The organism is Bradyrhizobium sp. CSS354 (genome assembly GCF_029051725.1).
GTDB lineage: Bacteria > Pseudomonadota > Alphaproteobacteria > Rhizobiales > Xanthobacteraceae > Bradyrhizobium.
Genome location: NZ_JAACFU010000018.1, coordinates 54,436 through 112,106 on the forward strand (window position 1 = coordinate 54,436; position 57,671 = coordinate 112,106).

At 64.6% G+C, this 57,671-nt stretch carries 47 protein-coding genes and 1 pseudogene (1 of these 48 running past the window's edge); 19 read left to right on the forward strand and 29 right to left on the reverse strand.

Annotated features, from left to right (window positions below; translation table 11 throughout):
* The 5 genes from GWG67_RS31055 to GWG67_RS31075 all read right to left on the reverse strand — a co-directional run.
* Nucleotides 1–966, reverse strand: partial view of a methanol/ethanol family PQQ-dependent dehydrogenase gene (locus GWG67_RS31055; protein ID WP_275173229.1) — the 5' portion only. 774 nt of this gene lie to the left of the window's left edge; 966 of the gene's 1,740 nt are visible here — the first part of the coding sequence; the start codon lies at nt 964–966; its stop codon lies off the left edge, out of view.
* Between the two features lie 113 nt (nt 967–1,079).
* Nucleotides 1,080–1,733, reverse strand: a complete 654-nt coding sequence (locus GWG67_RS31060; RefSeq protein ID WP_275173230.1) for a ubiquinol-cytochrome c reductase iron-sulfur subunit — start codon at nt 1,731–1,733, stop codon at nt 1,080–1,082.
* 266 nt (nt 1,734–1,999) lie between these two features.
* Nucleotides 2,000–2,464, reverse strand: a complete 465-nt coding sequence (locus GWG67_RS31065) for a group III truncated hemoglobin (RefSeq protein WP_275173232.1) — start codon at nt 2,462–2,464, stop codon at nt 2,000–2,002.
* 137 nt (nt 2,465–2,601) lie between these two features.
* Nucleotides 2,602–3,453 carry a 3-hydroxybutyryl-CoA dehydrogenase gene (locus GWG67_RS31070; protein WP_275173234.1) on the reverse strand — a complete coding sequence of 284 codons (852 nt, stop codon included), beginning with the start codon at nt 3,451–3,453 and terminating at the stop codon, nt 2,602–2,604.
* Nucleotides 3,454–3,694: 241 nt separating this feature from the next.
* Nucleotides 3,695–5,173, reverse strand: a complete 1,479-nt coding sequence (locus GWG67_RS31075; RefSeq protein WP_275173236.1) for an FAD-binding oxidoreductase — start codon at nt 5,171–5,173, stop codon at nt 3,695–3,697.
* 223 nt (nt 5,174–5,396) lie between these two features.
* Between GWG67_RS31075 and hisC the strand changes: the two genes are divergently transcribed.
* Both hisC and GWG67_RS31085 read left to right on the forward strand, forming a co-directional pair.
* Nucleotides 5,397–6,449 carry a histidinol-phosphate transaminase gene (gene hisC / locus GWG67_RS31080; protein WP_275173238.1) on the forward strand — a complete coding sequence of 351 codons (1,053 nt, stop codon included), beginning with the start codon at nt 5,397–5,399 and terminating at the stop codon, nt 6,447–6,449.
* A 222-nt stretch (nt 6,450–6,671) separates the two neighbouring features.
* Entirely contained in the window at nt 6,672–7,370 is a 699-nt protein-coding gene (locus GWG67_RS31085) for an ABC transporter permease (protein WP_275173373.1), read from the forward strand.
* Here the strand turns inward: GWG67_RS31085 and GWG67_RS31090 are convergent.
* Nucleotides 7,344–8,153: a substrate-binding domain-containing protein gene (locus tag GWG67_RS31090; protein WP_275173240.1), complete on the reverse strand. Its 810-nt coding sequence runs from the start codon at nt 8,151–8,153 to the stop codon at nt 7,344–7,346. The two genes, GWG67_RS31085 and GWG67_RS31090, sit on opposite strands and share 27 nt — an antisense overlap.
* 173 nt (nt 8,154–8,326) lie before the next feature.
* On the opposite strand from GWG67_RS31090, the gene GWG67_RS31095 reads away from it, so the two are divergent.
* The 3 genes from GWG67_RS31095 (at nt 8,327) to GWG67_RS31105 (ending at nt 10,352) form a co-directional block, all read left to right on the forward strand.
* Nucleotides 8,327–8,617 carry a hypothetical protein gene (locus tag GWG67_RS31095; protein ID WP_275173241.1) on the forward strand — a complete coding sequence of 97 codons (291 nt, stop codon included), beginning with the start codon at nt 8,327–8,329 and terminating at the stop codon, nt 8,615–8,617.
* 319 nt (nt 8,618–8,936) lie between these two features.
* On the forward strand, nt 8,937–10,016 hold the full coding sequence (locus tag GWG67_RS31100; RefSeq protein ID WP_275173243.1) for a hypothetical protein: 1,080 nt from the start codon (nt 8,937–8,939) through the stop codon (nt 10,014–10,016).
* 63 nt (nt 10,017–10,079) lie between these two features.
* On the forward strand, nt 10,080–10,352 hold the full coding sequence (locus GWG67_RS31105) for a Plug domain-containing protein (RefSeq protein WP_275173244.1): 273 nt from the start codon (nt 10,080–10,082) through the stop codon (nt 10,350–10,352).
* 11 nt (nt 10,353–10,363) lie between these two features.
* Here the strand turns inward: GWG67_RS31105 and GWG67_RS31110 are convergent, their stop codons facing one another.
* On the reverse strand, nt 10,364–11,680 hold the full coding sequence (locus tag GWG67_RS31110) for an esterase family protein (RefSeq protein ID WP_275173246.1): 1,317 nt from the start codon (nt 11,678–11,680) through the stop codon (nt 10,364–10,366).
* 501 nt (nt 11,681–12,181) lie between these two features.
* Between GWG67_RS31110 and GWG67_RS31115 the strand changes: the two genes are divergently transcribed.
* Nucleotides 12,182–14,191, forward strand: coding sequence for a bifunctional diguanylate cyclase/phosphodiesterase (locus GWG67_RS31115; RefSeq protein WP_275173248.1), 2,010 nt, complete (start codon nt 12,182–12,184; stop codon nt 14,189–14,191).
* A gap of 2 nt (nt 14,192–14,193) precedes the next feature.
* Here the strand turns inward: GWG67_RS31115 and GWG67_RS31120 are convergent, their stop codons facing one another.
* Genes GWG67_RS31120 through GWG67_RS31155 form a run of 8 tightly spaced genes read right to left on the reverse strand, consistent with a single transcriptional unit; the run spans nt 14,194 to nt 22,557 of the window.
* Nucleotides 14,194–14,913, reverse strand: a complete 720-nt coding sequence (locus tag GWG67_RS31120) for an ABC transporter ATP-binding protein (RefSeq protein WP_247290635.1) — start codon at nt 14,911–14,913, stop codon at nt 14,194–14,196.
* Nucleotides 14,906–15,661: an ABC transporter ATP-binding protein gene (locus GWG67_RS31125; RefSeq protein ID WP_275173249.1), complete on the reverse strand. Its 756-nt coding sequence runs from the start codon at nt 15,659–15,661 to the stop codon at nt 14,906–14,908. Before GWG67_RS31125 ends, GWG67_RS31120 begins: the two co-directional genes overlap by 8 nt.
* Nucleotides 15,658–16,656, reverse strand: coding sequence for a branched-chain amino acid ABC transporter permease (locus tag GWG67_RS31130; protein WP_275173251.1), 999 nt, complete (start codon nt 16,654–16,656; stop codon nt 15,658–15,660). The genes GWG67_RS31125 and GWG67_RS31130 overlap by 4 nt, the downstream gene beginning before the upstream one ends.
* The gene (locus GWG67_RS31135; protein WP_275173253.1) at nt 16,653–17,528 is read right to left on the reverse strand and encodes a branched-chain amino acid ABC transporter permease; all 876 of its coding nucleotides are present in this window, start codon (nt 17,526–17,528) and stop codon (nt 16,653–16,655) included. Before GWG67_RS31135 ends, GWG67_RS31130 begins: the two co-directional genes overlap by 4 nt.
* A 10-nt stretch (nt 17,529–17,538) precedes the next feature.
* Nucleotides 17,539–18,780, reverse strand: a complete 1,242-nt coding sequence (locus GWG67_RS31140; protein WP_275173255.1) for an ABC transporter substrate-binding protein — start codon at nt 18,778–18,780, stop codon at nt 17,539–17,541.
* A 23-nt stretch (nt 18,781–18,803) separates the two neighbouring features.
* Nucleotides 18,804–21,179, reverse strand: coding sequence for a xanthine dehydrogenase family protein molybdopterin-binding subunit (locus GWG67_RS31145; protein WP_275173256.1), 2,376 nt, complete (start codon nt 21,177–21,179; stop codon nt 18,804–18,806).
* Entirely contained in the window at nt 21,176–21,700 is a 525-nt protein-coding gene (locus GWG67_RS31150; RefSeq protein WP_275173258.1) for a (2Fe-2S)-binding protein, read from the reverse strand. The genes GWG67_RS31145 and GWG67_RS31150 overlap by 4 nt, the downstream gene beginning before the upstream one ends.
* Nucleotides 21,697–22,557 (reverse strand): xanthine dehydrogenase family protein subunit M, encoded by an 861-nt coding sequence (locus GWG67_RS31155; protein ID WP_275173259.1) that lies wholly within the window; start codon nt 22,555–22,557, stop codon nt 21,697–21,699. The genes GWG67_RS31150 and GWG67_RS31155 overlap by 4 nt, the downstream gene beginning before the upstream one ends.
* A gap of 251 nt (nt 22,558–22,808) precedes the next feature.
* Between GWG67_RS31155 and GWG67_RS31160 the strand changes: the two genes are divergently transcribed.
* Nucleotides 22,809–23,429, forward strand: a complete 621-nt coding sequence (locus GWG67_RS31160) for a TetR/AcrR family transcriptional regulator (protein ID WP_027519406.1) — start codon at nt 22,809–22,811, stop codon at nt 23,427–23,429.
* A gap of 6 nt (nt 23,430–23,435) precedes the next feature.
* Here GWG67_RS31160 and hutU read toward each other — a convergent pair whose 3' ends face one another.
* From hutU to hutI, 3 genes are read right to left on the reverse strand one after another with little or no spacing between them, the layout of a single operon-like run.
* The gene (gene hutU, locus GWG67_RS31165; protein ID WP_275173261.1) at nt 23,436–25,106 is read right to left on the reverse strand and encodes a urocanate hydratase; all 1,671 of its coding nucleotides are present in this window, start codon (nt 25,104–25,106) and stop codon (nt 23,436–23,438) included.
* A 13-nt stretch (nt 25,107–25,119) separates the two neighbouring features.
* Complete coding sequence (gene hutH / locus GWG67_RS31170) at nt 25,120–26,679, reverse strand: histidine ammonia-lyase (protein WP_275173263.1); 1,560 nt, start codon at nt 26,677–26,679, stop codon at nt 25,120–25,122.
* Nucleotides 26,676–27,890 (reverse strand): imidazolonepropionase, encoded by a 1,215-nt coding sequence (gene hutI / locus GWG67_RS31175; protein ID WP_275173265.1) that lies wholly within the window; start codon nt 27,888–27,890, stop codon nt 26,676–26,678. The genes hutH and hutI overlap by 4 nt, the downstream gene beginning before the upstream one ends.
* Before the next feature lie 99 nt (nt 27,891–27,989).
* Here hutI and GWG67_RS31180 point away from each other — a divergent pair, with 99 nt between their 5' ends.
* The 7 genes from GWG67_RS31180 (at nt 27,990) to GWG67_RS31210 (ending at nt 36,125) form a co-directional block, all read left to right on the forward strand.
* Nucleotides 27,990–29,348 carry a formimidoylglutamate deiminase gene (locus tag GWG67_RS31180; protein WP_275173267.1) on the forward strand — a complete coding sequence of 453 codons (1,359 nt, stop codon included), beginning with the start codon at nt 27,990–27,992 and terminating at the stop codon, nt 29,346–29,348.
* Nucleotides 29,345–30,073 carry a histidine utilization repressor gene (gene hutC, locus GWG67_RS31185; protein WP_275173269.1) on the forward strand — a complete coding sequence of 243 codons (729 nt, stop codon included), beginning with the start codon at nt 29,345–29,347 and terminating at the stop codon, nt 30,071–30,073. The genes GWG67_RS31180 and hutC overlap by 4 nt, the downstream gene beginning before the upstream one ends.
* A gap of 105 nt (nt 30,074–30,178) precedes the next feature.
* Nucleotides 30,179–31,123: an ABC transporter substrate-binding protein gene (locus GWG67_RS31190; protein ID WP_275173271.1), complete on the forward strand. Its 945-nt coding sequence runs from the start codon at nt 30,179–30,181 to the stop codon at nt 31,121–31,123.
* Nucleotides 31,124–31,196: 73 nt separating this feature from the next.
* A complete protein-coding gene (locus GWG67_RS31195) occupies nt 31,197–31,970 on the forward strand; it encodes an ABC transporter permease (protein ID WP_027519414.1) in 774 nt (257 codons plus the stop codon).
* On the forward strand, nt 31,967–32,752 hold the full coding sequence (locus GWG67_RS31200; RefSeq protein ID WP_275173273.1) for an ABC transporter ATP-binding protein: 786 nt from the start codon (nt 31,967–31,969) through the stop codon (nt 32,750–32,752). Before GWG67_RS31195 ends, GWG67_RS31200 begins: the two co-directional genes overlap by 4 nt.
* A complete protein-coding gene (locus GWG67_RS31205) occupies nt 32,745–33,977 on the forward strand; it encodes a Zn-dependent hydrolase (RefSeq protein WP_275173275.1) in 1,233 nt (410 codons plus the stop codon). The genes GWG67_RS31200 and GWG67_RS31205 overlap by 8 nt, the downstream gene beginning before the upstream one ends.
* Nucleotides 33,978–34,985: 1,008 nt before the next feature.
* On the forward strand, nt 34,986–36,125 hold the full coding sequence (locus GWG67_RS31210; protein WP_275173277.1) for an MFS transporter: 1,140 nt from the start codon (nt 34,986–34,988) through the stop codon (nt 36,123–36,125).
* A gap of 6 nt (nt 36,126–36,131) precedes the next feature.
* On the opposite strand, the gene GWG67_RS31215 is transcribed toward GWG67_RS31210, so the two are convergent.
* Nucleotides 36,132–37,121 (reverse strand): tripartite tricarboxylate transporter substrate binding protein, encoded by a 990-nt coding sequence (locus tag GWG67_RS31215; RefSeq protein ID WP_275173279.1) that lies wholly within the window; start codon nt 37,119–37,121, stop codon nt 36,132–36,134.
* A 287-nt stretch (nt 37,122–37,408) separates the two neighbouring features.
* Between GWG67_RS31215 and GWG67_RS31220 the strand changes: the two genes are divergently transcribed.
* Nucleotides 37,409–40,249 carry a winged helix-turn-helix domain-containing protein gene (locus GWG67_RS31220; protein WP_275173280.1) on the forward strand — a complete coding sequence of 947 codons (2,841 nt, stop codon included), beginning with the start codon at nt 37,409–37,411 and terminating at the stop codon, nt 40,247–40,249.
* Between the two features lie 16 nt (nt 40,250–40,265).
* Here GWG67_RS31220 and msrA read toward each other — a convergent pair whose 3' ends face one another.
* The 6 genes from msrA to GWG67_RS31250 form a co-directional block, all read right to left on the reverse strand.
* Nucleotides 40,266–40,781, reverse strand: a complete 516-nt coding sequence (gene msrA / locus GWG67_RS31225) for a peptide-methionine (S)-S-oxide reductase MsrA (protein ID WP_275173282.1) — start codon at nt 40,779–40,781, stop codon at nt 40,266–40,268.
* A gap of 172 nt (nt 40,782–40,953) precedes the next feature.
* The gene (locus GWG67_RS31230) at nt 40,954–41,376 is read right to left on the reverse strand and encodes an OsmC family protein (protein WP_275173283.1); all 423 of its coding nucleotides are present in this window, start codon (nt 41,374–41,376) and stop codon (nt 40,954–40,956) included.
* Nucleotides 41,377–41,485: 109 nt separating this feature from the next.
* Nucleotides 41,486–42,334, reverse strand: coding sequence for an enoyl-CoA hydratase/isomerase family protein (locus tag GWG67_RS31235; protein WP_275173285.1), 849 nt, complete (start codon nt 42,332–42,334; stop codon nt 41,486–41,488).
* Nucleotides 42,335–42,396: 62 nt separating this feature from the next.
* Nucleotides 42,397–43,710: an epoxide hydrolase family protein gene (locus tag GWG67_RS31240; protein WP_275173286.1), complete on the reverse strand. Its 1,314-nt coding sequence runs from the start codon at nt 43,708–43,710 to the stop codon at nt 42,397–42,399.
* A 233-nt stretch (nt 43,711–43,943) separates the two neighbouring features.
* Entirely contained in the window at nt 43,944–44,669 is a 726-nt protein-coding gene (locus GWG67_RS31245; RefSeq protein WP_275173288.1) for a VOC family protein, read from the reverse strand.
* Nucleotides 44,670–44,702: 33 nt separating this feature from the next.
* Entirely contained in the window at nt 44,703–45,374 is a 672-nt protein-coding gene (locus GWG67_RS31250; RefSeq protein WP_275173290.1) for a sensor histidine kinase, read from the reverse strand.
* A 334-nt stretch (nt 45,375–45,708) separates the two neighbouring features.
* On the opposite strand from GWG67_RS31250, the gene GWG67_RS31255 reads away from it, so the two are divergent.
* Entirely contained in the window at nt 45,709–48,552 is a 2,844-nt protein-coding gene (locus GWG67_RS31255) for a winged helix-turn-helix domain-containing protein (protein ID WP_275173292.1), read from the forward strand.
* 118 nt (nt 48,553–48,670) lie between these two features.
* The gene (locus tag GWG67_RS31260; protein WP_342761067.1) at nt 48,671–49,378 is read left to right on the forward strand and encodes a hypothetical protein; all 708 of its coding nucleotides are present in this window, start codon (nt 48,671–48,673) and stop codon (nt 49,376–49,378) included.
* Between the two features lie 26 nt (nt 49,379–49,404).
* Here GWG67_RS31260 and GWG67_RS31265 read toward each other — a convergent pair whose 3' ends face one another.
* Both GWG67_RS31265 and GWG67_RS31270 read right to left on the reverse strand, forming a co-directional pair.
* On the reverse strand, nt 49,405–51,237 hold the full coding sequence (locus GWG67_RS31265) for a hypothetical protein (RefSeq protein ID WP_275173379.1): 1,833 nt from the start codon (nt 51,235–51,237) through the stop codon (nt 49,405–49,407).
* Nucleotides 51,238–51,328: 91 nt separating this feature from the next.
* Nucleotides 51,329–52,018 (reverse strand): annotated as a pseudogene (locus GWG67_RS31270) (winged helix-turn-helix domain-containing protein); the annotation flags it as partial.
* A gap of 354 nt (nt 52,019–52,372) precedes the next feature.
* Between GWG67_RS31270 and GWG67_RS31275 the strand changes: the two are divergent.
* Complete coding sequence (locus tag GWG67_RS31275) at nt 52,373–53,359, forward strand: helix-turn-helix domain-containing protein (protein ID WP_275173296.1); 987 nt, start codon at nt 52,373–52,375, stop codon at nt 53,357–53,359.
* 80 nt (nt 53,360–53,439) lie between these two features.
* On the opposite strand, the gene GWG67_RS31280 is transcribed toward GWG67_RS31275, so the two are convergent.
* On the reverse strand, nt 53,440–55,761 hold the full coding sequence (locus tag GWG67_RS31280) for a molybdopterin guanine dinucleotide-containing S/N-oxide reductase (RefSeq protein ID WP_275173298.1): 2,322 nt from the start codon (nt 55,759–55,761) through the stop codon (nt 53,440–53,442).
* 354 nt (nt 55,762–56,115) lie between these two features.
* Between GWG67_RS31280 and GWG67_RS31285 the strand changes: the two genes are divergently transcribed.
* Entirely contained in the window at nt 56,116–56,466 is a 351-nt protein-coding gene (locus GWG67_RS31285) for a RidA family protein (RefSeq protein WP_275173299.1), read from the forward strand.
* An 80-nt stretch (nt 56,467–56,546) separates the two neighbouring features.
* Here GWG67_RS31285 and GWG67_RS31290 read toward each other — a convergent pair whose 3' ends face one another.
* Nucleotides 56,547–57,491, reverse strand: coding sequence for a LysR family transcriptional regulator (locus GWG67_RS31290; protein WP_275173301.1), 945 nt, complete (start codon nt 57,489–57,491; stop codon nt 56,547–56,549).
* Nucleotides 57,492–57,671: the final 180 nt, after the last annotated feature.

Sequence of the window (57,671 nt, forward strand, 5' to 3'; positions counted from 1 at the left end):
CAGGTCGATCAACATCGGCGCTTCGACCTCGTCCCAGTCCCAGGAATCGTTCTGGTGATACTGGTGATAGGTCTTGATCTTGCCGGTGTTCGGATCGAGCGCGAGCACCGAGGAGGTATAGAGATTATCGCCGGGATGCATCTCGCCGGGCCACGGCGCTGCGTTGCCGACCCCCCAATAAATCGTCTTGGTCTCCTTGTCGTAATTGCCGGTCATCCAGGCCGAGCCGCCGCCGTTCTTCCAGTCGTCGCCCTGCCACGTATCGTGGCCGGGCTCGCCTTCGCCCGGAATGGTATAGGTCCGCCACAGCTCCTTGCCGTCCTTGGCATCATAGGCGGCGACATAGCCGCGCACGCCGAACTCGCCGCCGGAGCCGCCAACGATGACCTTGCCGTCGATGATCAGCGGCATCAGGGTCATGTACTGGCCCTTCTTGTAGTCCTGCACCTTGGTGTCCCACACCACCTTGCCGGTCTTGGCGTCGAGCGCGACGACATGGTCGTCGGTGGTGGCGAGATAGAGCTTGTCCTCCCACAGGCCGACGCCGCGGCTGGTCGGATGCAACTGGAACAGATCGTCGGGGAGCTGCCGCTTGTAGCGCCAATATTCGTCGCCGGTCTTGGCGTTCAGCGCGATCACCTGCCCCATCGGGGTCGCCACGAACATCACGCCGTTGTTGACGATCGGCGGCGCTTCGTGACCTTCGACCACGCCGGTCGCGAAGGTCCAGACCGGCGTCAGGTTCTTCACGTTGGAGGCGTTGATCTGGTCGAGCGGGCTGTAGCCCTGCCCGTCATAGGTCCGCCGGTAAAGCATCCAATTGGCGGGCTCCGGATTTTCCAATCGCTGCGCGGTGACCGGAGAATAATTCTCGATCGGGCCTGATACGGCGACGGTCGAGGCAAGAGTCGATGCAAGACATGTGAAGGCGACGAAGCCGGACAGTAACCACTGCTTCCTGGTCATGGCGTTCCCCTTTTCATCCGTTTGAATTCTTGTTTGAATTCTTGTCGTTCGTCCCGTCGTCCGCCCATCGGCGGATGCGGTCTCTCGTGACGCGGGCACAACCCGCACGCCCATCATCCCGGCTGCGCGCCACCTACCTTTCCGATGAAGTTTCCGGCGACGCTGAGCGAGCCGTCAGCCAGCGTCAGCGGCAGCGCAGCGAGCCGTCGCGGCGCCGGCCCAAATACGACCTGCGCGCCCGCGCGAGGATCGTATTCGGAGTTGTGGCACATGCATTTGAGCACTTCCTTGTCGCCGACATCGCTCTTCACCCAGGCTGTGACGGGACAGCCGGCATGCGAGCAGATTGCCGAATAGGCGATGATGCCGTCGACGGCGCGCGCTTTCGTCTGCTCGTCGAGCTCGGCGGGGTCGAGCCGGATGATCAGGATCTCGTTGAGGCGCGAGGCGCTGCGCACGACCGATGTCTTCGGATCTTTCGGCCAGGCATGCACCGGCGGTCCGCCGGCCGACAGAGCGGCCGCGGTGACGGGCTTCCCCTCCTGGTCGCCTTCGGAGAATACGAGCAGATCGCCTTTCTGAGGCCGCTCGTCGGAGCCGGGCGCATCCTCGCCCGCGTGGACCTGCGTGGAACAGGCGAGACACGCCGTGGTGGCCAGCGCACTCATCAGGAGCGTCCGCCGAGTTTGCTCCCTGCAAGCGTCAGCTTCGGATTCCGCAGTGTTGTCGGAGGGTGAAGAGGATGTGTTGAACGATGCACGCGACATGCGTGCAAGCAGGCGCTGGAACTCTGCCGAAAAAAAGGCAGAGATTTTTTCCCGCAGTGCATCAATACAGCTTTGCTCGCACTGATTGAACGCGAACACGCGCATTTGCGCGCATATTTTGAATTGCAACATCACGCTACGCGACCGGCATGATGATTTTGCAGATCAGGTCAATGCTGTCGGTATTGGTGCAATGCGCCGACGCCCGGCGCGATCGTAGCGAGATCAGTGCGGCTTGCGCATTTCTCAGGCAGGCATTCTGTATTCTAGGAGCGGAGCACGTGACGCGGCGAAGCGATGCGCCCGGCCAAGGTCGCCGACGCCATCTCGAAGCTGTCGGCGATGCGGCGCGCCCTGTCGATGAACAGGGCGGCTGCCTGCGACGGGCAGACCTCGCGCGCGGTCTGTTCGAACAGATCGAGCCAGCGGTCGAAATGATCCCCAACGAGGCTCAACGGCATATGCGCCCGCATGGGCGAACCGTGGTAGCGGCCGCTCATCAGCACGACCGACGACCAGAAATCCCGGAGCTTGGCCAGATGCTCGTCCCAATTCTGCACGACCGCGAACACCGGCCCCAACAGCTCATCCTCGCGCACGCGCCCGTAGAAGCGGGTGACGAGTTCCCCGATCATCTCTTCGGTGATCCCCGTGCGCTCGATTGCATCCTGGGTCAGCAAATTCCGCCGCGCGGTCGCAGCCTCGCGCTCGGCCTTCAGTCGATCCGACATGTCCCTTGTTATCCGTTCCGTTGTTCCCGCAGGCCGCCCGTTCGACATTGTCGGGCCGATTGCGCGCGGCGTCTTTGTCGCAGCGCAAATCGCGGGGTCTGGCGGCGAGCACTCAAGGCCCGCCGCCCGCGCCATTGTCAGGCGCTGTAGGTGTAAAAGCCCTGCCCCGTCTTGCGGCCGAGATGGCCGGCGTCGACCATTTCCCTGAGCAAGGGGGCTGGACGGTATTTGGGGTCGTTGAAGCCTTTGTAAAAGACCTCCATCACCGACAACATGGTGTCGAGCCCGACGAGATCGGCGAGCGCCAGCGGCCCGATCGGATGGTTGCAGCCGAGCTTCATGCCGGCATCGATCTCTTCCGCCGTCGCAATCCCTTCCTGAAGCGCGAAGATCGCCTCGTTGATCATCGGGCACAGGATGCGGTTGACGGCGAAGCCGGGGCTGTTCTTGGCCGTGATCGCCACCTTGCCGACGCGCTTGGCGAAATCGAGCGACTTGGCGTGGGTGTCGTCGGAGGTCTGCAGGCCGCGGATCAGCTCCAGCAGCGCCATCACCGGAACCGGATTGAAGAAGTGCATGCCGATGAAGCGGTCGGGGCGGTCGGTCGCCGCGGCGAGCTTCGTGATCGAGATCGACGAGGTGTTCGTGGCGAGCAGCGTGCGCGGCGACAGCGTCGCACAGAGATCCTTCAGGATCTTGACCTTGAGTTCCTCGTTCTCGGTCGCGGCCTCGATGACGAGGTCACAGTCGACGAGCTTGGCGCGGTCGGTGGTGCCGGTGATGCGCTTGAGCGTGGCGTCGCGATCGCCCGCCGACATCTTCTCCTTTTTGACCAGACGCTCGAGGCTGCCGCCGACCGTCGAAATCCCGCGGTTCACCGCCGCATCGGAAATATCGACCATCACGACCGAAAGCCCGGCCGCGGCACAAATCTGCGCGATGCCGTTGCCCATTGTCCCTGCCCCGATGATGCCAACGGTTTGGATCATTGCCTCAAATCCTTCATCCTTGCGGACGTGCCATACCGGCCCCGTCCCATTGTTCCTGGATCAGGGTCTAGCACCGCCCCCGGCCGGGTGCGACCCGATCCTGTCCTTCCTTAAAGCATCCAAGGCGGGAATAAAGCCGCCTTCCGGTCGCGAAACGGCATGATTTCGCGCCCCGGCCCGTTTGGCCCGGCCTATCTGCGGCATCCCTTGCCCCGGGAGCCGGGCTCGCGGCGGTAACGGCTTAACCGAGACGAAGCACCTTGCCCGGATTCATGATGTTCTTGGGATCGAGCGCCCGCTTGATCGTGCGCATGATGTCGAGCTCGGTCCGGGAGCGATAGTGCTGGAGCTCGTCGAGCTTCTCGATGCCGATGCCATGTTCCGCCGAGATCGAGCCGCCCATCGAGGTGATGAGGTCGTTGACGGCCCGTGTGATCGCCGCGGAATACTGGGAGAGCGTATCGCGGTCCATGCCCTTCGGGCCCATGAAGGAGAAGTGTACGTTGCCGTCTCCGATGTGGCCGAGCGGATAGGGGCGGATCGCGGGCAAGATTGCGAGCACGGCCTCGAGACCGCTGTCGATAAACTCGGGAATCCTGGAGACCGCGACCGACACGTCGTAGCTCAAGCCCGGACCTTCGGTGCGCGATGCCTCGGCGACAGCCTCGCGAATCCGCCACATGTTGCGCGACTGCGCTTCGGTTTGCGCGATCACCGCATCCAGCACCCGGCCCGCCTCGAGTTGGTCGGCCAGGAACTGCTCCATCCTGTCCGACATGCCCGTGCCGCCGTCCTGCCGTGGCCGGGCCGACGACCATTCGAGAAGGAGATACCATTCGGTCTGAGCCTTGAGAGGATCCTGAGTGCCGGGAATGTGGCGCAGCACCATGTCGGTGCACGCACGGCTGATGAGCTCACAGGAGCCGACATTGTCATCGGAAGCGGCATGCGCCTGCGACAGCAGGTCGATGGCGGCCTTGGGATCGCGAATCGCGAGCCACGCCGTGCACACGTCTTTCGGCGCCGGCCAGAGTTTCAGCACCGCCTTGGTGATGATGCCGAGCGTCCCTTCGGCGCCCATGAACAGATGCTTGAGATCATAGCCGGTGTTGTCCTTCTTGAGTGCGCGCAGGCCGTCCCAGACATCGCCGTTAGCCAGCACGACTTCGAGACCCAACACCAGATTTCGCGCATTGCCATAACGCAGCACCTGCACGCCGCCGGCATTGGTGGACAGATTGCCTCCGATCATGCACGAGCCCTGAGCACCCAGGCTGAGCGGAAAGAGGCGATCGTGGCGCGCAGCTGTGTCCTGAAGCGTCTCGAGGATGCAGCCTGCCTCCACGGTCATGGTGTAGCCGACCGGATCGACATCCAGCACCTGGTTCATGCGACCGAGCGACAGCACGATGCCGCGGTGCATGGGCCACGGCGTGGCACCGCCCATCAGGCCGGTGTTGCCACCTTGCGGAACGATGGCAATGCCGTTGTCGTAGCAGAGCTTGGCGACAGCGGAGACTTCCGCGGTGCTGGCCGGACGCACGACCGCCGCGGCCTGCCCCGCCAGTTCGCCGCGCCAGTCGGTCACGAAGGGTTGTTTGTCTTGCTCATCCAGGATCAGGCCTTTGTCGCCGACGATGGTCCGCAAGCGGTCGAGAACGGCTGACGTCACGGGCGCGGTCGGAATCGAAGGAGCGGTGGGAAGGGCTGCACCCGGCATGTGTTCCTCTCTTTTCGGCCGTTCAGCGCCTTGGGGCGCGCCAGCCTTCGTTCTTGTTTTCATTCTGGGCGGTGGTGCGACGACCCTAGCATAGGGGTCGCGCTTGCGGGAACGTCCCCGGCAGTAAGCCTCGTGCGGATTTGCCCGGAATGCTGAACGCAGGTGCACTTCCGCCGAGCTCCCGCATACCCTACTGTGCCCGATCAAATTCGGATTGGAGATCATGAGCCGTTTCTGGAGTCCGGTCGTCCACACGCTTTCGCCCTACGTTCCCGGGGAGCAGCCGAAGCAGGACGGCATCGTCAAGCTCAATACCAATGAGAACCCTTACCCGCCCTCGCCGCGCGTGCTGGCGGCGATCGCATCGGCCGCGGAGCGGCTGCGCCTTTATCCCGATCCGCGCGCAACGCGCCTGCGCGAGGCGATCGCGGCCCATTGCGATGTGGCGCCCGAGCAAGTGTTCGTCGGCAACGGCTCCGACGAGGTTCTGGCCCACACCTTCCAGGCTCTTCTGAAGCACGACATGCCGCTTCTATTCCCCGACGTCACCTACAGCTTCTACCCGGTCTATTGCGGCCTCTATGGCATAGCGCATGACGAGGTGCCGCTCGATGCTGCGATGAGGATCGATATCTCCGACTACAGGCGACCATCGAGCGCCACCCTCCTCTGTAATCCAAACGCTCCTACCGGCATCGCGCTTCAGCGCGACGCAATCGCATCGCTGCTGGCCGAACAACCGGACCGGCTGGTGGTGGTGGACGAGGCCTATGTCGATTTCGGCGCCGAGAGCGCCGTGCCACTGGTTGCACGCCACGACAATCTGCTGGTCATCCAGACCTTCTCGAAATCGCGCTCGCTCGCTGGCCTGCGGGTTGGTTTTGCCATCGGCCAACGACCGCTGATCGAAGCGCTGGAACGGGTGAAGGACAGCTTCAACTCCTATCCCGTCGATTGCCTCGCGATCGCCGGCGCCGTTGCCGCGATCGAGGACGACGGCTGGTTCAGAGAGACTCGTCCCCGTATCATCGCAAGCCGCGAAACCCTGGCCCGTGACCTCAGACAACTCGGCTTCGAGGTGTTGCCGTCGCTCGCCAACTTCGTCTTCGCGCGCCATCGAAACCGGAGCGGAGCCGATCTCGCGGCAGCGCTTCGCCAGCGTGGCGTTCTGGTGCGGCATTTCGGAAAGCCGCGCATCGAGGACTTCCTGCGCATCACGGTCGGAACGGAGGCCGAGTGTGCCCGGCTTGTTGAAGTGCTGCGCGGCTTGATCTGAGCCCCGACGGTCCCTGCATCGGCCGACGTTAAACGATGGGACCGAACGCCACCTCGTGCCATGCCGCGCGAGGCTTTGATTTCCGGTCAAATTCGGGTTACCAAACCGCTCCGCCGCCGACTTGCACGACGATGCCCTCGGGGAAATATACGTGAAACACCTCCGCAGTCCCGGAATCGACGCACCCGAGACATCGTGGCGGGCGCCGAAGCTCAGGCACGGATGAACGACTTCGCGCGATCCGTCGGCGCCGCATTCACGCTGATCGGCGAGGCCGACGCAGAGCTTCTGGGCATCGTCGGACTGTCGGTGCGCGTCAGCCTGACGGCCAGCATCGTCGCGCTTCTGATCGGGGCGCCGTTCGGGGCCCTGCTTGCGATCACCCGGTTCCGCGGGCGGCAGGTCATCATCGTCCTGACCAATGCCTTGCTCGGCCTTCCGCCGGTCGTGGTCGGGCTCGCGCTTTATCTTCTACTGTCGCGCTCCGGCCCGTTGGGGCCCGCCGGCCTGTTGTTCACGCCGACGGCCATGGTGATTGCGCAGTCGCTACTCGCAACACCGATCGTGGTGGCACTGGTGCACCGGCCGGCGAGCCTGCTGTGGGCGGAGTATGGCGACCTGGCGCGGATCGACGGGCTGTCAACACTGCGCAGGATCAGCTTGCTGTTCGCGCTGGGCCGGACCTCGCTGCTGACGGCTTTTCTCGCAGCCTTCGGGCGCGCGATTGCCGAGGTTGGCGCCATCCTCATCGTCGGTGGCAACATCCGCGGTTTCACGCGCACGATGACGACGGCGATCGCGCTGGAGACCAGCAAGGGCGACCTGCCGCTGGCGCTCGGGCTCGGGCTGATCTTGCTCGCACTCAGCGTCGCAGTGTCGACCGTTGCCTTCCTGCTAGTGGGACGCGTTGGGGAAAAATAGCTGCTCGCCGCCGACCTTGTAGCCGGCGATGGCCTCCTGCCCCCCAGAAGAGATCAGCCAGTCGATGAAGGCCTGCCCGTCCCGCGCCTTCACGTTCGAATGCTTGGCTGGATTCACCAGCATGACCCCGTACTGGTTGAACAGCCGTTTGTCGCCTTCGGTCAGGACGGCGAGCTCGCCGCGGTTCTTGAATGACAACCAGGTGCCGCGGTCCGACAGCAGATAGGCATTCGACGACGACGCCATGTTCAGCGCCGGGCCCATGCCCTGGCCGATCTCGCGATACCAGCCGTCCTTGGCGGCACCGAGGTCGATGCCGGCCTCCTTCCACAGCCGCAGCTCGGCCGCGTGCGTGCCGGACTTGTCGCCGCGCGAGATGAACGGCGCCTTCGCGGACGCTATCTTGCGCAGCGCCTCGGCCACGTCCTTGCCGCCGGCGATCTTCGCGGGATCGCTCTTCGGCCCGACAATGACGAAGTCGTTGTACATGACGTCGAAGCGCTTCACGCCCTCTCCTTCGGACATGAACTTGTCTTCGGCAGGTCTGTCATGGACGAACACGACGTCTGCATCGCCGCGCCGTCCGATGTCGAGCGCCTGGCCCGTGCCGACGGCCACGACCTTCACGTCGATGCCCGCGGCCTTCGAGAACAGCGGCAGCAAGTAACCGAACAGCCCCGACTGTTCCGTTGACGTCGTCGAGGCCACGGTGATGGCGCGCTCCTGCGCGAATGCGATCGTGGACCAGAGCAGAACCGCTCCGAGAGTCAGTAGCCTTTTCATGCCTCGTCCTTACACCAGATGCCGGATGTTCCAAACTCTACCGTCGATAGAGCCGTACAGGGAACCCTGACAAGCGCCGCAACGCGCTTGGTCATGATCCTCGCGGCGCTCCCCGGTGAGGAACGTCCGCTCCGCGCGTAAGTTGTGCCCAAGTCAACCCAGGAGGAAACCAGATGAAGAAGCTCATTTTGGCATCCGCGTGCATCATGGCGCTGGCGACCGGCGTCGCCGTAGCGCAGACACAACCCGCCCCCGGCGCATCCGGCCAGGGCGACGTTGGCCCCTCGTCGCGGGGCCCCGCGACCAAGGGCATGACGACCGGCACGTCGTCGAACATGCAGAACGAGGCCGCCGACAGCAAGGGCAAGCAGACTCCCTCGGCCGGTGGCAGCAACACGAACAACATGGGTAGCCAGGCCGGCGGCGGCGCAGGCTCCGGCTCCGGCTCCGGCGCCGGAAAGTAGGCCGGTATCGATCGAAAATCCTGGAGAGGGGGCGATCGTCTCCTCTCCAGAAGCCTACGTACGTGCCGTCAAAGCTTGTCGACGTCATGTGCGGAGGTGTTGGTGTCGAACGAAGCGTATTGGCGGGGCCGCACCTTGCTTACAGTCACGCCGGCAAAATCGCAGCCGCGCGCTCTGAAAGCGCGGATGTTCTGCAATTGGTCCCACCCACATTGACATCAGTGTGACAGCCGGGGATTTTTACATTGCTGGCGAATCAGCGATGGCCTCAAGCCGAGTACCTCTTGGACAACTCCCTGTGCTTTCGAGACTGATATCGTTGCTGCGCCGCATCCCCGCGGTGAAATGGGCGTTCACCCGGCTTCGCCCCGCGCCGCATGGCGGCAGCATCGACGTCGCGCCTGATGCCGTAGACGCCTCACCCGCCATTGTTGCCGAAATTGCACAAGCCGCCCCGGCTATCGACACTACCATTGGCGCGGATACCTTGAACTCCGACGCGGCGGTCGCGGCTTCAGCCGCCGAAGACGACACCGCCAGCCTTATTATCGCGGAGAGCCCGTCGGAAGCGCCAGCCGATGTCACCGGCAGCGACGAACCATCCCGGGAGACGGGGGCGGACGTCGAGCCCGTCGTTGTGGAGGAAGCGTCGGTCGCGACCATCGACGTCGTGCGCGAGCCGGTCGACGTCCCCGTACTCATCATCAACAGCGATCCATCTCCCGAACTCGCGGCCGACCTTGAGCCTGTTGTCGTGGAGAAGGCCTCGTCTGCCGAGGTCGAGTTGGAGGTCGTCCCGGTCGATGCCCCCGCTCTCGCTGTCAACGAGGAGCATTCCTCTGCCATCGACGTGGATACTTGCTCAATTCTCGACGACACGTGTGTCGCGTTCGCCGATCGCGGCATCTCGCCGGAGCATGTCCCTGAAGACAGCATCGACAGCGATCCGTCCCCCAGCGGCGCGGACGTCCTCGCCGACACGCCCAGCGTCGTCACGGATGTTGCGCCGGAGCCGGCCCTCGTGTCTCCGGCTCCGGACATCCCGAGTGCACCGAAAGCTCGCGCGAAAGCCGCAGAACCCGCCGACCGCGCCGCGCTGATCCGGCAGCGCTGGGCGGAGACCGGGATCAGGATGTGGAATCCCCGCCTCCACGGCGCCGGTGATGCCACGCTGAACATCCAGGGAAGCGTCGGGCTGTTGCCGCCCGGGCTCGGCGAGACGATGCCGCGCTACGACAAGCTGGAATTCCGGATGCTCGGCGGACAGATCGTCTGCGAGGGCGTGATTGTCGAAGCACCCGCGCATGCAAGCCAGCGCAGTTTTACGCGGCTGGCCGAGCCCGGGAAACCCGACCGGGTCCGCGAACCAATGCGGGAACGCCAGGCCGCTCTCGCCTGACCCTTTTTTCCCTGCGACGACCAGCCCATATGCTAGGCTCACGCCCTGAATTTGGGAGATCGCATGCCCGTAAAATCATTGCGACTGGTCGTGATTGCCGCCCTCTGCGTCTCGCAAGGAGCCTTTGCCGCATCCAGTAAACGGCCGCACCATGCGCCGGCTACCGATCAGGCCTCACCCTACAAAGCCGACCGCCTCTCCTCTTCGCGCGGAGAGACGATCCTCAACACGCCCGGCCAAGCCACCGTGCTGACGCGAGAGATCCTCGACGACAAGCACGCGACGAGCCTCAAGGACGCCATGCGTTCGACCGCCGGCGTGACGATCGGGCGCTAGGCCACTTTCGCTCAGGGGATAGGATAGCCCTTCCAGACCCACTCCAGCGCCGACGGAAGCGTCTGCGCGATCGTGGGGCGGTCGACGTGCTTGGCATTGCGCACGAACAGAAACTGATAGTGGTAGCCCTTCTCGGCCAGCACCTTGGCCATCAGCGCGTTGGAGAGGGTCCAGTCGTGCATGCCGTCGGGGATGGTGGGGTTCGGATAGAACAGGTCCTGGTCGCCGCCGAAGAACCAGAAACGGATCGGCTTGGTCGGCGCAGCGACGATCAGCGGCACGCCGGGCGGCTCGGCCGGCGTGAGCACGCCCGCCTTGGAGATGAGGTTGGGTGTGGCCGGCCCCGTCCATGCGCTGTGATATTCCCAGGCGCCGCCACGTAGCGACGGGTCATGCGGCCATTGCTGGTTGACCATGGTCGGCGAGAACGCCAGCACGCGGCGATAGAGATCGGGATAGAACCACGCCATGGTGAAGGCTGCCACGCCGCCCGAACTCAGCCCCATGGTCGCACGCCCGTCGGGATTTCTGGTCAGCTTGACGTCGGCGTTCTTTTCGACCAGCGGCAGCACTTCACGCTCGACGAACTGCGCGTAGGCGCCTGACACCGCGTCATATTCGCGGCCGCGCTGACTGCCCTGCGCGTCCTGCCCGCCATTGCCGATCTGGATCGCGATCATCGGCGGCACGCGGCGCTGCGCGATCAGATTGTCGAGCGTGACGGCGAGATCCTTGTAGGCGTTCGAGCCGCCGTCGCCGACCACGATGAACGGCGCCTCGCTGCCGCGCACATATTGCGCCGGCACATAGACGTCGATGGTGCGCGACCAGACGCCGGGATGGCTGGTGGTCACGATCATGTGCGACTTGTCATCCGGCGCCGTAACGGTCGTCATAATGGAGGAATTGGTGCAGCCGGCAAGATCGTCGCGGATCAGACCCGGATTGTAGATGGTGCTCTCCTTCGACGACAGCGTGAAGGATTTTGTCGTCCCACGCGGCGCGCCCTCCTTCGCGATCGTCTCCGGCGCAGGATTGTGGGTGGGACCGATGATGAAATTGCCCTCGGCACCCGGTGGCGGCAGCGTTCCGTCAGGAAGCTCAGTGGCACGCGGATAGTTGGGATCGGAGGGATCGCGCGTCGGAGGTGTCGTCTTGAAATCGAGACCCGCCGTATCGATAAAGAACGGGCCCGCCTTGTCGACGGTGTTGGCCCCAGGCGGCACCACCATGTTCTGGGTGACGCAGGCCGGCTGCGAGAAGGCAATCGATGTGGAAGAGACGAGGGAAATCAGCGTCCCCGCAACAACGGAGAATGAATTGATCATTTGAGCTCCCGGTGTTGACGAGTCTTTCTGGCTCGCCTTGGCGCAAAGTATGACGAGCCGCCTGCGCGCGGTCAAACCCCAGCCGGCCGCATTGCAGCTATGGCCGCCATGCTCAAATCGGACAGGGAGGGTTATTCCGCGCACTGTCACGAAATTACGGGATACGTGGCGCTCGAGAAAACAGCGATCGTCTCGCGCTATCTTCACCTCTCCTTCTCCGGGGGAGAGGTGAAGCGGCCATGCCGGCTCGCACCGTTGTCGGTGCGACAATACGTTGCGCCGCGCATATGGTTAGCAGAGCGTAGCCGCTACTTATGCAGGCTCTTTCAGCCAATCACCGCGCTTCCGCCGCCGGATATCGTTAACGCGGTCTCACCGGTGCGCGGATCGAGAAGATCCGCGGCGCGTCGAACCTCTCGCGAGGACGCCAATCTAACGCCCCCTTTACCCCCGCCGTGCAAGATCGCCCGCGTTTTGAGGGAATTCAGGGCTGATATTGCAATGCCTGTCACCAATTTGAAGTCTCATCTAGCTGCCGTTGTAGAGCTGTTTCGCGTTCCGGCCGACAATCCGGAGCTGATGCGCGCGCAATTCGACGCCTTCTCAAAACAGATCCCGCTGCTCTATTTCATCCTGATCACCAACACGATCGCGGTGGCTTATACCTATGTGCCGCTGGCGCCGGCCTCGCTCAGTATGATCGTGCCGGCCGTGTTGATCGCGGTGACAGGCTTTCGCACATTCTGGTGGCTGCGCCAGCGCGGTGTCGTCCGCAACGATGCCGACATCCTGCGCAACCTGCGCCTCACCAACTGGATTGCAGCGCCGATCGCGGCGGGTTTTACTCTCTGGTCGTTTGCCCTGTATCCCTACGGCGATGCTTTCGCCAAGAGCCAGGTTGCCTTCTACATGGCGGTGACCGTGATCGGCTGCATCTTCTCGCTGATGCATCTGCGCTCGGCGGCACTGATCGTGACGCTGGTCGTCGACGTGCCCTACGTGCTGTTCTACTTCGCGACGGGCGAACCGACGCTGGAGGCGATGGCCGTCAACAATCTGCTGGTCACCGGTGCGATGGTCACGGTGCTGTTCATCTACTATCGCGACTTCGCCGACCTTGTCGCGAGCCGCAAATCGCTGCTGGCGCAGCAGGCGGCCACCCAAGCCCTCTCGGACGAGAACTTCCGCCTCGCCAATCTCGATTCCCTCACCGAGCTGCCGAACCGCCGGCGCTTCTTCGCCGAGCTGTCGAGCGCGTTCACCGATGCCGAGCGCAGGAACGTTCGCGTCGCGGTCGGGATCATCGACCTCGATGGCTTCAAGCCGATCAACGACAATTATGGCCATTCGGTCGGCGACCGCGTTCTGATCGAAGCGGGCCGGCGCATCCGCGAGGTCTGCGAGGGCTTCGGCCCCCAGCGCGTGGAATTCGCCAGGCTCGGCGGCGACGAGTTCGGCCTCGTCGTGTGCGGCGACCCTGACGATGCGGATCTGATGCGGCTCGGCGAACGCATCGGTGACCGGGTCAAGCTGCCCTACCAGCTCGACACCGCCCATACCGGGCTGTCCTGCTCGATCGGCTTCGCGCTATTCCCGCAATCGGCAACGACGGCGGAAGCGCTCTATGAATGCGCCGACTATTCCCTCTATCATGCCAAGCGCCATCTGCGCGGCCGCACCGCGATCTTCTCGAGCGAGCTCGAGGCCGAGATCCGCAGCCGCGGCGTCATCGAGAATTTGCTGCGCACCGCCGATTTCAGCACCGAGATGGACCTGGTGTTCCAGCCGATCGTGGACGCCATGAGCGAGCACACCGCCGGCTTCGAGGTCCTGGCGCGCTGGCGCAGCTCCCGCCTTGGCCTGGTTTCGCCGGCCGACTTCATTCCGGCCGCCGAGCGCATCGGCCTGATCCGGCCGCTGACGCAGGCGCTGCTGGTGCGCGCGCTCGCGACGGCCAGGACCTGGCCCGACCACATCCGCCTGTCGTTCAACCTGTCCGCCCACGACGTCTGCTCGCCCGAGGGCATCCTGCCGCTGATCACCATCGTCGAGAAGAGCGGGCTGCCGCCGCACCGGATCGATTTTGAGATCACCGAGACCGCCGTCACCTTCGATTTCGCGCGCGCACAAAAGTCGATCGCGGCATTGAAGGCGATGGGCTGCGGCATTTCGCTGGACGATTTCGGCACCGGCTATTCCTCGCTGAGCCACGTGCATTGGCTGCCGCTCGACAAAATCAAAATCGATCGCAGCTTCATCGCCGACGTCAACGACAATGCAGTGAGCCACAAGATCATCAAGTCTCTCACGGGCCTCTGTGACGACATGGAGATCGCCTGCGTGGCCGAGGGCGTAGAGACCCGCGCTCAACTCGACACCCTGCGCCGGCTGGGATGCGACTTCATCCAGGGCTACTACTTCGCAAAGCCCATGCACGGCGACGCGATCGACGAGTATCTCGCAAAGGAACGCCAGCGCCTCAGCGGCGCCGGAGCCAGGGTCGTGGCCTAAAGTCAGACCGCGCAGTAGCGCTCCTGGATGTCCTTGTCCGCCAGCAGCGCCGCGGCGCTGCTTTGATGCACGACTTCACCCTGATCGATGATCACGGCACGGTCGGCGAGCCGCAGCGCCCATTCGACGTTCTGCTCGACCAGGAGCAGCGTCTTGCCCTCGTCGCGCAGGCGACGGAACAGCACGCCCATCTCCTCGACCAGGACAGGCATGATGCCTTCCGATGGCTCGTCGAGCAGAAGCATCTTCGGCTTCGCGATCAAGGCGCGTGCAATCGCCAGCATCTGCTGCTCGCCGCCCGACAGCGTGACACCCTCCTGGTCGAGACGCTCCTTCAGGCGCGGAAAAGTCTCGGCGATCTCGTCGATCGCGACGCGCTCATCGATGTCGCTTCCTGCCGCGACGAGGCCGAGACGAAGGTTCTCGCGCACGGAGAGACCGGGGACGATGCGGCGCTCCTCGGGAACGTAAGCCAGGCCGAGATGGAAGCGCTGATGGGCGCGCAGCTGCAAAAGCTCCCGGCCCGCAAAGCGCACGCGACCTGTCGCCTTGGGCATCAGGCCCATCATCGACCGCAGCGTGGTGGTCTTCCCGGCTCCGTTGCGACCCACAAGGGCAACGACCTCGCCGGGCTGGACATGCAAGGAAATGCCGTGAAGGACGTGGCTCGCGCCATACCAGGCGTGGAGATCCCTGATTTCGAGCAGTGCGGTCTCAGCCATAACCTTCACTCTGTCCGAGATAGACCCGGCGGACCTCCGGATTGCTCCTGATCTCATCGGGCGCGCCGTCCGCAAGCAGGCGCCCATGATGCAGCACCACGACGCGCTTGGATAGGCCCAGCACCATCTTCATCTTATGCTCGACGAGAAGCACGGTGCGCTTCTCGGCGAGTCGTTCGAGCAGCGCGACCATGTCCTTTGTCTCTTCCGGCCCCATGCCGGCGGTCGGCTCGTCGAGCAGAAGCAACTCAGGCTCCGAGACCAACGCGATCGCGATCTCCAGCGCGCGCTGCTGGCCATGCGACAGGAACTTGGCCAATTCGGCGCGCCTGCCCAGCAGCCCGACTGCGTCGAGTGCAACATCGGCGCGGGCATTGAGTTCTGTAAGTCGGGCGCGGTTGCGCCAGATGTCGTAGCTCACGGTCAATGCCTGCGCTGCCACGCGGACGTTCTCGTGCACGGACAGGTCCGGGAAGATGTTTGTGATCTGGTACGAGCGCGAGATGCCCTGATGCACGAACCGATGCTGCGGCAGACCGTTCAGCTCGCGTCCTCTGAAATGCAGCTTGCCTGACGTCGGTGTCAGCGCGCCGGAGAGGATGTTGAAGAACGTGCTCTTACCGGCGCCGTTCGGCCCAATAATCGAGGTAAGCTGTCCGGCCGCAAAAGACACGGTGATGCCTTCGAGCGCGACGAAGCCGCCGAAGTGCTTGCCGATCCCCTCGGCACGAAGCAATTCGCCGCTCATGGCCGCGCCTTTCCGACACCCAATGTGTCGAGCAGCGTGCCCCAGATGCCCTTGGGGAGGAACAGCACGAACAGGACGAAGATCGCACCGACGAAGAGCTGCCAGTGTGGGGTCCAGACCGAGATGACGTCCTCCAGGATCAGGAACGCCGCCGCGCCGACGAACGGCCCGAAGAAGCTGCGCGCGCCGCCGAGCAGCACCATCATCACGATCATGCCCGAGGTCTGGTAGTGCAAGATGTCGAGCGGCACGATCGACAGATGTAGCGCCAGCATGCAGCCACCGAGCGAGGAGATCGCGCCCGACAGCATGAACACGATCAGCTTGCTGCGCTCGACGTCATAGCCGCAGGCCCGCGCCCGCTGCTCGTTCTCGCGGATTGCCTCGATCACGGCCCCGAAGGGCGAGTTCAGGATGCGCGACTGGAACCACATCGCCAATGCGGCGAAGGCCATCAACACATAATATTTGTTGACCGGATCGAGGAAATTGACGGAGAGGCCGAACAGGCTGACGCGATCGACAGTAAAGCCGCGCAGCCCGTTCTCGCCACCGGTGAACGACGAGGCCTGGAGCGCCACGTAATAGACGAGCTGGGCCAGCGCGAGTGTTACCATGGAGAAGTAGATGCCGCGGGTGCGCGTGGAGACGATGCCGATCGCGGCGGCGAGGCCGGTACTGAGGAGAACAGCGATCGGCACCGCTGCGAACCAGGGCACGCCGTAACGGCCGATCGCGATACCCGTGAAGTAGGCGCCCGCACCAAAGAAGGCGGCCTGGCCGAACGACAATAGCCCGGTGTAGCCGAACAGCAGATTGTAGCCCATTACGACGACGCCGTAGATCAGGACATTGACGGCCAGCGCCTGGGACGGCAGCAGCCAGGGCAACACGGCCAGCACCGCGATGGAGAGCAACACGCGTTGGTCGAGAAGCCGGCCGAGCCCGCTGGAGGTGCTCTTGGCGACCGCTTCGCCGCCCGATGGTGACGTCACGCCGTCCTCCCTCTGACGCCGAACAGACCTTGCGGGCGGATCAGCAGCACCACAGCCATCAGCGCGAACATAACGATGGTTGCCATCTCCGGCGCGAACAGCGCGACCAGGCTGATGGAGATGCCGACCATGAGGCCTGCGACCACCGCCCCGACGATCGACCCGAGGCCGCCGATCACGGTCACCACGAAGGCTTCCGCCAGCACCAGCGATCCCATCTCCGGATTGACGCTGCGCATGGGACCCGCGAGCACGCCCCCGAGCGCGGCCAGCCCAACGCCGAGCCCGAAGATCGCGACCCAGACCCGGCCGATGTCGACACCGAGCACCTGCATGATGGTGGGATCGCGGGCCCCCGCGCGCACGATCAAGCCGATTCGGGTCTTCTCCAGCGTCAGCCAGAGCACCAGGAGCACCACCGCCACCAGCGCAATGACGAACAGGCGGTAGCGCGGGAAGAATCCGATGCCGAGATCGAGCACACCGATCAGCTGCGGCGGGGTCGGAAACGGGATGCCGTCGCTGCCGAACACGATCCGCACGCCCTCGACCAGGATGTAGCTGAGGCCGAAAGTGAGCAGCAGCGGATCGTCGATCGAGCGCCCATAGAGCCTGCGGATCAGGACGAACTCGATCAGCATGCCGAAGCCGCCGATCAGGATGGGAGCGAGCAGCAATCCCCACCAGAAGCTTCCGGTGAGAGACGCCAGATACAGCCCCGCATAGGCCCCGATCATGAACAGCGCGCCATGGGCGAAATTGACCACCCCGAGCATGCCGAACACGATCGTCAGTCCAAGCGCAGTGATCACCAGGACCGCCCCAAGGGCGATCCCGGAAAGAAGCTGCATGATGATCAGCGACAGGTCCATTGCCCAGGCTTCAGGTCGCGTGGCCCAGCTCGCTGCAACTGCGCAGCATGTCGTCGGAACCCGTGTCGTTGGCGAGAATGGCGAACAGATCGTTGTCGTTGGCCATGGCGGACTTCTTTTTGGACTCCAGCACCAGCACTGGCTGCACCGACTGGTGGTCGCATTTGCGGTAATGCTGCGGACCCTTGGTCAGGTCGTATTGCAGCTTCTCCAGGGCATCGATCACCTTGTCCGTATCGGTGCCACCCGCGGTTTGCATGGCCTGCAAAAGCGATCCGACGCCGGAATAGCCGTAGGCGCCGTAATCGGTCGGGATCGCGCCGCCATTGGCTGCCTTGAAGGCGCTGTTGAAAGCGGCGGCGGACTTGCTTTGCGTCTCCAGGCCCCAATAATAGTTGGCGCCGCCGACCACGCCCTCGAACACGTCGGGGCCGACCGCGAGCCGCTGGTTGTGCAGGATCACCGGCACGACGATCTTCATCTGCTGCTTGACGCCGAAGTCCACCGCTTGCTTGATCGCATTGGCCTGGTCGCGGCCGAAATTGGAGATGCAGAGCACGTCCGGCCGCATCGACATCAGGCGCGGCATGAAGGTGGAATAGTCGGCAGCGCCAAACGGATGCAGGATCTCGCCGACATTGTCCGCGCCGATCGCTGCCTGCGCGCGCTTGAAGCCGCGCAGCATCTCGTGGCCGTAGGCATAATCGGCGACGAGATGGGCAACCTTCATGCCCTTCTTCAGGGTCTGCCGTGCCACGGCGGCGGTCGTCATGTGCGGGTTCAGCGCTTCATGGAAGGTGAATTTACTGAAATCCTTGGCCTCGTTGATGGTGTCGGACTGGCTGATCGAAACGTAGATCACGCCGCGGGCGCGGGTGACTTCGTTGACCGCGAGTTGCACAGCGCTGGAGAGCGCGCCGACCACGGCATGAACCTTGTCCTTCTCGATCAGCTCCAGCGTACGGGTCGCGGCCTCACCGGCATTGAGCTTGTCGTCGCGCACCAGCAGCTCGACCTTTCGGCCGCCGATGCCGCCCTTGTCGTTGGCGAGCTTGACCGCAAGCTCGGCGCACTTGACCTGGTCGCGCGCTTCCGCGGCGAACGGGCCGGTCAGCGGGGTTGGAAAGCCGATGCGGATCGTTTCGTCCGCGGCGCGGCCGAGCCGCGGCATGGCGAGCAGTGCCGCGCTTGCCGAGAGACCGGCGAGCGCGGTGCGGCGGGATATTTTCGAGGTCGGACCGAACTTAGGCATCATTTCCTCCAACTATCTTTTTTCTAGAATCGCTTCAGGGCTTTCAGGACTTTTGAGGGCGTGATCGGGATAGAGTTGATGGTCGCATCGAACGGTGTGAGCGCATCGTTGACGGCGTTCAGTACACAGGCCGACGCCGCGGCCGTCCCCGCCTCGCCGCATCCCTTGGCGCCAAGCTCCGTGTCGGCGGTCGGTGTCTCGATATGGGCGATGACGATGTCAGGCATCTCCATCGGCATCGGGACGAGGTAGTCGGCGAGCGAGCCGTTCACGAGCTGGCCGGTCTCGCTGTAGCGGCATTCCTCGAACAGCGCCGCGCCCAGTCCTTGCACGATGCCGCCGCGGAGCTGCTCGTCCACCAGCATCGGATTGATGACCCGGCCACAATCCTCCACGATGAAATGCTTCAACATCTTGATGAAGCCGGTCTCGACGTCGACCTCCAGCGAACAGCCCTGGATGCCGTTGGTGAAGGCGAAAGGATAGCCCTGTGGCGCGAAGTGCTGGCTCACGGTGAGCTGAGCCTGCGTGCCCGGCGGCAGCGTATCGGAACGGAAATACGCAATGCGCGCGATCTCGGAGACCGGCATCCGCTGATTTCGCGTGCCGGCATCGACGACCTCGCCATCGATGATGTCGAGTGCCGATGGCTGCTCCTGGAGGATGAGCGCGGCAATTTCCAGGATGTTGCGCCTGAGCGCGCGCGTAGCCTGGAGCGCGGTCTCGCCGCCGATGCCGGCGCCACGGCAGGCCCAGGTCGCCCCGCCATGCGGCGTCACCTCGGTATCGCCGGTGATGACCTTGACGTGCTCCTGTGCGACGCCGAGCTGATCCGCGACGATCTGACTGATGATCGCCTCGGTGCCCTGCCCCTGCTCGGTGACCGAGATAAGGCAGCGCACTTCGCCTGATGGCGTCAGGCTGACGATCGCACCGTCCTGCGAGGAGATACGGGCTCCGCCAACGCCATAGAACGCGGGACTTGGATTGGTGATCTCGACAAAGGCCGCGATGCCGATCCCGCGATAGACGCCGCCCTTGCGCAACTCTGCCTGCTCGGAGCGCAGCGCATCATAATCCATCATCTCGTGCAGCCGCTTCAGGCAGGCCTGATGCGACAGCGCCTCGAAGCGGTAGCCGGTCGGCGAGGTCTGCGGATAAGCATCATCGGCGATCAAATTCTGCGCTCGGATCGCGAAGGGGTCGAGACCGACCTTCACCGCGGCCATGTCGACCAGCCGCTCCGTGACGGCGCAGGCGATGGGATGGCCGACCGCGCGATACTGGCTGGTCTGCACCTTGTTCTGGAAGATCACCTCGAGCGTCGCGCGGTAATTCTTGAAGCGATAGGGCGCGCCAATCAGGCGGATGACCTGGTTGCCCTCCACCACGCTTGTACGCGGATAGCTCGAAAACGCCCCGATCCCGGTCAGGTCGAGCACGTCCATCGCCTGGATCTCGCCCTTGCCATCAAGAGCCATCCGGGCGCGGACGCGGTGGTCGCGGGCTTGGATGTCGGAGACGAAGGATTCGATGCGGTCGGCGACGTATTTGACGGGACGGCCGAGCAGGATCGAAAGGCCGACCACGGCCATGTCCTCGTGATAGACATGCAGCTTCATCCCGAAGGAGCCACCGATATCGGTCGCGATCACGCGTACGCGCGCCTCCGGGAGGCCGTAGTGGCGCGAATAGAGGTCCTGGAATTGATACGGCGTCTGTGTCGCGTGGTGCACGGTGAGCGCACCTGCTGCGGGATCATAGTCGGCGATGATGGCGCGCGGCTCCAGGGTCACGGCGGTATGGCGTCCGAAACAGAATTCCTCTTCCACCACATGGGCCGCATGTGCAAAGGCGTCGTCGACGCTGCCGTTGTCGAGCTGGCTACGGAAGCAGACGTTGTTGGCACTGCCAGGATTGATCAGCGGCCCGCCGGCCTCACGCGCGCTGTCGATATCGGCGACGATGGGAAGGTCCTCGTAGTCGATCTCGATCAGCTCCAGCGCATCCTCGGCGATCGCACGGCTCTCGGCAACGACTGCAACCACCGCCTGCCCGGCCCAGACCACGCGGTCGAGCGGCAGCGGCAATTGCGGTGCCGAGGTCATGCCCTTGAAATGGTCGAGCGTGCCGGTCCAGGGCGTGCAGATCTTTGCGAGATCGGCACCGGTCGCAACGAGATGCACGCCTTCGAGCGCGCTCGCCCGCCCGGCATCGATGGAGATGATCTTCGCATGCGAATGCGGGCTGCGCACGAACGCGGCATACAGCATCCGCGGCAGCCTGAGATCGCTGACATAGCGCCCGCGCCCGGCGAGCAGCCGCTTGGCGTTCGGGCGCGGCACGGAGCGGCCGATATAGGAATTCGGGCGATCGAGCGAGGTCAGCGGCGCGCTCATGTCGGGCCTCCGCTTTCGATTCGCGCTTTTGCCACGGCGTCGATCGCATCGACGATCGCTTCATAGCCGGTGCAGCGGCAGTAATTGCCCGACAGCGCATCGCGAATGTCCTCACGGCTGGGCCGCGTCACCTGCGAGAGGAGTTCGTGGGCGTTGACCAGCATGCCCGGGGTGCAAAAGCCGCATTGCAGAGCGTTGCGGCGGTGGAATTCGGCCTGGAGGTCGGCGATTACGCCGCTCTCGGTGAGCCCTTCGATCGTATCAATCCTGGCGCCGTCAGCCTGCACCGTGAACATCAGGCAGGCGTGCACGGCCCGGCCGTCGAGCTGCACAAGACACGCGCCGCAGGCGCCCATCTCGCAGCCGGCATGCGTGCCTGTCAGCTCGAGCACGTTGCGCAGGCAATCGACCAGCGTCTCGCGCGGCGCGACCTCGCAGGCGACCTTGCGGCCGTTGATGGTGAAGCGAACGCGCACGGTCTCGTCCGCATCATCCAGAAGGGATTCGTCGAAGCCGATCATGCGCCCGCTCCGAGACGTCCGAGCATGCGTCCGAGCAGTACGCGGGCGAGATGGAGCCGCATCGCCGGCGGCACCTCGTCGCCTTCAGGTGGTGCGAGATCACCTTCGAGCGCGGCCTGCGCTGCGGCGATGCGTTCAGCACCAAGGCTCGAACCGATGAGCGCAGCCTCTGTTCCCTTCACCCGCGTCGGCGTGTTGCCGACGGAAAAGAACGAGATCCGTATGTCGTCGATACGGTCGCCGGTGCAGGTCGCGAGCATACCGCAACCGACTAACGCATAGTCCCCGCGTCGCCGGGCCAATTCGTCAAATGCAAAGCGCTGATCGGCCTTGAACAGCGGGACGAAGACCGCGGTGATCAGCTCACCGGGCTGCAAAGCCGTCTCGAACAGGTCGACGAAGAAGTCGTCGGCCTTGACGCGCCGGCTGCCGGAAGGGCCGACAATCTCGATCTCAGCACCGAGCGCCAGCGTCATCGCCGGAAATTCGGAAGCCGGATCGGCGTGCGCGACACTGCCGCCGAACGTGCCGCGGTTGCGGATCGCGGGATGGGCGACGAAGGGCGCAGCCGCACGCAACAGCGGCGCGAATTCGGCGATCAGCGGCTCGCTCAGCATCTCGCAATGGCGCGTCAGCGCGCCGATGCGTAAGAATGCGCCTTCACGCCTGACGCCGCGCAGCTCGGCAATATGGGTGATATCGATCAGCAGCCGTGGCGCCTGCAGCCGCAGCGACAATGCCGGCACGAGGCTCTGGCCGCCGGCAATGAAACGCGCATCGTCGCCGGCGCGCGCGTGAGCGTGCAACGCCTGGTCGATCGTCGCAGCGCGAAAATAGCTGAAAGCCCTCGCCTTCACCGCCGTTTCCTCGAATCCCTCGGCTCATCAGCCGGGACGCCAGATTTGTAACCATCTGGTCTCAAAATCCTGACACGCCCCCGGAAGCCGGTCAACAGGAAATGACCATTTGGTTACAAATGCGCGTTGGGCTATGAAGACAACTGGACGTGCGATTCAGCGACGAAATGGCCCGAAAAGCGCAGAAGACGAAGCGACCGGCCCGGAAGCGGGCCGAGACAGGCAGCAAGTCCGCGCCAAAGCGCCGCAACATGCGTGCGGCCGACCGCGAGCGCGCAATCCTGGACGAGGCAATCCGCTTCTTCGCCGAGCGCGGCTTCGAGGGGCAGACGCGCGAGCTCGCCAAGCGCCTGGGCATCACGCACTCCGCGATCTATCGCCACTTCCCGAGCAAGGAAGCGCTGATCGAGCGTGTCTACCAGGAGGTTTATCTCAGCCGCTGGTCGCCCGATTGGGGTCCGATGATCCGCGACCGCTCGCTATCGCTGGAGGCCCGGCTGACGCGCTTCTATCTCGACTATGTCGAACGCGTGTTCGAGTACAATTGGGTGCGGATCTTCGTCTTCTCCGGCATGAAGTCATTCGGCATCACCGGCCGCTATCTCGACATCATCAGGCGCGAGATCATCGAGCCGGCGGCCGGCGAGCTGCGCCACGACCTGAAACTGCCCGAAGCAAAGACACATCCGCTCGGCGAGCGCGAGACCGAGCTGTTCTGGGGCCTCCACGGCCGCATTTTCTATCTCGCGATCCGCAAATTCATCTACGCGACGCCGATCCCGGCCGATCTCGACGCGATCGTCCGCGATGCAGTTCAGACCTTCATGGACGGCGCGAAGACGACCATGCCGAGGCTCCTGGCGCGCGACTGAGCCTGGCTACTTCGTCAGGCTCGGCAGATCGAGCCCTTTGTCGCGGGCGCATTCGATCGCTGTGTCGTAACCCGCGTCGGCGTGACGCATGACGCCGCTGGCGGGATCGTTCCAGAGCACGCGCGAAATCCGCTTTGCCGCTTCCGGCGTACCGTCGGCGACGATCACCATGCCGGCATGCTGGGAATAGCCGATGCCGACCCCGCCGCCGTGATGCAGCGATACCCAGGTCGCGCCGCTGGCGCAATTGAGCAGCGCGTTGAGCAAGGGCCAGTCGGACACGGCGTCAGACCCGTCCTTCATCGCTTCGGTTTCGCGGTTGGGGCTCGCCACCGAGCCGCTGTCGAGATGATCGCGGCCGATCACGATGGGTGCCTTCAATTCGCCGCGCGCCACCATCTCGTTGAAGGCAAGGCCCAGGCGATCGCGATCGCCAAGCCCGACCCAGCAGATCCGCGCCGGCAGGCCCTGGAACTTGATGCGCTCCCTGGCCATGTCGAGCCAGTTGTGCAGATGCTTGTCGTCAGGCATCAGCTCCTTGACCTTGGCGTCGGTCTTGAAGATGTCCTCGGGATCGCCCGACAGCGCAGCCCAGCGGAACGGCCCGACGCCACGGCAGAACAAGGGACGGATATAGGCGGGGACGAAGCCGGGAAAATCGAAGGCATTCTTCAGGCCCATGTCCTGCGCCATCTGGCGGATGTTGTTGCCGTAGTCGAGTGTCGGGATGCCTTGCCCATGGAAATCCAGCATGGCCTGGACGTGCTCAACCATAGAAGTTTTCGAGGCGCGCTCCACGGATTTTGGATCGGCGGTGCGCTTGGCTTCCCACTCCGCGAGTGTCCAGCCCTTCGGCAAATAGCCGTTGATCGGATCGTGCGCGCTGGTCTGGTCGGTGACGATGTCGGGCCTGACACTACGGCGGACCAGCTCGGGAAAAATCTCTGCGGCATTGCCGAGCAGGCCGACCGAGACCGCCTTCTTCGTCTTCGCCGCCTCCGCCATGATCGCAAGCGCCTCGTCGAGCGTCGCGGCCTGGCGATCGAGATAACCGGTGCGCAGCCGCATCTCGATGCGGCTCGGCTGGCATTCGACCGCCAGCATCGAGGCCCCCGCCATGGTCGCCGCCAGCGGCTGCGCGCCGCCCATGCCGCCGAGACCGGCGGTCAGAATCCATTTGCCGGCGAGGCTACCGCCATAGTGGCGGCGGCCAACTTCAACGAAGGTTTCGTAGGTGCCCTGCACGATGCCCTGGCTGCCGATATAGATCCAGGAGCCGGCCGTCATCTGGCCGTACATCATCAGGCCCTTGCGATCGAGCTCGTTGAAGTGATCGAGCGTCGCCCAGTGCGGCACGATGTTGGAGTTCGCGATCAGGACGCGCGGCGCGTCGGCATGGGTGCGGAACACGCCGACCGGCTTGCCGGATTGGATCAACAGCGTCTCGTCGGCTTCGAGCTTGCGCAAGGCCGCAATGATCCGGTCAAAGCTCTCCCAGTCACGCGCGGCGCGACCGATGCCGCCATAGACGACGAGCTCGCTCGGACGTTCCGCAACGTCCGGATCGAGATTGTTCATGAGCATGCGCAAGGGAGCTTCCGTCAACCAGCTCTTGGCGCTGATTTCGCTGCCGCGGGGCGCGCGGATGGTGCGGTCATTGTCCAGTCGGCGGTTCATGCGGAACACCTCGTCAGGCAAGCGTCGGAAACGGGTCAGTTGAAAGTACGGCGAGCGCCGCAGCCGGCAGCGCGTCGGCCTCGACCAGCGCTGCAGCCTTGGCGAGATCGCCGGCCATGTAGCGGTCGTCGCCGAGCGCCGGCACCTGCTCGCGCAGTGCGGCGATGACGGCAGCGAGCGGCGCGCTGGTTGCATGCGGCGCGCGCAGCGTGATGCCCTGGGCGGCGACCAGCAGCTCGATGCCCAGGATGGTGGCGAGATTGTCGGCCATGTCCGACAGCCGCCGCGCGGCATGCGCGGCCATGGAGACATGGTCTTCCTGGTTGGCACTGGTCGGCGTCGAGTCGATCGAGCAGGCAGAAGCGCGCTGCTTGTTCTCGGCATAGAGCGCGGCCGCCGTCACCTCGGCGATCATGAAGCCGGAATTGATACCGGGATCGGGGGTGAGGAACGGCGGCAGGCCGAAATTGAGCGCGGGATCGACCAGCGTCGCGATGCGCCGCTCGCTGATCGCACCGATCTCCGACAGCGCCAGCGCGATGGTATCCGCGGCAAAGGCCACCGGTTCGGCATGGAAATTTCCGCCGGAGACGATCTCGCCGGTCTCGACCAGCACGAGCGGATTGTCGGTGACGGCATTGGCCTCGACGACCAGCGTCCGCGCCGCCTGCACGATGAGGTCGAGCGCAGCGCCCGCGACCTGCGGCTGGCAGCGCAGGCAATAGGGATCCTGCACGCGCTCGTCGCCTTCGAGATGCGACAGGCGGATGTCGCTGCCGTCGAGCAGCGCCATCAAGGTTGCCGCGGCCGCGATCTGGCCGGGATGACCGCGTAGCGCCTGGATCTCGGGGCGGAACGGCGCTGTCGAGGCCATCGCCGCATCGACCGACAGTGCGCCGGTGACGAGCGCGGCGCGAGCCAGGCGAAATGCACGCAGCACGCCGGAGACGGCGTAGGCTGTCGAGAACTGCGTGCCGTTGATCAGCGCGAGCCCTTCCTTGGGCCCCAATGTCAGCGGCACGATGCCGGCGGCCGCTAGCGCCTCGCTGCCCGACACCGTCTTGCCGTCGACGATCGCCTGCCCTTCGCCGATCATCACAGCGGTCATATGCGCGAGCGGCGCGAGATCGCCGGAAGCGCCGACCGAACCTTGCTGCGGCACCAGCGGTGAGACGCGCCGCGCCAGCATGGCCTGCAACTGCTCGATCACCTCGCGGCGCACGCCAGAGGCGCCGCGCCCGAGCGAGACGATTTTCAGCGCCATCATCAGGCGGACGATCGGCTCGGGGGTCGCCGCGCCGACGCCGCAGCAATGCGAGACGATGAGATTGCGCTGGAGCAGCGCGGTCTGATCAGGCGGAATCCGCTTCGAGGCAAGTTTGCCGAAGCCGGTGTTGATCCCGTACACGGGAGCATCGGCTCGCGCAGCCCTTGCAACGATCTCCGCGGCCGCGTCGACGCGCGGCCAGAACGCGGGATCGAGAACGACAGATGCGCCTTCGATCACGCGCGCGAGATCATCGAGGCTGACCGTTCCCGGTTTGACGACGATCGCCGCGCCCGGCTCCGTCATTGTCCCCTCCAAACCCGGCGGTGCAGCGGATTGAAGCCGATGCGGTAGACCAGCTCGGCGGGGCGATCGATGTCCCAGATCGCGAGATCACACCATTTGCCGGCCTCAAGCGTGCCGGTATCATGGAGCACGCCGAGCGCTCGCGCGCCTTCGCGGGTGACACCGGCAAGGCATTCGGCCACATTCATCCGGAACAGCGTCGCGCCCATGTTCATGGCGAGCAGGAGCGAAGTTAGCGGCGAGCTGCCCGGATTGCAGTCGGTCGCGAGCGCCATGGCAACGCCGTGCTTGCGGAACGCCTCGACCGGAGGCTTTTGCGTCTCGCGGATGAAGTAGAAGGCGCCGGGCAGCAGCACGGCCACCGTTTTAGCTCTTGCCATCGCCGCTGCACCGGCTTCGTCGGTGTGCTCGAGGTGATCGGCCGATAGCGCCGAGAATTTTGCGGCGAGCGCAGCGCCGCCGAGATTCGAGAGCTGGTCGGCATGCAGCTTGACCGGCAGTCCAAACTGCCCCGCCGTCTCGAACACCCGCGCCGTCTGTTCCCCGGAAAATGCGATCCCCTCCATGAAGGCATCGACGGCATCAGCGAGGCCCGCCTTCGCGACCGCAGGCAACATCTCTTTGCAGACGAGATCGATGTAGCGATCCTTGTCGCCATCGGCCTCTGGCGGCAGCGCATGCGCGCCGAGGAAGGATGTGCGGATCGCAACCGACCGCTGACGGCCGAGGCTCCGCGCGGCGGCCAGCTGCCGCATCTCGGTCTCGGTGTCCAAGCCGTAGCCGGACTTGATCTCGACCGTGGTGGCACCCTCGCCAATCAGCGCATCGAGCCGCGGCAGCGCGCTTGCTGTGAGTTCGGCCTCGCTTGCCTTGCGCGTCGCGGCCACCGTCGAGACGATGCCGCCGCCGGCGCACGCGATCTCCTCGTAGCTCGCGCCCTTCAGGCGCAACTCGAATTCATGGGCGCGGTTGCCGCCATAGACCAGATGGGTGTGACAATCGACGAGACCGGGCGTGATCCAACGCCCTTCGCAATCGATCCGGTCGGCTGCATCGGCACTCGCCGGAAAATCGGTCTGCGCACCCGCATAGACGATACGGCCGCCGCGCGCGGCGATCACACCGTGCCCGATCTCGCCGAGATCGGGACGATCGGCCCGCATCGTGGCGAGCCGGGCGTTATGCCAGATCCGGTCGAAGCGCTCTGCCATGCAACTGTCCCTTCGCGGATGCCCCTGCGCCCTGGGATGCTTGACTTATATGTCTAGACATATAATCGTGTCGCGGTTCTGTCCAGCCGGCATGGAAACATGACACGACTGCATTTCGCCTCCGCGCTCCTGCCCTCGGGCTGGGCCAATGACGTGCAGGTGGTGATTACCGCCGGCGCGATCGACGAGGTGACGCCGGGTGTGGCCCCGGGCTCCGGCGACGAACGCCACGAAATCGCGCTTCCGGGACTTTCGAGCCTGCACAGCCACGCCTTCCAGCGCGGCATGGCGGGACTTGCAGAACTGCGCGGCGATAGCACCGACACCTTCTGGACCTGGCGCGAGACGATGTACCGCTTCGCGCTGTCGATGACGCCTGACGACGTCGCAGCGGTCGCGACACTGCTTTATGTCGAGATGCTGGAGCAGGGTTTTACCCGCGTCGGCGAATTCCATTATCTACATCATGATCGCGGCGGCTCGCTCTACGCCGACATCGGCGAAATGGCCGCACGCATCGCGCAGGCCGCCGAAGCCTCGGGTATTGCGCTGACGTTGCTGCCGAGTTTCTATGCGCATGGCTCATTTGGGGGCGCAGCACCGCATGCCCGCCAGCGCCGCTTCATCTGTACGGTTGACCAATTTTCCGCGCTGATGGCTGCCTCGCGCAAGGCGATTGAGCAATTGCCGGGCGCGAATATCGGCATCGCGCCGCACAGCTTGCGCGCTGTGACGCCGGCCGAGCTTGCCGCGATCATTCCGCTCGCGGACGGCGGACCGGTGCACATTCATGCCGCCGAGCAGGTGAAGGAAGTCGAGGATTGCCTGGCGTGGTCCGGGCGACGTCCGGTGCAATGGTTGCTGGAGCACGCACCCGTCGATCAACGCTGGTGCCTCATTCACGCCACCCACACCACGGACGAGGAAGTCCGCGCCTTCGCCAGGATCGGCGCGGTCGCCGGCCTCTGCCCTATCACCGAGGCAAGCCTTGGCGACGGCATTTTCCCGGCTCGCGAATTCGTCGGTGCCGGCGGTGCCTTTGGCGTCGGCACGGATTCCAATGTGCTGGTCGGCGTCGCCGACGAGCTGCGCCAGCTCGAATATGGCCAACGGCTCAAGCATCGCGAGCGCAACGTGCTCTCTGCCGGTGCAGGCCGCTCGACGGGACGCGCCCTGTTCGATCATGCGCTTGCAGGCGGCGCGCGGGCACTGGCACAGATGTCAGTCGGTCTCACGCCAGGTGCGCGCGCCGACATCGTCACGCTCGACATCTCGCATCCCTCGCTGGCGGGGCGCGTGCGCGACGCCGCCATCGACGGCTGGATCTTTGCTGCGGGCAGCGGTGCGGTCGATTGCGTCTGGGCCGGTGGCGACAAGGTCGTCGAAGGCGGCCGGCACAGACTGCGCCAGGCCGCGCGCGAACACTTCAACGCATCGGTGCGGAGGCTCGTTGCATGAGTCTCGCGACTGATACGACCGACCAGCTCACGCTCTACAAACGGATTCGCGCCGATATCGAGAACCGCATTCTGACCGGCGAGTGGCCGCCCGGACATCGCATCCCGTTCGAGCACGAACTGGTCGCGCGTTACGGCTGCTCGCGCATGACCGTGAACAAGGCGCTCTCGGAGCTCGCCCAAGCCGACCTGATCGAGCGGCGGCGACGTGCCGGCTCTTTCGTCCGCCGGCCGCAACATCAGTCCGCCGTGCTCAAGATCGCGGACATGCGCGCCGAGATCACCGCGCTCGGGCGTGCTTACGGCTACGAGCTGATCGGCCGCAAGCTCCGCGCCGCAACCGCTGCCGACCGCGACCGCCTCGGCGTCAAGAAGGCCGCCAAGGTGGTCGCGATCACCTGCCGCCACAGCGCCGACAACGTGCCTTTCGCCGTCGAGGACAGGCTGATCGATCTCGCGTCGGTGCCGGATGCAGCGACCGCGGATTTTTCGCGGGAGCCGCCCGGCTCGTGGCTGCTTCACCATGTTCCATGGACGGAGGCCGAGCATACGATCAGCGCCATCGTCGCGGACGATCGTACGGCGGAGGCGCTCGACATCGCCGTGGGCGCACCCTGCCTCGTGATCGACCGCTATACCTGGCGCAGCGCGCGCACGATCACCGCGGTGCGGCTGCTCTATCCCGGGGACTCTCACCGCCTTGTCGCCCGATTCAAGGGAGGCTGAGAGGACGTGTCGGCACAAATCGTGCAACACTTCGGGCAAGGGTCCAGGAGGACCGACCAAGATCAACAGGACGTCAATCCATCGATCGGCAAGAGGACGACAATCATGCGTAGTTCGAAAGTTTTTGCGACAATCATTGCCCTCGCAGCTTCCACCCCCGTGCTCGCGGACGACGTCAAGGTCGGCGTCGGCATCTCCGGATGGACCGGCTTCGCGCCGCTGACGCTGGCGAAGGAGGCCGGCATCTTCAAGAAGAACGGCCTGGACGTCACCATCAAGAAGATTCCGCAGAAGGATCGCCATCTCGCGATCGCCTCCGGTGACGTCCAGTGCGCGGCAACGACCGTGGAGACCTGGATCTCCTGGAACGCCAACGGCGTCGCGACCAAGCAGATCTTCCAGCTCGACAAGAGCTACGGCGCCGACGGCATGGCCGTGCGCAACGATCTCGCCGCGATCAAGGATCTGAAGGGCAAGACGGTTGCGGCTTCCGCGCCCGGCACCTCGCCCTATTTCGCGCTGGCCTGGATGCTCAAGAAGAACGGCCTGTCCGTGAAGGACGTCACCGTCGTGAACCTCGAGCCGGCCGCGGCCGCGCAGGCCTTCGTCTCCGGCCAGAACGATGCCGCGATGACCTACGAGCCGTATCTGTCGACGGTTCGTGCCGCACCCGACAAGGGCAAGATCATCGCGACCACGCTCGACTATCCGATGGTCATGGACACGTTCGGCTGCACGCCGAAATTCCTCACCGAGAACCCGAAGGCCGCCAAGGCGCTCGCCGACAGCTATTTCGAAGCCCTCGACATGATCGCCAAGGACCAGGCCAAGGCCTACGAGATCATGGGTGCCGACGTGAAGCAGAGCGGCGAGGCGTTCGGCAACTCGGCGAAGTATCTGCGCTGGCAGGACAAGGCCGCGAACCAGCAATTCTTCGCCGGCGATTTCCTGACCTTCAACAAGGAGGCTGCCGACCTCCTGCTGGAGATCGGCATCATCAAGGCCGCGCCGAAGGTCGAGGATCTCTTCGACGCCAGCTACATCAAGTAAATCTCTCAGGAGCCGCCGGCCCCGTCTCGCGGCGGGGCCGGCAAACTTGTTCACCGCCCGGATAGACAGTTTGATGCGTCCCCTCGATCCCGTGACGTCAAGGCAGCGCGTGGCTTACGGCCTTGCGTTCTTCGTGGTGTTCGTTGCCCTCTGGTCCTGGGCGACCTTCGGCGGCCACGTGTCGAAGGTGTTCCTCGCCAACCCGCTGACCATGGTGCAGGAAGGCGTCGATCTGATCGTCAAACAGGGCTTCCTGTTCGACATCGGCATGACAATCTGGCGCGTCGTCGGCGGCTTCGTGCTGGCCGCCATCATCGCGGTGCCGTTCGGCGTGCTGATGGGGGCGTACAAGCCCGTCGAGGCGTTCCTCGAACCGTTCGTCTCTTTTGCGCGCTATTTGCCGGCCTCCGCCTTCATTCCTCTCCTGATCCTTTGGGCCGGCATCGGCGAGCTGCAGAAGCTGCTCGTCATCTTCATCGGTTCGGTGTTTCAGATCATCCTGATGATCGCCGTCACCGTCGGTACCACGCGGCGCGACCTGGTCGAGGCCGCCTATACGCTGGGGGCCAGCGACCGCGGCATCATCCGCCGCGTGCTGTTGCCCTCTTCCGCGCCGGAGATCGCCGAGATCCTGCGGCTGGTGCTGGGCTGGGCCTGGACCTATGTCATCGTCGCCGAACTGATCGGCTCCTCCTCCGGCATCGGCCACATGATCACCGACAGCCAGGCGCTGCTCAACACCGGCCAGATCATCTTCGGCATCATCGTGATCGGGCTGATCGGCCTCGTCTCGGACTTCCTGTTCAAGGCGTTCAACGCGTGGCTGTTTCCCTGGAGGCTCGCATGACGATCCTCAAGATCGAACAGGTCTCGCGGACCTTTCCCGCGCGCCACGGCAACGCCCCAACGAGGGCACTGGAGCCGACCGATCTTGTGATCGGCAACAACGACTTCGTCACCATCCTCGGCCCTTCCGGCTGCGGCAAGTCCACGCTGCTTCGCATCGTCGCCGGCCTGGATCGCCCGACCGGCGGACGCGTGGTGCTCGACGGACGCGAGGTCACCGGTCCGGGCGCCGACCGCGGCATGGTGTTCCAGTCCTACACGCTGTTTCCCTGGCTGACGGTGCGCGAGAACATCGCCTTCGGCCTGCGCGAGCGTGGGGTGTCCGAGTCGGAGCGAAACAAGATCGCCGACGCCTTCATCCGCCAGGTCGGTCTGTCCGGCTTCGAGAACCATTGGCCAAAGCAGCTCTCCGGCGGCATGCAGCAGCGCACCGCGATCGCGCGCGCGCTCGCCAATGACCCCAAGATCCTGCTACTCGACGAGCCATTCGGCGCGCTCGACAACCAGACTCGCGCCCTGATGCAGGAAATGCTGCTCGGGATCTGGGAGCGCGACCAGAAGACCGTGCTCTTCGTGACCCACGACATCGAGGAAGCGATCTTCCTCGGCAGCCGCGTCATCGTCATGAGCGCGCGCCCCGGCCGCATCAAGGCCGAGATCAACGTGGACCTGCCGCATCCGCGCTCCTACAAGATCAAGACCACGCCCGAATTCGTCCAGTTGAAGGAACGGCTGGTCGAGGAGATCCGCACCGAGGCGTTGAAGGTTGCCGAGCATGCCTGACACTTTTTCACGCGCAAACGGGATACGCGTTCTCGCCGATCTCAATGCGCTCCGCGCCATCGGCGCCTACAAGACCGGCGTGCACAAGCCGACCTTCTCCGAGCCGCACAGGCTTTCGCTGGATTGGCTGGTGCGGAAGCTGCCCGACGCGGGCCTCACCGCGGCGATCGACGGCATCGGCAATGTCTTCGGCACCAGCGCAAAGCCGGGACCCAAGCTGCTGGCGGGATCGCATCTCGAAAGCCAGAACTACGCCGGCTGGCTCGACGGGCCGCTCGGCGTCGTCTACGCGCTCGAAGCGGCCCGCGTGCTCAATGCCGATCCCTCGCTCGACGGCGCGGTCGAACTTGCCGCCTGGTGCGACGAGGAAGGACATTTTGGGCACTTCCTCGGTTCGCGCTCCTATGTCGGACAAGTGACCGAGGCCGACATTGATGCCGCACGCGACCGCACCAGCGGCCGCAGCATGCGGGAGGCACTCGCCGACATGGGGCTGGCAGGACGACCGCGCATTACCGCCGAGCCGGGCCGGCATGTCGGATATCTGGAAGCGCATATCGAGCAGGGCGACACGCTCGAAAGCGGTCGCCTTGCGATCGGCGTCGTCACCTCCATCGTGGGCATCTGGCAATACCAGATCAATTTCGTCGGTGAGCAGAATCACGCCGGCACCACCCGCATGGCTGCACGGAAGGATGCCGGGCTGGCGCTGGCAAAATTCTGCGTCGCGATCGACGAGCGTTTCCCTGATACAAGCGGCCCGCGCACGGTCTGGACCACCGGCCGCATCACGCTCGATCCTGGCGCGCCCAGCATCATTCCGGGGGGAGCCGAAATGCTGTTCCAGATCCGCGACGACGATCCATCGGTTATCGCGCGGCTGGAGGAGTTGCTGCGGAGCATGGTGTACGAGGCCAGCGCGAAAGGCCCCTGCACCATCACCGTGGAAAAGATTCGCACTGGCGCTCCGGCCATGATGAACGCGGGCATCCAGGACGCGATCGAAGCCGCGAGCAAGGCCCTTGCCGGCGGACGGTCCGTCCGCATGCCCAGCGGCGCCGGCCACGACGCGCAGATGCTGGCGACGGTCATGCCCGCGGGTATGCTGTTCGTACCGTCGATCGGCGGCATCAGCCATCACTGGACCGAGAACACCGCCGACGTCGACATCGTCACGGGCGCGCAAGTGTTCGTCGAAGCTTGTCGGCGGATACTCGGCGGCTAGAACGGCGTGCCGCCCCCACTCTCTCCCCATCGTCATTGCGAGCGAAGCGAAGCAATCCAGAATCCCGCCGCGGCGGCAGACTGGATTGCTTCGCTTCGCTCGCAATGACGGAGTATGAGGCGGTAGCGCCGCTGTTCCAGTTAGCATTTTGAATTGCAGACACAGCTTCGCAGCCTCGCGGCGCATTTCGCCCGAGTTTTGCTTCGTCATTCCACCCTCGTGTCCAAGAGGGCGCAGGGAAGGCCGGGTGCCGGCTGGCACCCGCGGTCCGCTGCGCGAAAAGTACACGCAGGAAAACCGCACAGCAGCATACAGGTGTAGCCAATCACTCGGCCTTCCCTGCGCGATGGTTGGACGGCTTATGCCGTGCTCTCCCGGGAGCCGAACTTTCCTTCTGGCCTCCCTCGCCTCGCGAATTGGATGATGCTGTCTGCCCGGTTGGGCTCGCACACACCTCCGCGAAAGCTTGACCGTAGCAACGACGGCCAGGACCACACGGTTTTGCCGTACGCGCATTCGTCATTTCGCCGCAGGGTTCGACGGCATCGTGCACGTAGCCATCGAAATACCGACGAGACGAACTTCACAGCGCCGCTCGTCCGCACGTGGCCACGGGCTCACAGGGACTACCCGCCCTGCCCGCACCTCTCGTGCCGACGCTGCCGCGTCCATCGCAACCCGGCTCGCAGTCAAGACGACAACGAGATCGCCCCTCAAGGATGAGCCGGGATGACCGACACATACGCCATTTCCGAATTTCGGTAAAGTGGAATATTTTTGCGCGCACGGCTTGACACCGGCGCAGGTCGGGCTGTCAGGGTGTTTCGTCTGACGGCGCAGCCCACCGGCGCCGCTGAGATGCCGGTGGCGAGCGAAGGGCCTGTGTGTCCGCTTGCGGCCACCCCACGGGCCGCCTGCGACAATCCGAGTCTGCCGCGGACATAAAGACGCAACAATTGCGCGGCTTGTCGATTGCCCCTGCCCCTGATTCCCCCTCCCGGAGTTCCCATGTCTTCTGCCGACAGGCCAGCGACACGCCTTGCGACCAGGCTTGCCTTCCTCGTCGCGGGCTTCGGCATCGCGTGCTGGGCACCGCTGGTGCCGTTCGCGAAGGCGCGGCTCGCCGTCGACGACGGCATCCTCGGACTGCTCCTGCTCAGCCTCGGCATCGGCTCGGTCGTCGCGATGGTTCTGACGGGCGTGCTGAGCGCGCGCTATGGCAGCAAGCCGATCATCATTGCGGGCGGGCTCGGTCTTGCCCTGGTCCTGCCTCTGCTGACAATCGCGAGCTCGCCCATGACGCTGGCGCTGGCACTGCTCGCATTTGGCGCCGCGCTTGGCTCCATCGACGTCGCCATGAACATTCACGCGGTTGAGGTGGAGCGCGCCGCGGGACGTCCGCTGATGTCCGGCTTCCACGCGCTGTTCAGCATCGGCGGCTTCGCCGGGGCCGCGCTCATGACCGCACTGCTCTCGCTGCAACTCGGTGCGCTCGCCTGCACACTGATCTGCTCCGTCCTGATGCTGATCGCGACGCTGGCGGCCTGGCCGCGGCTGCTTCGCTCCGTGCAGGTGCAGGAGGGGCCGTTGTTCGTGCTGCCGCATGGCGCCGTGCTCCTGCTCGCGCTGCTTTGCGCCATCACCTTCCTCGTCGAAGGCGCGATGCTCGATTGGGGCGCGCTGCTCGTCATCGGCGCGGGTCTCGTTTCCGAAGCGCAAGGCGGGATCGGTTATATCGTGTTCTCGGTCGCGATGACGATCGGGCGGCTCGGCGGCGACGCCGTCGTCGCACGCATCGGAGACCGCACGACATTGGTCTGGGGCAGCCTGATTGCGTTCGCGGGTTTCGTGGTCCTGCTCACCGCTCCCGTCGTGGCGGTCGCCGTAGCCGGCTTTTTGCTGATCGGCCTCGGCGCATCGAACCTCGTGCCGGTGCTGTTCCGCCGGGCGGCGAGGCAGACGGTGATGCCCACGGGGCTCGCCGTCGCGGCGATCACGACCGCCGGCTACGCCGGCGTTCTCGTCGGCCCCGCCGGTGTCGGCTTCGTCGCACGTCTTGGTGGATTGCCGATGGCGTTCTGGCTCCTGGCTGTGCTGATGGGCCTCGTCACGCTGTCGGCGCGCATCGTTACGCGCGCCGACGGCTGAGCGGCCTCACAAATTGCTCAGCCCGATCGATTTGATCAGGGGCGCGAGGCTTGCGGATGTGGCCTCGACGATGCGCTGGAATTTGTCCGGGCCTGAATCGTTGTCCGGCTCCATGCCCTGGGCGCGATAGCTCGCCAGAAGCGCCGTATCGGCCATGGCGAGCCGCGTCGCCTGCGCGATCCGATCGATGATCGCATCGTCGGTGTCCTTGGGTGCGAACAGACCGAACCATCCCTCATACCGGATGCCGGGCATGCCGGATTCGACGGCGGTCGGGATCTCCGGCGCGCCGCTCAGCCGAGTTTCGGTGGTGACCGCAAGCAGCCTGACTTTCCCGGCTTGAGCCAGCTGCTGCAATTGAACGGACATGACGGCAATGACGAGCGATATCTGGCCGCTGACGAGGTCGTTGGTCGCCTGCGCGATGCCTCGATAGGGCACGTGGACGATGTCCAGCGCCCCGGCCTGCTGCTTGAAGGCTTCGCCGACCAGATGGTTTCCGGTGGCGATCCCCGGCGTGCCATAGGACAGCTTTCCCGGATTGGCTTTTGCATAGGTGATCAACTCGCGCAGGTTTGCGGCCGGCACCGAAGGATTGGTGGCGAAAACCAGCGCGCTGTTGATCAGGCGGTAGATGGCGCGGAAATCGCCAACGGAATATCCGGGATTCGCCGACGTCATGGGAATGATGACCTGCGTGCTGCCGTTGCCGAGCAGCAGCGAATAGCCGTCGGGCTCTTCGCGCGCGACCGCCGCAGTCCCGATGGCGCCGCCCGCGCCACCGATATATTCGACGAAGGTCGGCCCCAGCAGCGACGGCATCCTGTCCACCCAGGGGCGCGCGATCTGGTCACCCGATCCGCCGGCTCCGTAGGGAATCACCAGGCGAATGGGGCGAGACGGATAATCGGCGGCTTGTCCGCTACGGGGAAGCGCGGCGAGCGCCGCTGCGCTTGTCAACGCGTGCACGAATTGTCGCCGCGTGAAAGAGGTCATGCTGGAAATTCCGGAAGTCGGCAGTCAATGTGGTGGCGGGACCGGCTCCCGGACCATGCCATCGCAGCAATCCGGCATCACAGTCAATGCTCCATCCGGATGAACCCCGGCGTCATCGCATCGTCACGTTGGCCTAACACGTTATTTTTCAAGCATTATTTCGGCGAGCCATCCGTCCACGCAGGGCTGCCAACCCTGCCCACTGCTTTCGGCCAGTTTACTGTACGCCTCGTTCTGGTAGACCAAAAAGTAATACCTTTTGACTCCCTTCGAGGGGGCGATGGCGCGTGCCAGATCGTAGCGAAGACTCGGCCATTTCCTTTGGGCCATTTCGACTGTTTCCGAAGTCCCGACTCTTGGAGAAGGAGGGCTCGCCGCTTCACGTCGGCGGCCGCGCTCTCGACATTCTCATCTTCCTTGCCGGACGCCCCGGAGAAGTCGTCGACAAGAGAGAGCTGGTCAAGCGCATCTGGGCTGGCGTCAATGTCGACGAGGGCAGCCTGCGCTTCCATGTCGCGGCGCTGCGCAAGGCGCTCGGCGACACCGGCAAGTCGGCCCGTTACGTCGTCAACGTGCCCGGCCGCGGCTATTGCTTTGTCGCCTCGTTCGCTCAAGCAGCTCCGCCGGCCGCCCCGCTCCCGGCCGAAACCGCCCCTCCCCGCTCCCTGCCCGCTCAGCTCACCAGGATGGTCGGCCGGGAAGATGTCATCGAGAAGATTTCGAACGGACTTTCGCTCTATCGCTTCATGACCGTCGTCGGCCCGGGCGGCATCGGCAAGACCTCGGTCGCCGTCACCGTCGGGCATCGCCGGTCCCAGGATTTCGGCGGGCGAGTCTTCTTCGTCGATTTCGGTCCGCTGAGGGATGCCAGTCACATCGCGACCACGATTGCTTCGGCGCTCGGACTGACCATCAGCGCAGAGGATCCGACGCCGGCTCTGCTGACGCTTCTGAAGACCGGCCCGGCCCTGCTGATCTTCGACAGTTGCGAACATGTGCTGGATCATTTGGCGCCGCTCGTCGAGCGCATCGTTCGCGAGGCGCCGCAGCTTCGTGTTCTCGCAACCAGCCGCGAGTCGTTCCGCAGCGAAGGGGAGCGGATTTTTCGGCTGTTCCCGCTGGATTGTCCGCCCGAGCGCGAAGGGCTTGCTGTCGACGAGGTCCTTGCCTACCCCGCAGCTCAACTCTTTGTGGAGCGCATTGCGCAGAGCTCGGGCCCGTTCCAGCTCAGCGCGGAAGAGGCGCCGCTCGTCGCGAGCATCTGCCGACGCCTCGACGGCATCGCGCTGGCGATCGAGCTCGCGGCGGGCCGCGTCAATGCTTACGGCATCGCCGGCACGGCATCTCTGCTCGACAGCCGCTTTTCGCTGCAATGGCGCGGCCGGCGCACCGCCGTGCCACGGCACCAGACGCTTGCCGCGGCTCTCGACTGGAGCTACGACCTTCTGCCTGCTGCGGAGAGCGCCACGCTGCGACGCCTGTCGGTCTTTGCCGGGCCTTTCGCGCCGGAGGCGGCTGCCGCGATCGCGTCCGGTGACGGCCTCAATGCATCCGAGACTCTCGAAGCGATCGACAGCCTGGTGACCAAATCGCTGATCTCGCCGTCCGGCTCGCGGACACTGCGCTATCGGCTGCTCGACACCACGCGGACCTATGCATACGGAAAACTCAACGAGCTCGGCGAAGCCAGGCAGTTCGCGCGGCGTCATGCCGAGCATTTTCGCGATCTATTCGAGCGCGCGGAGGCCGATATTTCGACGCCGCTGCCGGAATGGCTGAGCATCTATGGCGCGGAGCTGGACAATGTGCGTGCGGCGTTGGACTGGGCGTTCGGGCCCGACGGCGAGGCGAGACTTGGTATCGCGCTGACGGCGGCCGCGGTCACGCTATGGGTGCGTCTTTCGCTGTTCGCAGAATGCCGTGAGCGCAGCAGAACGGCGCTCGCGGCGCTCGGAGACACCGCCGACGACGACCGCATCCGCATGCAGCTTCTGTCGGCGCTCGGATGGTCGCTGATGTATGGCGAGGGCCGCGCGCGCGAGGCGCGACCGATCCTCGAGACTACCCTGGAGCTTGCTGACAGGCTCGAGGACAAGGATTTTAGGCTGCGGGCGCTCTGGGGCTTGTGCATCGACCAGTTCAACAACGGACAGTTCGGCAAAGCCCGTGCCCTCGCCGATCGCTTTGCGAACGCAGCCGCGAATTCGCCCGACAAGACCGATGTCATGCTGGGCGACCGGCTGATGGCCGTCGCGCTGCACTATCTCGGGGACCAGAACGAGGCGCGGCTGCGCATCGACCGGGTCAATGCATCGCTGCATGTGCTGGCGGAGAAGCCGAAGATCTTCCCGCTCGATCTGAGAATCTCGACCCAATATTTTCGGGCTCGCATCCTTTGGCTTCAGGGCCTGGCCGATCAGGCTCAGGCCCTCACGGCCAGGAACATCGAGGAAGGCCGCGCCAATGGCCACGCGCTGACCTTCTGCAGCGTGCTCGGACAAGCCGCCTGTCCGATCGCCTTCTGGTCCGGCGATTTCGACGCCGCGGAGCGTCACGGCGCCGAGCTGCTCGAACACACCGAACGCCACGCGATCCGGCTGTGGGGCCTGTGGGCACGCGCCTTCAACGCCGCAGTCATAGTCAAGCGCGGGGACGTCACGACCGGCCTGCCGCTGCTGCGCGAGGAGCTCAATCGCGCCGGCGATGCGCGCTTCCTGCCGCGTTTTCTGCCCCTGCTCGGCGAGCTCGCCGCGTGTTCCGGAGAGGCCGACCAGGTCGATCGCGGCCTCGACGTGATCGAGGATGTCCTGACCCGCTGCAACGACCGGCAGGAGCTCTGGTATCTGCCGGAGTTGATCCGCATCAAGGGAGAGTTGATGCTCAGGAGCGCCCGGCATTCAGAGGATGCCGAGGCGCGTTTTCGCGAGGCCATGGCCATTGCCGGCCAGCAAGGCGCGCACTTCTGGGAGCTGCGAAGCGCAGTCAGCCTGGCACGGTTGATGATCGGGGCTGGCCAGAGCGCGGAGGCTCTGGCGGTTCTCGATCATGTCTCCGGGGCGTTTGCCGAGGGCTCAGACTTCGCCGATATGCGCGTCGCCCGCGACCTGGTCGCGCAATTGCGAACCTGAACGCGCGCTAACTAGCCTAGCCTGCCGCTGCAGCCCCGCGCCGCGGCAGTTTCCAGTCGGGGCGGATGAAGTGGCAGGTGTACCCGTCCGGATAACGTTCGAGATAATCCTGATGCTCCGGCTCGGCTTCCCAGAATTCGCCCGCGGGCGCGACCTCGGTCACGACCTTGCCAGGCCAGAGACCGGACGCCTCGACGTCTGCAATCGTATCCTTTGCGACCCGCTTCTGTTCATCGCTCGTATAGAAGATCGCCGAGCGATAGCTCGTACCCAAATCATTGCCCTGGCGGTTGAGCGTGGTCGGATCGTGGATCTGGAAGAAGAACTCCAGCATGGTCCGAAAGCTGGTCTTGGCGGGATCGAAGGTGATCTCGATCGCTTCGGCATGACCTTCATGATTGCGGTAGGTGGCATTCTTCACCGCGCCGCCGGTGTAGCCGACGCGGGTGGAAACCACGCCCGGCTGCCTGCGGATCAGATCCTGCATGCCCCAGAAGCAGCCTCCGGCCAGAATTGCGCGTTCCGTTGTCATATCTCCACTCCCAATTGATCCGGCTGTCCGTTCTGCATCCGTCGCATTCTATGCTTATGGCGGCCCAGCCGAAAGCCGGGCATTTGTCCATCCGGTTCCTGTCGTGGAGGCCAAAGCTTCGACGACCTCAGCTTTCCCAACCAGAACCAGATGGACATAAATTAAGCCCGCCCTAGATCAGCTTGGCGTCAAGCGTGATCTCGGCGTTGAGCACCTTGGACACCGGGCAGTTCTTCTCGGCCTCGCCCGCGATCCTGGCGAAACCGGCGTCGTCGAGGTTCGGCACCTTGGCACGCAAGGTCAGCGCCGATTTGCTGATCTTGAAGCCTTTGCCTTCGGGCTCGAGGCTGACCGCGGCTTCCGTCGACAGCTCGTCCGGCGTGAAGCCGGCGAGCTGCAGGCCGAAGGCCAGCGCCATGGTGAAGCAGCCGGCATGGGCCGCCGCGATCAACTCCTCGGGATTGGTCCCCTTCTCGTTCTCGAAGCGGGTCTTGAAGGAATAAGGCGTCGCGGCGAGCACGCCGGATTCGCTCGACAGTTGACCGGTGCCATCGCGACCGGTGCCCTTCCAGACTGCTGTTGCCTTGCGGATCATCTCAATTCTCCATGTTTGATTTCAGCACCGGCGCCCAGTACGGTACGAAAGCGACATTGGCACGACCACCTGTCGCCGCTCCAACCGGCCGAGCGCCGCAGCGGTTCAGCTAGCTACCGATCTGTCCGACGTGGAACCCGAGCCGGTTCTCGACGTCACCAGCGCGGTGGAAGCCGCGCGACATCAGCGCCTTGATGCGGGTCTGACTCGCGGGGCGGCCGAGCGAGGCCAGGAACGCGTCCCATTCCGGCTTGATCTCGATATCCGGCGGCAGGCTTGCGACGTCGACGAGGCGCTTGGTCTCGGCAATCGCCTCCTTGTCGAAGGACGCGATGCGCATGGCCAGCGCCTCGACGAAGCCGTCGAGCTCGGCATCCGGCAACGACCGGTTCACATAGCCGTAACGCTCGGCGAGATCGCCGTGGATGTCATCGGCGCCGAGCAGAACTTCGAGCGCGCGGCCGCGGCCCATCAGGCGCGGCAACCGCGCCATCGGCCCGCCGCCGGGCACCAGGCCCGCACCGACTTCCCATTGCGACAGAATGGCCTTTTCGCGGCTGGCAAAGCGCATATCGCTCGCGAGCGCCAGTTCGCTGCCGACGCCGGTCGCGCGGCCGCGGATCGAGGCAATCGAGACGACCGGCGCGCGGCTGAGACGCACCAGCATGTCGGGCAGCGCCTGCAGGCCGGTTGGCCCGGGCGGGATCCGAAGCGAATCCTCCAGCGGTGCGAGGAAGTCGTAGTGCGTGATGAAGAAGCCTTCGACGGCACTGTCGAACACCACGACCTTCACCTCAGGATCGGTCTCGATCGCCGTGACGACGTCGTCGAGAAGCGGAAGCTGCTTGGGGCCGAAGATGTTGACGGGGGGCATGTCGAAGGTGACGCGCCAATACGACGGCAGCCGACGTTCCACGCGGATTTGGTCGGTTGTGAATGTGCGTTCGGGGCGGTTCATGATTGCATTCCTATTTAGTGGGGGAAGAAGGGAACGCGCGGAAATGCGCGTCCTCGCAGGTCTCAGATCGACTGACGCAGCGGTCGAAAAGCGGTGCGCATTTCCGCGCAAAACAACGCAGGCTGCTCCCAGGCTGCGAAATGGCCGCCCTTGTCCAGACGGTTGTAGTGCATCAGCTTCGGATAGGCCTTCTCGGTCCAGCTGCGCGGCGCCGCATAGATCTCGTCCGGGAAGACGCTGACGGCGACCGGAATCTTGATGTGCTTGGGCTCGAAGAACACCAGCTTGTTCTCCCAGTACAGCCGCGCCGACGACACTGCGGTGTTGGTGAGCCAGTAGAGCGCGATGTTGTCGATCACGTCGTCCCGCGACAACCCTTCCGTCTTGCCGTCGAACACCCGGGCGATCATCGCGGTGCTGCGCGCATCATGGTCGAGCATCCACGACGCGAGGCCCGCCGGCGAATCCACCAGGCCATAAAGCGTCTGCGGCCGGTTCGACATCTCGATCGCGTAGCCGAGACCGTGCTTGTAGAAATCGTCGAGCTGATCGTAAGCGTAGCGCTCGTCGGCCGAGAGGTTCGACGGCCGCGATCCGCCGGGCTGAAGCGCCTTGGCGATGTCGTCCGGAACTGTCGCGGGCATGTTGGTGTGGATGCCGAGCAGCTCCGGCGGCGCGATCACCGCCATCTGCTCCGTCACGGCATTGCCCCAATCGCCGCCTTGCGCGACATAGCGGCTATAGCCGAGCCGCTTCATCAGCACGATCCAGGCGCGCGCGACGCGCTGCGGATCCCAGCCCAATTCCGTCGGCTTGCCCGAAAAACCGTGACCCGGCAACGAGGGGATCACGAGATCGAAGGCGTCCGCCGCCGTCGCGCCGTGTGCGGTGGGGTCGGTAAGCGGGCCGACGATCTTCATCTGCTCGATGATCGAACCGGGCCAGCCATGCGTGACGATCATCGGCAGCGCATTTTCGTGACGCGAGCGAACGTGAATGAAGTGGATGTCGACGCCGTCGATCTCGGTGACGAATTGCGGCAAGGCATTCAGCCGCGCCTCCATCTTGCGCCAGTCGTAGTCGTTCTGCCAGTAACTCACGAGCTGCTGCACTGTCGTCAGCTGCACGCCCTGTGATTGATCGGCAACGATCTCACGATCCGGCCAGCGCGTCGCCGCGAGACGGCGGCGAAGTTCGAGCAGATCCTGCTCGGGCACGCTGACGTGGAACGGGCGAACCGCCCCGCTCACGCCTGCCTTCGCGGAAAGCAGCGGCAGCAGGCTCGATACGCTTGCGGCGACCGCGGTCATCGCGGCCTGGGTCAACAGTTGACGGCGGTCTGGATTGAGAATGTCGATACGTGCTTGCGTGGTCATGTTTGATCTCCCTGGCTTTGGTCGGTGACGCTGACCGAATTCGACATCAACGCCTCAGTTCGTCATGCAGAGAGATTGGCGCAGGCCCTGGCAATTTGCTCGTTATGGGTTGTTAGACCGCGTTAGCCGTTGCGAGCCGCGATGCGCGCCGCAAAAGCAACACGGCGCGCGATGAACTCAGTCATCGCGCGCCGCGTCGGCTTGCATCAGTCGAAGAATCTGTGCTGTCCAGCTCAGGATGGCAGCGGCTGGCCCGCCTGCTCGCGGACGATATAATCGGCGTACCAATCGGCCCAGTTCTCATCGTGCCCGCCGGTCCGCTTTTCGTGCTCGCCATGTGCCGCCGCCGCGCGGCGCAGTGCTGCGGCCAGCGCAGCCTGCGAAGCGAATGTCGTATCGTCGGCCGCGATCCGTCCCGGCAATCGCGACGTGACCTCCTGGAACAGCCAGCCATTGCCGTCAGGATCGCTGAACGAGGCATATGACCCGTAGCTGCCGCGCTTCGGGTCAGCACCGCTCACCCGAACGCTGCCGGAGAGATAAGGCTCGTCGGTCCCGGCGTGAACATCGCCGGCACCGTGGAATGGAGCGCTGACCTCGATGCCGCGGTCGATCAGATCCGTTCGCGCCGCCTCCAGATCGGAGACGATCAGGTACAAGCCTCGCGCCGAGCCCGGCGCTGCCGCGGTCACGTTCCTGCCGAAGATCACCGAGCAGGCCGAGCCTGGCGGCGTGAACTGGATCACGCGCCAGTCATTGCCGGAGGCAAAATCGGCGTCCAGTCGCCAACCGAGACGCGCGTAGAAGGCCTTGGCGCGGTCGACGTCGGACACGGGGATCACGATCACCTCGAGCCTCTGATCAACGCTACGCGATGTTGAAGGCTTGTTCGCAAATTTATCGGAAGACTTGTTGGAAGGCTTGGCCGCGGCGTCGCGGTCGATTTCGATAGTGGCCATGTCGAACTCCCTGGGTTGGATCTAAGACGAGCTTCAAACAGCTGCGATCGGCATCACGATGGTTACGCGCGTGCCGCCTTCTCCCGCCTCGCCCAGCAGCCGGGCGTGAATGCTGCGTGCGAGTCCTTCGAGAATCCGGCTGCCGGTGCCCTGAAGCGGCCCGGTCGCGCCGATCCCGTTGTCGGCCACCGTGCAGAACCAAGCGCCATCACGATTGGCCATCTCGATGCGGATCAGCGCATCATTCCTGTTTGGGAAGGCATGCTTGGCCGCATTCGTCACCAGCTCCGTCAGCATCAGCGCAAGCCGGTGGCATTGCGACGCCGGCAGCGTGCCGCTTTCGATCGCTGCCTCGCAGCGGATGCCCGCCGGCTCCAGCACCGCCTCGGAAATCGCTCCGCACAGGTTTTCGAAGAAGGCCGCCACCGGGATCGCCGTATGGTCGTCATTGTCGGACAGGAGTTGATAGAGCCTGCCGAAGGCGACGATGCGCCGCTCGAGCCGGTCCGCTGCAAGCGACACGTCCCTGGTGCCTGTCCTGGTGAAATCGCGGCGCACTGACGCACCCAGTATCGTCAGCGTGTTCTTCATCCGATGATGGGATTCCCGCAGCACCAGCTCCCAATCACGCGACTGATCGTCAAGACTGGCCACAAATTGAGATCGAACGACGTCATCATTCGGCCGAGCATTGATACCGGACATCGTAGCCTCCCGTTGGAACTAGCGCCAAACTCGGAACGGATACTGGATGCAGTTCGCGCGCATTGCTCGTTAGACGTTGCAAGATTCTGTTATGATGAGGGTACGACTACCGGACTCCGAAGTGTGAGCGGGCGGTCAGCCACGCTGCCGGGGTTGTCCCGATCGCTTCGCAAGATGCTCGCGTTTGAGTACAATTTGCGACGGATCGTCGCGCGCGAGCGGCCAATTGCCGGCACCCTCCACGCGATTTCGCCACTTTCGACCAGTTTACTCACGGTTCCCTTCTGGTAGATCAAAGTGCAGAGTTCAGCTCTTTCACTGGAATGATTGGCCCGTGCCGGACACTAACGACCAGGATTCGGCCATTGCTTTCGGGCCATTCCGGCTGTTCGCAAAGACGCGGCTGCTCGAGAAGGACGGCGCCCCGGTTCACCTCGGCGGCCGCGCACTCGACATTCTCGTTTTCCTCGCCGAGCGCGCCGGCGAGGTCGTGGACAAGCGTGAGTTGATCCGGCGGGTCTGGGCCGACGTGAATGTGGACGAAGGCAGCCTGCGCTTTCACATCACGACGCTGCGCAAGGCCTTGGGCGATCCGGGCGAAGGCTCCCGCTACGTCGTCAACGTCCCCGGGCGGGGTTATTGCTTCACGGCCGCGCTGCTCCGGGCTGCCCCTTCGGAGAACCGGACCAGCCAGCCCGTTGCTTCGCCGCGCTCGCTGCCCCCGCCGCTTTCTAAGATGATCGGGCGGGACGATGCGGTCGAGAGAATTTCCGCCGAGCTTGCCTTGCATCGCTTCGTCACGATCGTCGGCCCCGGCGGGATCGGCAAGACTTCGGTCGCACTGGCCGTGGCGCATCGCGAGCTCCAGGCTTTCGACGGCCAGGTGTGTTTTGTCGATTTCGGCGCACTCAGGGAGACCCGGCTCGTTGCGGGAACGATTGCGGCCGCGCTGGGCCTGACCATCAATTCCGAGGACCCGATGCCGGGGTTGCTGACGTTCCTGCGCAGCCGGCGGATGCTGTTGGTCTTCGACAGTTGCGAGCACATCCTCGACGATCTCGCCCCTCTGGCGGAGCGTATCGTCCGGGAAGCAGGCGGGCTGCATATTCTCGCCACCAGCCGCGAATCCTTCCGCGCCGAAGGTGAGCGTGTCCATCGGCTGTTTCCACTGGATTGCCCGCCAGAGCGGGACGGACTCGGCATCGCCGATATCCTTGCCTATCCCGCAACTCAGCTCTTCGTGGAACGCATTGCAGAGAGCCTGAGCGAGTTCGAGCTCAGCGAAGAGGATGCGCCGCTCGTGGCCGATATCTGCCGTCGGCTGGACGGCATCGCGCTCGCGATCGAGCTCGCGGCCGGGCGTGTGAACGCCTACGGCATTGCCGGGACCGCCTCGCTGCTCGACAGCCGTTTCTCACTGCTCTGGCGCGGGCGGCGCACCGCTGTCCCGCGGCACCACACCCTGAGTGCGGCGCTCGCCTGGAGCTATGATTTGCTGCCGGCGACCGAAAGCGCAACGCTGCGCGGATTGTCGGCGTTCGTCGGGCCGTTCACGCTGGAAGCCGCGCTTGCGGTCTCGTCCTGTCAGGGCATCGGCGAGGCAGAAGCCGCCGAGGCGATCTCCAATCTGCTTTCCAAATCGCTGATCGCGACCTCGCCTGCGGAGCGGCGGCTGCGCTATCGCCTGCTGGATACGACGCGTGCCTTCGTCGCGGAGAAGCTCGTCGAGAACGGCGAAGCTGACCGCGTCGCACGCGCCCACGCCGAATATTTTCGCGATTTCCTGCGCGACATCGCGCTCCAATCCACGGGTATGCAGAGCGCCGGCGGCTTCCTTCCCTATGCCGACCACCTGCCCAATGTTCGGGCCGCGCTGACCTGGAGCTTTTCAGACGGCGGGGACCGAACGATCGGCGTGGATCTGGCGGCGTCAGCGGCGCAATTCTTTCTCGAGCTGACATTGCTGACGGAATGCTACCGCTGGACCCAGCAGGCGCTGGCGTCCCCCGATGCGAGCGCGGTGGATGGCCGCAATGAAATGATCTTGCAGGCCGCGCTCGGCGTCTCCGCGATGTTCACGCAGGGCAATACCGAAGCGGTCCGCTCGGCATTCACGCGCAGTCTCCAGCTTGCCCAGGAGCTCCAGGATCTGCACTGGCAGCTCTGGCTGCTGCGCGGATTGCACATCTACCTCACCAGGGTCGGAGATTTTCACGGAGCACTCGGAACCGGCGAACAGGGCGAGAGCGTCGCGCGGAAGCTGAACGATCCCGCCAGCACGTTGAACGTCGAGTGGATGCTGGGCGTCGCTCATCATTTGATCGGCAACCAGGAGAAGGCGGTGCAGCTCTGCGAGAGCGCGATGTTGCATAATCCCGGCTCGCAGCGGCTGAATATCGGGCATCTCGGCTATGACGACCGCATCGTCGCACTGGTGGCGCTGGCACGCGGGCTTTGGCTCACCGGCCGGCCCGATCGTGCGATCGAGGCGTCCCGATACACCGTTCGCGAAGCCGAGCTGCTCGAGCAACCGCTCACTCTCGGTATTTCCTTGATCTGGACCATCTACGTGTTCCTCTGGGTCGGCGACTTGGCCAATGCGGAAATCCTGATCGAGCGGCTGATCGATCATTCCGCGCGGCACTTCCTCGGGCCCTATCACGCGGTCGGCATCGGCCAGAAGGGTGAGCTGCTGCTTCGCCGCGGCGACGTCGCCGCCGGCATCGAGCACCTCCGCCGCAGCCAGGCCACGCTGTACGCGACGCGACACCGGATCATGACGACGGTGTTTGCGACCGCGCTCGCGGAGGGACTTGTGGTGCAGAACCTGGCCGACGAAGCCTTGCAGACCATCAATGGTGCCATCGCGGAGATCCCCGCTCATGGCGAATCCTTCGACATGCCCGAGATGCTCAGGGTCAAGGGCGATATCCTCGCCCGGTCGGGCAATGCCGCGGAGGCCGAAAGCTGTTTCCGGGACTCGCTCGATCTGTCACGCCGCCAATGCGCGCTCGGCTGGGAGCTGCGGGGGGCAATCAGTCTCGGCCGGGTCTGGCGCCAAGCCGGAAAGGCCGGAGATGCACGCGCCCTGCTCGCCCCCCTCGTTTCGCGGTACCAGGAGGGCCTCCAGACTCGTGATCTCGTCGCCGCCAGGGAGCTCCTTACGGCGCTGAATTGAGAGTATCTTCAATGGGATACTGCGAGGATATCCGCTCGCAACTCCTAACAAATTCTAACACGCCAAGCCGCATCCGCCCCGCCATGGTGGTGGCACTTCATGGTGGATATGGCGGGACATGGCGCTTCTTGACGATGTAATTGATGCCAGCGGCGGAATGGCCCGTTGGAATAGCTTGAGCCGGTTCACGCTTCACCTCTCCGTCGCCGGAACGCTGTTCTCCAGCACCGGACATGCCAGCGAATTCAAGGACGTGACGGCGGAGGGCTCGACCCGCACGCAGTCGGTCCGCTTCACCGGCATCACCGGAGGCGAACACTCCGGCTCTTTTCAGCCGGACGCGATCACGATCGAAAGCCTCGAGGGTGAGATCCTGCGGACCTGGCGCAATCCAAGCCTCGCGTTCACCGAGGCCGGTTCGCCCACGCTGGTGGACGAACTGCATCTCGTCTTCTTCTGCGGCGTCGCGATCTGGAATTATCTGACCAATCCATTCCTGCTCGCTCATCCAGATGTCGTGGTGGAGGAACTGCCACCGTGGCAGGAGAACAACGAGTCATGGCGGCGGTTGCGGGCGCAGTTCCCGCCGGGCCTGATCACGCTCGCGCCCGAGCAGATCTTCTATTTCGACGACAACGCGTTGCAACGGCGGACCGATCACGATCTGTTCGGGATGAAGGTCGCGCATTACTCCTGGGCCCATGACAGCTTCGGCGGCATCGTGGTGCCGACGCTCCGACGCGCGCAGACGCTGCGGCCCGATGGATCCGTGGTCGCCAAACCCGTGCTGATGGACGTCGAGATCTTTGACGCCGTCTTCGAGTAGCGGCACGCGCGATTCGCTTCGACTGTTCAGGCCGCCGGCTCGTTCAGCACGCGCCGTGCCGCCTTGAGATCGGCGGTCTCGAATCCTTCCGAGAACCGGGCATAGGTTTGGGCGAGCTGTTCGAGCGGATTTTTCAGACCTTGCCGGACACGAAGGCGCGCCAGCGACATCTCGGCTCGCAGCCGCCAGGATAACGCGCCCTGCTGTTCGGCGAGCGAGATCGAGGCGACAAGATCCGCCTCGGCCGCGTCGAGACTGCCGTTATGCGCCTCCAGCTCTCCGCGCAGACGGAGCAGCTCGGGCATGTCGAAGGCGCCGCCTTCCTGCTCGACCCCCAGAATGGTTTCGTGAAGAACCTGAATGCCCTCCGTCAATTGTCCCAAGTTGACCAGGCCCCGAGACAGATCCGCGGCGAACGCCGAGGCGTAGAGTTCGTAGCGATCGGCGTGCAGGCGTGGAAGCGCGCTCCGCATCAGCTCGACGCCGCCGGCGACCTCGCCTCGAGCGATCATGCTCTGCGCCCGAAAACCCACCGCGACGGCTTCGTAGGGCACGAGTCCGTGCATGCTCGCATGCGCGGCCAGGCGATCGGTCATGGCCTCGACTGACGACCAGTCGCCGAGCCAGCCGAACACCGAAGCGGACCAGCATAATGCGATACAATGCATAACTACGTCATGCGGCGCTGAAGCGCCGACGAGCGGCCGGATGCATTCAAGCGCGCGATCGGGAAAACCGCGCAGCCACAGCACGCGTGCGAGCGGAATCTGCGGAGTGCGTGAATAGGCGAAATGCCCGGGTTGGGTCCCGCGGAGCGCAGCGTCGTCGCGCAGGCCCTGGTCGAGATGGGCTTGCGCCTCGGCCTGGTCTCCGGCGAGGTGATATGACACGCCGAGCAGCGCTTTGCTCCCGGCGATGCCCGCGGTATCGCCGATGACGCGGGCAATCCGCTCGGCGTAAAGCGCAGTCGGCACCAGATGCCGATAGCGACCGGTTCGGCGATAGAACATGTTGAGCCGGGACAACAGCCTGAATGTGTTGGCGTGATCGGAAAGCGCTTCCGCTATTTCCAGCCCGCGCCTGAGCGCCGCTTCCGCCTGCTCGCTGTTGCGCTCGGTGAACATGAAGGCGTGACCGAGCGTCGACTGAAGTTCGAGCTCCCATGCGCCACCCCGGTCGGCCTCGTCGAGCATTGCGAGTGCGCGATCGGACCAGATGCGCGCCTCGTTCAGCAAATTGAGTTCGACGAACAGCCTTGTGCAGCTGCCGGCGAGCGGCACGCGCAAGCCGGCGCCTTCGTCGTTGGCATAAACCCATTGCAGTGCAGCGCGGGCATCGGCGAGCAGGCTCGCGCGTTCCGGCAAACGTGACGCATGATCGCTGCCCTCCTTATCCTTCATGCCCACTTCGAGCGTGCATTGAACATAGAGAGCGTGACGGTGCGCTATCTCGGCCAGCTGTCCGCCGTCGGCCAGTTTCTGCAGGGCATAGGCACGCGTTGCGTCGAGCAGGCGATAGCGCCGCGATGCGCCGTCCGGCTGGGCGGAAACCAGTGACTTCACCACGAGTTGCTCCAGCGCCTCGACGGCGCGATCCTCCGGCATCTCCGCGCCGGCCGCGACCGCTATCGCGCCCTTCAACGTGAAGTGACCTGCGAAGATGGCGAGGCGCTGAAATACGATCCGCTCGTTCTCGCCGATCAGACCGAAACTCCAGTCGAGCGTAGCGCCGAGCGTCTGCTGCCGTGGCGGCGCCGTTCGCCGCCCGCGCCATTCGAGCTGTAGCCGATTGTCGAGCAGCGCCGCGGCTGGTTGCGAGGATGACGATGCCGGGCGCCTCCCGGTAGATGTTTTCTGCAAGGCGCGCGACCTCCTCGATGACGTGCTCGCAGCTGTCGAGCACGAGAAGCAGCCGGCGGCCACGCAGGAAATTGACGATGCTGGCCGAGGGGTCGTCGTGGTGTACGACGAGGCCCAACGCGGCGGCGACCGTGCTCGCGACCAGGGCCGCGTCCTTGAGCGGACCGAATTCGAGAAAATGGACGTTGCCGTCGAAGCTATCGCACATCTCGTGCGCGAGCGCGGTCGCAACGGTGGTCTTGCCGATGCCGCCCGGCCCTCGCAGCGTGACGAAGCGATCGCGGAGCAAGCGGGCCGCCAACTCGGCCACGGCGTCATCGCGCCCGACCATCCGGTCCAATCGGCGCGGCAGCGACGGTGGCGGCGCGGCGCTTCCAGGCGCACGCGACGCCGGCGCAGGCAACTCCGCGCGCTCGCCACGCCGCACGGGCGCGACGAAGCAATAGCCCCGCCCCGGAATGGTGGTGATGTAACGTGCACCATCCTTTCCGTCGCCGAGCACCTTGCGCAGCTCCGCGACATGGACGCGCAGGCTGATCTCCTCCACGGAAAGTCCAGACCACGCATAGCCGAGAATTTCGTCCTTCGGGACCACTTCGCCGGCGCGACTGACCAGCAGGCGCAAGATATCCGTCGCGCGGCTGCCGAGCCTGACCGGCAAGCCATCCTTCTCCAGCAGCCGCGACCGAAGCGAAAAGGGCCCGAACGCGACGGCATCGAAAGCTGGGATCGTCGCGGCGTTGCTGCCGCGGGGACCGTGTCCGGTCGAGAGCTCGGTCACTTCTGACGCATCCTGACAGCTGATCCATGGAAATGCGGCGCGACTATACCCGGCACTCGTGCGAGGTCCAGCGAGGGCACTGCACAGAACTCACACCGCCGCATCGATCTCCACGGGATGTTCTGCGCTCTCCCGAGTCGGATCAGGGAGGCGCAAATATCTGATAAAATTTGCAAAAAAGGCGCTTCCTGAGACGGGATGTCGCACCTGATGCGCTCCCACAAAAACTAACACATCCTAATCACCACTAACGAGCTTGCAGCGCAGCTCACCCCTATCCTCTCACCATGGAAAACGTGGGGCTTTGCGCGTTTGCGGTCGCAAACAGCGGAGGAAGCCCGGAGAGGACGAACGATGTTGACCAATTTGCAGGCGGCTGAAGCCTGGATTGAATTTCCGGGCGGCTCGGGGGATTGCGAGATCCCCCAGGCAACACAAGCGATCATTCGGGAGCGTCAATGGCGTCAAATCGATCCGCGCACCGGGGCGGCGGCCGCCGATGACATCGCGATCTCGCGATGGGAGGACCCGCGGAGCACCTCGTCGCACCAGGCGACGACGCCTGACGATCGCTATTTCGTCGGCATCGCACTGAAGGCCACGCGCGCGAAACTCACCCGGGATCGTCAGGTCATTTTCGACGGCACCATGCCCGCAGGCACACTGTATCTCACCGCGCCGTCGAAGCCCCTCGCGGTGCAATTCCAGTCGCCATGCGCCTTCCTGCACTTCCACATCTCCGCGGATCACTTTCCGGAGCAATCTTCGGCGACCGAAGGATTGAATGATCTCGTCCTGTTGCGCGACCCGCTCGCAGCCGAGCTTGCCAAGGCGCTGATCGAACTTGGCGACGCCGCGGACCACGAGTTTACGCGCTGCATTGGCCAAACCCTCGCGATGCATCTCGCGCGCCTGGAATTGCCACGCGCCAAGGTCAATGCCTTGCCGAAATGGCGGCTGCGGCGGGTTGAGCAATATGTCGCCGATCATTTCCACCGCGGCATCAGCCTGTCCGAACTCGCCAAGGTCGCCGGCCTGTCCAGAATGCACTTCGCGGCGCAGTTCCGCGTCGCGACCGGTTACCGGCCCCGCGAATATCTGCTCAATCACCGGATCGAGCATGCCAAGATGCTGCTGGCAGCCACCGACCGGCCGTTGGCGGAGATCGCGCTTGCGGTCGGCTTCAGCACGCAGGCGCATTTTTCGACCGTGTTCAAGCGCATCAGCGATCAATCCCCGGCACGCTGGCGCCTCGCCAACAAGGGCGAACGGCGAGAGGTGCAAGCACTCCCGCCGCGTCGTCCTTCGACGGAGAGGGACTGGATCAGCGCAGCCGCGTAAGCATCCGCTCGCGCCCTCATCCTCCCGGGCCTGCGAGCCACTCGGGCCGTCCCTGCACCCACAGGGCGGCCCCTTTTTTTCTACACCGGATCGAAAGCCCGGATCGGCGGCAGATTGCCGGTGAACTTCTCGACCTCGACTGTCGTGAGCTGGCCGGTGCAGCCCTGCGCAAAGGACGAGGTGCCGACGTCGCGGGTGAGCACGTTCGGGTTGCCGTGCACGCAAAGCGGCGCGTCGTCTTCGGGGTCCATCGGGTCGTACCAGGCGCCGGTCGGGAGCTGGACCACGCCGGACGCGATACCGTCGGTGACGTGGACCGCGGCGAGACAGGCGCCGCGCGCGTTGAACAGCCGGATGATGTCGCCGTGCTTGATCCCACGCGCGTCAGCGTCCCGTGGATTCATGCGCGCGACCTCGCGGCCGCGGTGTTTGCTTTGAAGCGAATGTCCACCGAAATCGAGCTGGCTGTGCAGACGCGTCACCGGCTGGTTGGCGACCAGGAAGCACGGCGCCCCCGGCTTGGGCATATCGGACTTCTCCAGCCAGACCGGATGGCCCGGACAATCCGCATCGCCATGACCCGCGATCTTGGCGGAGAATATTTCGACGCGGCCGCTCGGCGTCGGCAAAGCGTGATTGACGGGATCGTCGCGGAAGCGGCGCAGCCGGCCGCCGTCGTCGGGCTGTTGCGGCACCACCAGGCTGCCGCGCCGCCAGAACTCTTCGAAGCTCGGGGCCTCCAAACCGCGCGCTTCGAGCGAGGCGCGGGTCGGCTCATAAAGATGCTCCAGCCACTGACGTGACGTCCGCCCCTCGGTGAAGGGTTCGCGCGCGCCGAGACGGTCGGCGAGATCGGCGAAGATCTCGTAATCGTCGCGCGCAAGGCCGAACGGCTCGGCAATCCGGTGCATGGCGACCATGAGGGGATCGTTGCTGGAATAGCCGATGTCTTCGCGCTCGAGCGTCATCGTCGAGGGCAGCACGATGTCGGCATGCCGGGCCGTGGCAGTCCATGCGAGCTCGTGCACGACCAGCGTGTCGACTTTCGCAAACGCCTTGCGCAGGCGGTTGATGTCCTGGTGGTGATGAAAGGGATTGCCGCCGGCCCAGTAGACGAGGCGGATATCCGGATAGGTGCGCGTCTCGCCGTTGTAGCGATAGGTGCTACCGGGATTGAGCAGCATGTCGGCGATGCGCGCCACCGGAATGAAATCGCGGACAGCGTTGCGACCCTGCCCCAATGTCGGCCCCGGCACGTCGTTGACGCGGCGGCCGTAATAGCCGATCGCCCCCAACGAATAGGCGTAACCGCCGCCGGAGAGGCCGATCTGGCCGAGCGCTGCCGCCAGCACCATGCCCATCCACACCGGCTGCTCGCCATGCTCGGCGCGCTGGAGCGAATGCGAGACGGTGATGAGCGCACGCTTGCCGGCGAGCCGGCGCGCCAGCTTGCGGATTGTGTCGGTGTCGACGCCGCAGATCGCAGCGGCCCATTCGGCGTCCTTGGCTTGGCCGTCGCTTTCACCAGTGAGATAGCGCAGGAAGACGGGCCATCCCTCGGTGTAGCGATCGAGGAAAGCCTGATCGTGCAGGTTTTCCGCGACCAGCGTATGAACGATGCCGAGCATCAGCGCGGTGTCGGTGCCGGGCACGCACGTCATCCATTCCGCGCCGGCCTCGACGGGCAGGTCTTCGCGCAACGGGCTGACCAGGATGAACTCGCAGCCGCGGCGGCGCGCAGCTTCCATCGCGCCGCGCTCGACATGCTTGCTGATCGAGCCGCCTGCGACCATCGAGTTCTTCAGCGCCATGCCGCCGAATGCCAGCACGATGTCGGTGTCAGCCGCGATCTGCTCCCAGGTGACGTTGCGCTTGGTGATGTCTTCGTAACCGCAGAGGATCTGCGGCAGCAGCACCGAGGACGCGCCGGAGGAATAGGAGTTCACCGAGCGCACATAGCCGCCCAAGGCGATGTTGAGGAAGCGATGCACCTGGCTCTGGGCGTGGTGGAAGCGGCCTGCGCTCGACCAGCCATAGGAGCCGCCGAACACTGCGCCGGGGCCGCGCGTGTCACGGATGCGTGCCAGTTCGTCGCCGAGCAGATCGAGCGCCTTCTCCCAGCTGACGGAGACGAATTCGTCGCGGCCGCGGCGATCGTCCGGACCGGGACCGCGTTCGAGCCAGCCGCGGCGGATCGCCGGTTGGGTGATGCGCGCCTGATGGCGCAGCGCGCCGGGAAAATTGCCGATGATGCCGTTCGGATCGGGATCGCCCGCATAGGCCCTGACCTCGAGCCCGGCCTCGCCTTGACGTGCCGAGAACACGCCCCAATGCGAGGTGTGCGGCTTGAAGCCGTCGGACAGGTCGAGGCCAGGGTCGGGGAAGCCAATCGTATCGTCCATCGTCGCATTCCTTGTTCCGGTCGCGGGCACTGTCCCTGCCGCACCGTTGTAATCCGGATAGCAGTATAGCGATCCGCTCTTCGATGTCGTCGGCTCAGGGCCGGCGAAAATGCCGGGCGCTCGTGCAAGGACAGATTGGCGAACGTTCGAGGGAACCAAGGGCGGCGATTTTTCGACTGATTTGTCCCTTTATTTTCAACGTTCTAGTCGGCTGCATTCGGAGCCGTGCGGCCCGTCTTTCGGTAAGACTTTTTCGGTAAGACTTTTCGGTAACTTGGCGCGAGATCTCTTGCAACGACACTGACATTGAAATGTGCGATATCCCGGCCCCTCACACACAACATCGGTCCGGTCATGATCAAGCGCGTCTTGCCCTACGAAGGTCTGCTCCACGAAGTCGTCGAGCACAATGGCGTGCTTTACATCGGTGGAATCGTCCCCGAGGACACGAGCCTCGATATGTCTGGCCAGGCCAACGACGTCCTCGGGCAGTTGGCGCAGCTGCTGAAGACTCTCGGATCCGATCTGAGCAACGTCTTGCAGATCACCATCTACATGGCGAGCCTCAAGGAGAAGGCGGAGTTCAATGCGGCCTGGAAGGCGCATTTTGCAGAGGCTCATCTGCCGGCGCGCGCCGCAATCGGCGTGGCCGATCTCGGTTCTGGCGTCAAACTCGAGATTACGGCCATCGCCGCTCGACAATAGTGGCACGGGATCCGCTGATTGAGAGTCCCGACGATCATGAAGCCTGAATGCGTGACTTGGTGCGGTTGAGGCAAGTTGCATCAGGAGGCGGCCGCTTGGTACAGGCACTCGCGTAGCCAAGCATGAGCTCCGTCCTCCTGATTGCGCGGATGCCACAGCGCAACGATACGCGCTGGCGGCAGATCGAGCGGCGGCGGCGTGAGATCGAGCTCGTGGGAAAATCGCATCAGAAAACGTCGCGGCAGGGTGCAGATACAGTCGCTGTGGGCAAGGATGACCGGCGCCAGCGCATAGGTTTGAATCGAGACGGCGACGCGTCGGGAACGGCCCAGCGCGGCCAGCGCGTCGTCGACGAGGCCCGAGAATCCGCCGCCGTCGGCAGAAATCAGCAAATGATCGAGCGCACAAAAGCGATCGAGATCAAGCGCGCCGTTGCCGCGGGGATGACCCTTGCGCTGGGCGGAGAGGAAGCTGTCCTCGAAAAGCGGGCGCTGCATCAGATCGCCGTGTGCCCCGTCAGCCCCCGTCACCAGAATGTCGATCTCGCCCCGTTCAAGCCGATCGACCACGTCGCGCGTAGGATGAACGAAGGCCAGCCGCGCCCGTGCGGCCATGGAGGTCAACCGCGCGACGAATCCGGGCGCCAGCGTCACGGCTGGATTCTCATGGATGGCAACGACAAAGGTGCGCTGGCTGCGGACCGGGTCGAACACGGCCGGCCCTTCGACCATGCGACGGAGCTTGCCGAGCACGTCCGCCAGCTCCGCCTGCAGCTCCACCGCTCTCGTCGTTGGCACCACCCCGCGGCCCGCCGCCGCGGGCACGAACAACGGGTCGGCAAAGACCTGTCGCAGCCGGTTCAACCGAGCCGATAGCGCCGGCTGGCCGATGTTCAGGCGCGACGCCGCGCGCGTGACGTTCCGCTCGCGCAGCAGAGCCTCCAGGGCGAGCAATAGGCCAAGGTCGATCTCGGAGAGATCGGTGTCGTCGGCCGGCCGACCTGAACCGCGTTCCGCATCCGGCATCGGTCCTCCTCCGTTCAAGGCACATGATCGCGGCCGGATGAGCCGCGATGAGAGAGGTAAAGCCAAAATGGCGGTCTGAAAAGCGGAGCTGACAGCCTTTCGATATCGACGAGGTCGATGGGACCTATCGAGCCCACGGCCCTCCCGGCGGCGTGATGCGCTTCGTACTTCCCGGTCATC

Coding starts and splice junctions, on each gene's coding strand:
- GWG67_RS31110 (WP_275173246.1), bottom strand. CDS start 11,680: ATGATCAATTCATTCTCCGTTGTTGCGGGGACGCTGATTTCCCTCGTC.
- hutI (WP_275173265.1), bottom strand. CDS start 27,890: ATGGCAGAGCGCTTCGACCGGATCTGGCATAACGCCCGGCTCGCCACG.
- hutU (WP_275173261.1), bottom strand. CDS start 25,106: ATGAACCGCCGACTGGACAATGACCGCACCATCCGCGCGCCCCGCGGC.
- GWG67_RS31160 (WP_027519406.1), top strand. CDS start 22,809: ATGCGTGCGGCCGACCGCGAGCGCGCAATCCTGGACGAGGCAATCCGC.
- msrA (WP_275173282.1), bottom strand. CDS start 40,781: ATGACAACGGAACGCGCAATTCTGGCCGGAGGCTGCTTCTGGGGCATG.
- GWG67_RS31075 (WP_275173236.1), bottom strand. CDS start 5,173: ATGCCGGGTGCAGCCCTTCCCACCGCTCCTTCGATTCCGACCGCGCCC.
- GWG67_RS31140 (WP_275173255.1), bottom strand. CDS start 18,780: ATGCCTAAGTTCGGTCCGACCTCGAAAATATCCCGCCGCACCGCGCTC.
- GWG67_RS31090 (WP_275173240.1), bottom strand. CDS start 8,153: ATGAAAAGGCTACTGACTCTCGGAGCGGTTCTGCTCTGGTCCACGATC.
- GWG67_RS31060 (WP_275173230.1), bottom strand. CDS start 1,733: ATGTCGCGTGCATCGTTCAACACATCCTCTTCACCCTCCGACAACACT.
- GWG67_RS31200 (WP_275173273.1), top strand. CDS start 31,967: ATGACGATCCTCAAGATCGAACAGGTCTCGCGGACCTTTCCCGCGCGC.
- GWG67_RS31275 (WP_275173296.1), top strand. CDS start 52,373: ATGTTGACCAATTTGCAGGCGGCTGAAGCCTGGATTGAATTTCCGGGC.
- GWG67_RS31135 (WP_275173253.1), bottom strand. CDS start 17,528: ATGGACCTGTCGCTGATCATCATGCAGCTTCTTTCCGGGATCGCCCTT.
- GWG67_RS31070 (WP_275173234.1), bottom strand. CDS start 3,453: ATGATCCAAACCGTTGGCATCATCGGGGCAGGGACAATGGGCAACGGC.
- GWG67_RS31095 (WP_275173241.1), top strand. CDS start 8,327: ATGAAGAAGCTCATTTTGGCATCCGCGTGCATCATGGCGCTGGCGACC.
- GWG67_RS31250 (WP_275173290.1), bottom strand. CDS start 45,374: ATGTCCGGTATCAATGCTCGGCCGAATGATGACGTCGTTCGATCTCAA.
- GWG67_RS31125 (WP_275173249.1), bottom strand. CDS start 15,661: ATGAGCGGCGAATTGCTTCGTGCCGAGGGGATCGGCAAGCACTTCGGC.
- GWG67_RS31245 (WP_275173288.1), bottom strand. CDS start 44,669: ATGGCCACTATCGAAATCGACCGCGACGCCGCGGCCAAGCCTTCCAAC.
- GWG67_RS31205 (WP_275173275.1), top strand. CDS start 32,745: ATGCCTGACACTTTTTCACGCGCAAACGGGATACGCGTTCTCGCCGAT.
- GWG67_RS31190 (WP_275173271.1), top strand. CDS start 30,179: ATGCGTAGTTCGAAAGTTTTTGCGACAATCATTGCCCTCGCAGCTTCC.
- GWG67_RS31195 (WP_027519414.1), top strand. CDS start 31,197: ATGCGTCCCCTCGATCCCGTGACGTCAAGGCAGCGCGTGGCTTACGGC.
- hutC (WP_275173269.1), top strand. CDS start 29,345: ATGAGTCTCGCGACTGATACGACCGACCAGCTCACGCTCTACAAACGG.
- GWG67_RS31180 (WP_275173267.1), top strand. CDS start 27,990: ATGACACGACTGCATTTCGCCTCCGCGCTCCTGCCCTCGGGCTGGGCC.
- GWG67_RS31215 (WP_275173279.1), bottom strand. CDS start 37,121: ATGACCTCTTTCACGCGGCGACAATTCGTGCACGCGTTGACAAGCGCA.
- GWG67_RS31260 (WP_342761067.1), top strand. CDS start 48,671: ATGGCGCTTCTTGACGATGTAATTGATGCCAGCGGCGGAATGGCCCGT.
- hutH (WP_275173263.1), bottom strand. CDS start 26,679: ATGACGGAGCCGGGCGCGGCGATCGTCGTCAAACCGGGAACGGTCAGC.
- GWG67_RS31105 (WP_275173244.1), top strand. CDS start 10,080: ATGCCCGTAAAATCATTGCGACTGGTCGTGATTGCCGCCCTCTGCGTC.
- GWG67_RS31210 (WP_275173277.1), top strand. CDS start 34,986: ATGTCTTCTGCCGACAGGCCAGCGACACGCCTTGCGACCAGGCTTGCC.
- GWG67_RS31120 (WP_247290635.1), bottom strand. CDS start 14,913: ATGGCTGAGACCGCACTGCTCGAAATCAGGGATCTCCACGCCTGGTAT.
- GWG67_RS31290 (WP_275173301.1), bottom strand. CDS start 57,491: ATGCCGGATGCGGAACGCGGTTCAGGTCGGCCGGCCGACGACACCGAT.
- GWG67_RS31240 (WP_275173286.1), bottom strand. CDS start 43,710: ATGACCACGCAAGCACGTATCGACATTCTCAATCCAGACCGCCGTCAA.
- GWG67_RS31145 (WP_275173256.1), bottom strand. CDS start 21,179: ATGAGCGCGCCGCTGACCTCGCTCGATCGCCCGAATTCCTATATCGGC.
- GWG67_RS31280 (WP_275173298.1), bottom strand. CDS start 55,761: ATGGACGATACGATTGGCTTCCCCGACCCTGGCCTCGACCTGTCCGAC.
- hisC (WP_275173238.1), top strand. CDS start 5,397: ATGAGCCGTTTCTGGAGTCCGGTCGTCCACACGCTTTCGCCCTACGTT.
- GWG67_RS31235 (WP_275173285.1), bottom strand. CDS start 42,334: ATGAACCGCCCCGAACGCACATTCACAACCGACCAAATCCGCGTGGAA.
- GWG67_RS31285 (WP_275173299.1), top strand. CDS start 56,116: ATGATCAAGCGCGTCTTGCCCTACGAAGGTCTGCTCCACGAAGTCGTC.
- GWG67_RS31085 (WP_275173373.1), top strand. CDS start 6,672: ATGAACGACTTCGCGCGATCCGTCGGCGCCGCATTCACGCTGATCGGC.
- GWG67_RS31065 (WP_275173232.1), bottom strand. CDS start 2,464: ATGTCGGATCGACTGAAGGCCGAGCGCGAGGCTGCGACCGCGCGGCGG.
- GWG67_RS31115 (WP_275173248.1), top strand. CDS start 12,182: ATGCCTGTCACCAATTTGAAGTCTCATCTAGCTGCCGTTGTAGAGCTG.
- GWG67_RS31150 (WP_275173258.1), bottom strand. CDS start 21,700: ATGATCGGCTTCGACGAATCCCTTCTGGATGATGCGGACGAGACCGTG.
- GWG67_RS31230 (WP_275173283.1), bottom strand. CDS start 41,376: ATGATCCGCAAGGCAACAGCAGTCTGGAAGGGCACCGGTCGCGATGGC.